The organism is Acidithiobacillus sp. HP-11 (assembly GCF_015100075.1).
GTDB classification, from domain to species: Bacteria; Pseudomonadota; Gammaproteobacteria; order Acidithiobacillales; family Acidithiobacillaceae; genus Acidithiobacillus; species Acidithiobacillus thiooxidans.
Window position 1 is genome coordinate 1 of sequence record NZ_JACKYY010000027.1, and the last position, 41747, is coordinate 41747.

The following is a 41747-nucleotide window of genomic DNA, read 5'->3' on the forward strand; positions in this document are numbered from 1 at the left end:
CCAGGGCACGGGGCTATCGCACCCACAAGAATTTTATTAACATGGCTTACCTCGTACTGGGTAAGCTGGATCTCAAGCTACCCACTTAAAACAGCGAGGAACCTGAATGGATGCGCTTCAAAGCTGGATCTAATGGCACCGGACCATGACGACGATTGCGAGAAATATCTATATCCATAACAGCATCCATATCCATAAGAAACTCCATTTTCAGCACCCCAAACGTAGTGCAAGGGGTGCGGGGGTGTCGGGGTATCCCCTGACCAAGAATAACCAAGCGTAGCGCAGGTTAGCTCTTGCTCCTGAAAATACCCCCCCTCATAAATTCATGATACACAGATAAAATACACGAACAATAGCGACATTCGAAACATACGCACATGCCATTCTGAGGAGATCTTAATATCGCTTAAAAATATTGATCGGGATTAAACCGATAGAGAAACTCTGAGTATCATGCCATAGAACCATTACAGATTTCATACTCAAATAAGGTGTGTAAAATTTGCACCATTTTTCTCGACGAAATTTCATGTAGAATAGTGCAAAAGGCATTCTTTTTATTTTTTACGCAGATGAATTGCTTGTGAATAGCATTGCATTTGCATCATTGAGCATAAATATGGACCCTCTCCCCGCCGGAAAAAACACCCCTTGGGGTCGACGCCGTAGGCGTCGGGGGGCTATATGTAAAGCCATGACAAAAGCATACGCCGAAAAATTAAAACGCTTGGCTCGAAGACGATTGTTATTTGTGTGGCCCTAAAATTCCTGCCGTCGCCTGGTATTTCATAGAGCATAGAAATGGTTGGTCGTGCGCAGACTGACGATGGAAGGGAGGAAGATGCTTCGCATAATGTCGGTTCGTCTGCGCAAACAATCCACGCGGCCAACTGGATAGAGCCGGGATTGATCCAACGCTATCGACGTAGCCCAAGCGGCTACAGATCCACTGCTGTGCCCCCCAAACGGGTCTTTATCCGGCCCCTGGTACGTGACCCTCAAGCCCGCCTGACCCATCCGGACTACACCCACCTGCAACTCACTGGAGACCCCAATCGTATGCTCAATGCTGAAGAAATGCGCGCGTTACCGCTCTGCTTCTCGGAGATCAAAGACCCTCGCAGGCCTCAAGGAAGACGGCATCGTTTATCGGTCGCGCGGGGGATCGTCGCCGGTGCCACGCTCTGCGGCATGTCCGGTTACAAGTCCATGGCGGACTGGGCCCAGGGACTTGGGCAAGCCGCCCGGGAGCGTTTCGGCTGCCGGCGCGAGAACAAACGTTATGTTGTTCCCAGTGAATTTGTGATCCGCGATTGCCTGGTGCGGGTAGAACCAGGAACCTTGGATCGGGGACTCAATCTGTGGAATCAGTCTTGGGACAGCCGACAGACAGCGCCTTGGTCAATCCAGGTATTCCCTCAATGCGACGAGTAGTCCTCTTACAGCTGAGTAGGCATTTTCTGTTCACGTAGCGCACTTTCCAGTAAGGTGTTCACTGACTGGGCAAAGTAGCCCTCGTATCCGGGCATCCCAAACATCTTTTCAAGTTTGGATTGCTCTACAAATCGACTCATTTGTTGGCGAAATGCATGGCTGGCTGCTGTTCCAGGGACTTGTGAAATAGCATGATCCATCAATCGTGGAAATTCCTAAATGCCGTAATCCGCCACCTTTTTCCAGACCATATCCATATCGACTTCGGCAACTTGTCCTGTCAGCCAGGCGATGTCCCAAATATCCCGATAGCGAATTCTCGCGGGAGTGTCGGCGATCCCATGTGCATCTATTTTTGCGATAGAGGTTGGCAGTGCCACTAACTTGTCTGCCAAAATCTTATGAATGGATTCAGCAACGACCAACGTCAGACTCACCCCATCCAAAACGGAATAATTCATTCTTATGGCACAACTTCTCTGGTGTAGGCTGGGATATTGGCGGTTTCCAGTTTAATTTTCTGTCGCAGCAAATCAGGGCGACCCGGATGCGTTTCTACAGACACCGTCCATTTATCGACCTGGACGTATTGTCCCTGCTTTGCCTCACGCGGTTCAAGAACGGTAACATCCAGACCAAACCGGTCACCCACTCGCTGCGTCACACAATCCTTGATCTTTCTCACGTTGTCAGAGGTAAAAGTCTTTCCTCCTGCGAAATCGAGATCCTCACTAAACCGATCTGAACCGCGACAAAGGCGCAAGGACGTACCCTTCTGGAAAACCAGATTTTTCAGAAGCCCCTCAGAATCAAGTGCGTTAAATATCTCGTAATGCAATAGTTCTTTTTCGACAACCGGACGCATGGCATCCAGCCCCTGTCCCGCCATGGCCATATCGACATACCTGCTGAAAACTTTGTGCTTCATTCCATATCATCCCATTCTTCCTGGTCGATCATGTCGATATTTCTACCTACCCGATACAAATCCTGTACGGCGGCCGACCTTTAGCGATCCTTAAAGGGCGACCTTCTACCACAATAGTACGCTCCAGAACTTCCGGAATGCTGCGTTTCGTGTGCGTAAACTCTATGGTTCCAAACGGTGTTTTATGCAAACAACTTGCGCCTGTCGTCATGACGGTCAGGTAGCTTACAGGGACCTGGGAAATGATCCCATACCCAGAGAGCATGCTTTCCAATGAAAAATAACTGAGCTGCCCTGGTCGTAAAGCTCGTACCACCGACTCAATGACCCGACCCCCGTTTCGCATCAGCGCAGGCGCGTAAACATAGATCCCCCGGGCGGCCTTGATCAGTAACTGATCCTCGACCATGCGCTGCAAGGATTTTCCCATAGCCTTGTCCGTTTCATTCGGAAACATTTTTTCCATATCTCTTTTGGTAAACACAAAGTGATTACGGAGTTCCATATCAGACAAAGTGCGCATCAAATCCATCCGGTTCATCGGTCTATTGAAAACCCCCTTAAATGTAGGTTTTCAGAATATATAATAAAGATATATGCCACAACCGCACAAACTTCGTTTGATTGACCCAGGCGTTGATTTCTGTTGAAACTGGCTGATCACCTGTACTGTTTGACCTGCTCATGCTTCCCGCAGCCAGTTCATGGTGGATGTGGTAGTCACGGACGATCAGGGACAATACGAACAAAAGGACGCACATCCCCAGCCCAGTACACTTGGGACACAAGGGAAATGGGCTGGGGCGAAGTTCGACAAGACTTTAAACTCACTGTAAAATCTATTCTTGGAGCTGTGTAGGGCCGACTTAAACAACCGCATTGCGGAATGGTTTGTGATCGAAAAGTGAGAGGATTATCCCGCTTGAACGTCTATAATTGTTATTTTTATCAGCGCGAAAAAATGTGTTTATTTCGACATAAAATAGCTAGAAAATCTGGACAATACCATGACACTGAGATTAGGTAACACAAGGAGTATTAGGGAATGACAAGGAACGATGAAGGCTGGTAACTTAATGAAATTATTTATTTTTTAAGAAAGGTATTGATTAATAAAGCCCAAAAATAAGGGGTTTCAGGACTTAAAATCCCTCGGTTTATACCGTGCCGGTTCGAGTCCGGCCCTGGGCACCATTTCGTAACATAAGGATGCCCCTCATGTCGATTGAATCCATAAACCCTTCCGCTGTGACCCCTTTGAGTAACATCATTGATGTGCGCGGGATGACTTATACTGAAGCACAACCCGTTGTTTATGCAGCCAGTATTCGACTGTCCGTCGGGCAAAAAATACAGGTGCTTACAGATTCAGATCCTGCCGCCATGATGCGCGCCGTAGCTTTTCAACTGCGTGATGCCATCTCCTGGCACATGGAAAGCGATGGCAAACTATGGCAGGTCGAAGTTCAGCCCCGAGCCGAGGCAGAAGCCAAAGATGTGGTTGACCTGTTGACTTGGGACCATTATCGCCTGGATCACCAGTTTGCCCAGGTTCTTGCTGCAGCCAACGAAAACAGAATTGCCGACGCTGAAAGTATTTTCCAGGATTACTGGATTGGTCTCCGTCGTCACGTTCATCTGGAAAACAATCTGCTGGGTCCGGTTCTTGGGGGGGGCGAAGAGCAGGGACCCTTGGCAGATATGCTTTTTGAACATGACAGTATTATTGTGCAATCGCGCTTGCTCGAAGAAACTTTTGACGAAAAAGACTATGGTATGTTGCCGGCCATCTGCGCCATGCTTTCCGGCTCACTTGCGAAGCATGAAAACCGTGAAGAAACCACTTTGTTTCCCATTTGGCAGACGACAGATAATAGTGATCGTGGCCGTGCCACTGAACATCTTGCCAGAGCAAAAGAGCTTCTATCGGGTTCAGAAGATAGCCAGGTACTGAAGGTTTTTTCCTGAACAACCTGACAGCTTAGCGGTATGCTCCCATCCGGCGCTGGGCTCGCACCATATACCAGCGCCCCGCAAGAATGAGCATCAACACTCCGGCGGTAATCAGGAAAGCTGCAGCAAATGCCAACATATGTGATTCTGCAAAGGGCTCGTTGATGAATGTCCAGATGACATAGGTCAAGTAGCCGATTGGCTCATTGGTCAGTTTTCCGGTCCACATATAGTTAGACCAGCCAGCGGTATACAAAAGTGGAGCCGTTTCACCCATGGATAAAGCCACCGCGTAAAAAAGTCCGGTCATAATCGCCGGTGCGGCACCAGGTAGTAATATTTTGAAAACAATCCGCCCCTCCCCTGCCCCTAATCCATATCCCGCTTCGCGAACAGATAAAGGGATGTTGCTCAGCGCCAATTCGGTGGAACGGGCAATATAGGGAAGGAGCATAACGGTCAGGGTGATGATTCCTGCAGCCACTGAAAACTGCCAGCCCAAATAAATGACCATCGTAATATAACCGACGTAACCCAGCACTATGGAGGGTACCCCAACCAGAACGTCTGAGAGAAAGCGCAGCAGCTTGCCAGCATTCCCATGACCATGTTCGCTCAAATAAATGCCTGCAGATATCCCGATGGGCGCAGCTAACAGCAAGCTACCAAGAGACATGATAATGGAACCTTCAATGGCATTTTTCAGACCACCACCAATACCATTGGTAATTTCTGTCAACAATTTGATATTGAGCGCTGGCCAGGCATGTATGAGCACATCAATAATGATGGAAAGAAACATGGCCGCCAAAAAAACAAAGGACCCTGTGACCATGACGGTAGCAAAAACAGTCATCAGCCTGCGCCATAAGGATACTTTAAATTTCCTGGGTGTACTCATTTTCGGTAATACCTGCTCTTCCAACACATTAATAGCCATCAGCGCACCTTTGCCATCCACAACATCATTCTGGCAGCTATATTGACAACCACCGTAATCAGCAATAACACCAGAGCTATTTCAGATAATGCTTCAACAGCCATATTGGTTGGGTCTTGCAGTGCACTATCCAGCTGCGAGGCAATAAATGCCGCCATAGTCGAAATGGGCGCATAAATATTATTGGGTAAGTAGTTCAGGGCATTACCACTGACCATCAATACCGCCATGGTTTCACCCAAAGCCCGCCCTAATGCCAAAATTCCTACGCCGATCAAAACGGTTCTTAGCTTGGGCAAAACAATATGCCAAAAAACTTCAAGGCGATTCAAGCCAAGACTCAAACCAGCCTCTTTCAAGGCAGGTTCCGTCATCAGTATAGATTCACGCAACGTCGCCGAAATCAGGGGGATGATCATGACTGCCAAGACAAAAGCAGAGGTCAATAGCCCATAACCGCTTCCCGCTTCGCCATTCAGGAAAGGAATAAAAGAAAAAGTCTTTGCCAAAAAAGGAAAAATGCTGTGACCAAATAGCGGCACCAGCAAAGCATATCCCCATAAACCATATACTACACTGGGAATAGCAGCGAGCAGATCAACAAATAGGGATAAAGGTCCTGCCCAGGTTTTGCGAATGCCTTCACTGAGAAAATAGGCTGCACCAACAGCGATAGGCATAGCAATAAGCATCGCCAGTACCGAACTGGCAATCGTCCCAACGACCAGAAACCAGATGCCATACTTGGCACCAGGCATGATTTGGTGCCCATTTACTGAAACTGGGTTACCATAAAGATTGCCAAGGTTCCAATCATTCGTCCATAAAAAATGAAATTGATTATACTGAATCGCTGGCCATGAATACACGGCCAAAAAAATTATCAGAAGGAGTAATGAAATCGGCAAAAAACTTGCGGTAGCCACTAATGCCGTTCTGAATACAGGAATTTTCATTACAATGATTCCACTTCCAAAAGTAAGTAAAGTTATCTAAACAGTAATAAATGCGTATTAAAAAATTACGGTGCCGGGTTATTACCCCGGCACCGTTCAGATCTTAGTGAATTTCTGCGATCTGTTTACGTGACAGCTCAGCTGCGCTGTCGGGTAGCGGTACGAAGTTTACCGCAGTGATAAAGTGTGGTGCATTACCGCCCTTAGGATCAATGGCCCAGTTCAGGAATTTCTTCATGGCTGCAGCCACTTCCGGCTTGGCCTGGGTCTTGCTGACGATGGCATACTCATAATTGATGATGGGGTAGGACTTGGCACCAGGAGCGAATACCAGACTGATCCGTTCATCAGCAGGGGTCTTGCTGACCATTTCACCAGCTGCAGCCTTGGCATTTTCCACTGTAGGCAATACGAAATTGCCTGCGCGGTTTTGCAGCATGGCCAGGCCCAATTTGGCTTCTTCAACTGGTTTCTTCCAGCTGATACCGATGTATGCCACACCATAAGGCGTTGTCTTCAGAGCCTGGACCATGCCGGGGTTGCCTTCGGCACCGATACCACCCGGAACGGCCGGCCAACTTACCGTCGTACTGTAGCCAACGCTTTTGCTCCATGCTGGAGTGGTGTCAGCCAGGTAGGTGGTAAAAATAAAAGTGTCGCCAGAACCATCGGTGCGGTGGATAGGGACAATCTTGTGGTTGGGCAGTTTCACACCAGGATTCAGCTTGGCAATGGCCGCATCGTCCCAATTGGTGATTTTGCCGGAATAAATACCGGCAAGCACAGGACCGGAAAGCTTCAGATGCTTGTTGTTCAGACCGGGCAGATTGTAATTGATCATCTGAATGGAGATGGCCAAAGGAATGTTGAGGATGTTCGGGTGCTGTTTGATCTGGGCATCACTCATGTATGCATCAGAAGCGCCAATCTGGGCGACGCCGGAAATGGCTTCGGCAATACCCGTACCACTTCCTGTACCCTGGGTGGTTATCTGCACGCCGGGATTCATTTTGGTGTACACAGGTACCCACAAATTGAAAAGTGGATACAACAGGGTGGAACCGGTTTCCAACAAGGAAATCGTGGCTGCACTGGCGGGCATGGCATATATGCCGGCAAGACCCAATGCAGAAACCATGACGGCACCCTTTACACTGCGAGAAAGCTCTTTCTTCAAACGATACAGCATAAGACCTCCAAAGATGGCGAATACGTTGATTTACGGCTTATTCCCAAACACACACCGTACGTCATCAATGCTTGCTAGCAGTCCTGACGCGACGTAATTAGCAATCTAGCACAGTTATATGACAGTATGATGACAAAACTTCTGTTACAAACAGAGCCCGACCAAAAGGACGGGCTCTTCAAGACAATGAAGGTTTTTAAGCGCCGATTACCAGGTCAGAATCCGACCTGCAGCGGCCAATGAAGGCAGCGCAGCACTGGGATTCATCATGGGAATGGGTTTGGCCAAGTCATCTTTGGTCATGCCATTCAATTCCAGAGACTGCAGGCAACCAATAATCTGAACTTCATTATCTTCGGCAAGCTTCATGAAGTCGGCGACACTTTTGCCACCTTCCATCGGAAATATACTTTCGGCCTTACCTTTGGCAAGCAACTCCGTGGCCGGTCCGGTGAAATACATGACGACTTTCTGCTCGGCGGCGGCGGCAGTGGCTGCCAGGAAAAAAGCGGAAGGAAGACGCTTGGGATTTTCAGCGCCAGTGATAAGAATGATAACAAGATCCGCTGCTTCGGACATTTAACACCTCCTGATTGAACGTGTGAAGTGACTTATCAATTATACACCAATTTGCGGTGCTGACTAAAACGGTTGTGCTTAGGCTTTGTTCTCAGTCGCAACGGCGCGCAGCATTTCCGGCAAAGCATACCACTGAAGTTCACCTTCCATTTGATCAACAGTTTTCAGATGAATACCAATTACGCTGGCTTTTTTGACGGGGACACTGACCCGGGTTAGCCGCGTCGTCCAAATTCCGAGATGGGGTTGATGACCCACCACAATCAGCGTTTCGGGCTGTTTGCTCAGGTTCTGCCAATCCCGACTGAGCGTGTTCAGATCGCCAGCCGGAATCGCTTCATGATAGCTATTCACTTCAATACCAAAAGCTTGGGAAATATAAGCGGCAGTTTCGCGGGTACGAAGCAAGGGGCTACTCCACAATAGAACTGAACCCTGAATACAATGACGCAAGCCCCGGGCGACAGCCGCTGCGGTTTCATGTCCATAGCGGGTAAGTTGCCGCGCAAAATCCGAACCGGAAACCGCTTCGTCTTCTGCCTCAGCGTGGCGTACGAGTAAAAGGTTCACGCTTTTGCACCTCCTGACCAAACCAGATGACGGTGATTGCACGGGGTAACACGCGGGCAAGAATCGTGATTACGGCAATGCCAATCAGAGCAGTCATCCATTCGTCCACCCGGGTTTTAGTATCGGGACCCGAACCAATGAAAATCTCCAGCCCGGATAAAACAGCCCCCACAAAAATAGTCACCGGACGCCAGCCATAAGGACCAAGCACCGGATAAAAGCGCGCCAGGGCACCCAGGGTTACGGTGGCCCAGAGTGCATACTCCCCGGCACGAATCCACAAACCCTGGGGACTGACCGGCAGCATCGCCCCACTCCATAAAATACCGAGATAAATAAGGAGCGCGATAATGGCCCAACGCCACCATCCGGACAGACTGCCTTTCATCTAATGTTTGCCTCTTTGTGGATCATAGGGGTTTTCACCCTGGCGAAATAACAGACGTAAGGGAATGGAATCCAGGCGTAAGGCTTTCCGGAAGGCGCTTTCCAGATAACGCTTGTAGCTACCTGGCAAGCGCGTTAATTGATTCCCGTGAAATACCAGCGTAACCGGATTTTCACCACCCTGATGGCAATAACGTAACTTGATTCGGCGTCCACCAACCATGGGTGGCTGATGGGTTTCAATAATCTCGCCCAAAGCCCTATTCAGCTCTCCTGTTGAAAAATGTTTGCGGGAATTCTGCCAGAGGCGATCAATACTTTTGTACAAATCGCCAACACCGGTACCATGCAAAGCGGAAATGGTATAGACCGGCGCATACTGAATAAAACTCAGGCGGCGCTCGAGCTCCTGCTTGACCGCCTTACGCTCGTGAGGACTCATCCCGTCCCATTTATTGATCACGACGACAATCGGGCGTCCCAACTCTACAGCGACCCCCACCAGATGAGAATCCTGTTCAGCAATACCGACCCTGGCATCGAGCACCAGCAACACGACATCGGCTTCCCGCAATGCACCCAATGTTTTCAAAACACTGAGCTTTTCCAGGCCTTCGCCGACTCGGGCACGCCGCCGCATTCCGGCCGTATCAATCATGACATAGGGCTTGCCATCCCGTTCATAAGGAATGCGGATGCTGTCCCGGGTAGTCCCCGGCTCATCAAATACCAACACTCTTTTTTCACCAAGCATGGCGTTTACCAGTGTCGATTTTCCTACATTGGGACGGCCGAGCATGGCTATGCGGGGGCCTTTTCCGGCATCCTGCTGCGCAATTTCCTCACTGGGCAGATCCGAGAAAACGGCTTCCAGCAGGGTTTCAACCCCATGTCCATGGGCGGCCGAAATGGTATAGGGCATTCCCAGACCCAGGCGATGGAATTCCGGGAGTTCGCTGACGGCTCCTTTGGCATCCATCTTGTTCACAACCAGATAAATCGGTTTGCCACCACGGCGCAATTCCATGGCGATTTCTTCATCCTGGGCAGACAAGCCTTCTTTGGCATCCACCAGAAAACAGATGGCATCGGCTTCCTGAATAGCCAGTCTGGTCTGAATGGCCATGGCTGCAACCAGGCCCTCGCGTTCTTCAGGTTCAAAGCCGCCGGTATCAATGACCAGATACTGACGCCCTTCAAACTGCGCGGTTCCATAGTGACGATCACGCGTCAGCCCGGGGAAATCGGCAACCAGAGCCTCACGCGTACGGGTGAGGCGATTAAAAAAAGTGGATTTACCGACATTGGGTCGCCCCACCAGGGCAATAACTGCAGTCATGATACAGCCTTAGCGCTTTTCGAGCTTGATCCGATACAAAGTGCCCGCATCACTGAGAGCAAGAATCTGGTTATTATCCAGACATACAGGACTACTTTGAATTCCACTGGAGGAAAGGCGTGTCTGACCAATCCGATGCCCGGATTCGGGATTGAAGGCGTAGAGATAGCCACCATTATCGGTTGCCAGCAAATCATTTCCACAACTACTCAGACCGGTCATGGCATGGCCTTTGAGTTTATCGTTTTTCCACAGGATGCTGCCCGAACCAGGATCTATTTCAGAAATTACTCCATCTGAATCGGCCACATACAAATGTCCCTTGAACCAGACTGGAGTTAAATACACCGACATGGGGACACTCCAGTTCTGGGTGCCTCCCTGCTGTGTATAGGCAGCCAGATTACCCTGATAGGCTGCCGCAAAAACCTGATCATCAGCAACTATCGGACGCGCTGCCACATCCACCATCCGCGCCAGCTCGTTGCTGCCATGGGCAATAGCTACACGGGCATGCCACAACTCAGCACCCGTGGAAAGACTTAATGCTGTCAAGGTTCCATCAGCAAAACCGGCATAGACCACACCATCATGCACAGTCGGGGTAGAAACTGCGCGCAAGATGAGGGAGGGCTGGTTCATGGAGAAGGTCCACTGAATTTTGCCATCCTTGGGGTTTAGCGACCAAAGATGGCCATTTACGGTTTGCATCAGTAGGTGATCGTCGGCATAGACTACCGGTGTCAACACTTCGGAGCTGAGTTGTACCGACCAGAGTTTATGACCATTTTTAGCATCAAACGCAAATACCTTGCCGGCATTGGTTCCCGCATAGACGACGCCATGGGCGATGGTGGCACCGCGCGCACTTTTGCCATCCAGACTGCGCATCCATTGCTGACTGCCCGATTCATTCATGCTGACCAGATGCCCGGAAGCATTAGCCACCACAATCTGATGCGCAGAGTGGGCAATTTCTGTTCCCTGGTAGGGGTTGATAGGCCATAGTCCATAAAGCCGGGCCTGCCATTGCGTCGAAAAAGAAACTTTATTATGACCTTTACTGATGGGTGGAGGCGTTTTGGGACTGGGTGAGGATTTAAACCAGGACATGATGCCGCAGCCATTCAGCAGGGCAGCAACTATTCCCAGAACGGCTAAACGCCATATGCTTTTGAAAAAATCATTCCGCATCACGGCGCAACTCCAATATTGGCGATTTTCATTTGCAGATAAGTACGATAAGGGTCAGCCGCCGGCAAGGCGGACATGGCCGAATGGTAGGCCTGTTCTGCCTGACTGATCTGATTCAGAGAGGCATAGGCGTCCCCTTTGATTTCATCAGCTAAGGTAACATAGGCAGGCTGTGGATTTTGCAGGATATCCAGGGCCTTATGTGCCTGATGCTGATCCACATACAGGAGTGCCAGATTCAAGCGAGCAAGGCTGCGCATGCCACGGGGTGCGCTGGTATTCTTTATCACGCTCATGAGCGTTTTTTCTGCGGCAGGAACTTGTTTGCCCTCCATATCCATACGCGCCAGAAAAAAATGCGCCATGGTTGCATAAGGAGTATGGGCGTACTGATGAATCAGCGTATCCGCACTGGCACGGGCCGTACTGGTCTGCCCCTGAACCATGGTATCTACCAGCTCACTATACAATACTGCCGCTTTTTCGGTTTGATGGCGTTGATATTTTTCGTAGCCAAAAAACCCCATGGCGGCAAAAAGAATCACGAGAATACCCACAATCAGGGTAATACGATGGCGGGAGAGCAATGCGGAAAGTTCTTGACCGGTCACTTTGATCTTCTGGCAGTGGCAAAATTTTGCCCAGTATGGGGTGCATGCTTGGGGAAATCAACGCCGAGGCTTTGCAGACCAGTGATCACTGCCTCCAGACTGCCTTCCCAACGCCCTTCCCCGCACTGTTCCTTGATGATTACTGGTTCTCCTTGCAATTGTCCCAACCCGATGACCAGCTGGAACAGCGCCCGGGAACGTTCTGCCTGCTTCAGCAGAGCTTTGAAACCCGCAGGGCCGCCACTGACCACACTGATACCCAGATCACGGAGAGCTTCAGCGAGTTGCCAGGAACGAGCGAGACTATCGTCCTCCATGGCCCCGATAAAAAGTACAGGTTTGTCGGCGCAGGCCTGTTTTCCCTGAATTTCCTGCAAGGCGAGTAAGCGTTCCAACCCTACAGCGAAACCAATGGCGGGAGTATCCTGACCACCCAGCTGGGCAACCAGTCCATCATAACGACCACCGGCCAGCACGGTTCCCTGCGCACCCAAGGCATCCGTAACCCATTCAAAAACCGTCCGGTTATAGTAATCCAGCCCGCGTACCAGGCTATGATTCAATTGATAGGGAATATCAAGAGCGGTCAGCAGTTTTTGCAGGCTGGCAAAATGCAGGGCCGATTCGGTATCGAGATGATCCACCAGATGTGGTGCGCTGCTGGCAATCTGCTGACAGCCAGGCACTTTACAATCCAGAATCCGTAATGGATTGAGCTCCATACGGGTCTGACAATCAGCACATAAGGCTTCCTGTTGCGGTCGCAAATACTCCAGAAGTCGCTCACGGTAAGCTGCCCGAGCCTCTGGACTGCCCAATGAGTTGATTTGCAAAGAGGCCTGCACCCCGGCCTGCTTCAGAATACGCGCAGACAGGGCGATGATTTCGGCATCTGTACCGGCTCCGGCCTGACCGAAAACCTCAACGCCCAGTTGGTGAAATTGCCGATAGCGGCCTTTCTGGGGACGTTCATGGCGAAACATGGGGCCCATGTAATAATAACGCGGAGTCTGCCCGCGCATGGTCTGATTCTGGATCGCGGCTCGTACACAACCAGCAGTCCCTTCCGGACGCAGAGTAAGACTGTCGCCATTACGATCGGCAAAGGTGTACATTTCTTTCTGGACAATGTCGGTGACGTCACCAATGGCACGGGCGAAAAGTTCTGTCGATTCCAGCAACGGGAGACGGACTTCGCCGTAATCATACAACTTGAGCAAGCCCCGCAAATCCGTTTCCAGAGCCTGCCAGGCTGCTGCTTCTGCGGGGAAAATATCGTTCATTCCCCGCACCGCCTGTAATCCCTTAACAGCCATACGAATAACTCACTTTCCCCAAACGAACCATTACCAGGCGCTCAGGCATCATTACGGGCTGCCTGACGCTCCGCAATTTCGGCACGAATCCGTTTTTCCAGAACATCAACTATATTCACGTTTTCTACCCGGTCTACCTGCTTGCCGCGATAATAGAGAATGCTACGCTTGTCTCCGCCCGCCAGACCAATGTCCGCTTCCTTGGCTTCGCCAATACCATTGACCACGCAGCCAATCACCGACACATCCATGGGCTCAAGAATATCTTCAAGCCGCGCCTCGAGGGCATTGATGGTGTTGATGACATCAAACTCCTGACGGGAGCAGGAAGGACAGGCAATCAGGTTAATACCCTTCTGGCGCAGGTGCAGGCTCTTGAGAATATCAAAGCCAACCCGGATTTCTTCCACGGGATCAGCGGCTAGGGAAATACGGATGGTATCGCCAATACCATCACGCAGCAGCAGACCCAGACCAATGGCGGATTTGACCGTACCCGAACGCAGACCGCCGGCTTCGGTAATGCCCAGATGCAGGGGATAATCGACTTTTTCCGAAAGCAGTCGGTATGCCCCTACTGCGAGAAACACGTCGGAAGCTTTCACGCTGATTTTGACATCGTGGAAATTCAGCTCGTCGAGAATGCTGACATGTCGCAAGGCGGACTCTACCAAGGCTTCAGGCGTGGGTTCGCCATATTTTTCCTGAATATCTTTTTCCAGGGAACCGGCATTCACACCGATACGAATGGGAATGCCTTTATCCTTGGCCATCTCCACGACCAGACGGGTTTTGTCCAGTGAACCGATATTACCGGGATTGATACGCAGACCATCAACACCATCAGTCATGACCTGCAAAGCGATGCGATGATCAAAATGAATATCGGCGACCAGAGGCGTTTCCACCTGCGCGCGGATGGCCTTGAAAGCCTCAGCAGCATCCATACTGGGTACAGAAACCCGAACAATGTCTGCTCCCACCGCTTCCAGACGGCGAATTTGCGCCACAGTGGCTGCTACGTCCCGGGTTTCGGTATTGGTCATGCTTTGCACGCTGATCGGCGCATCTCCACCGATGGCGACTTTTCCAACGTGAATTTGCCGGGTTTTACGACGCTGAATAGGAGATTCATGGTGCATGGGATGCCTCGCTAGTAACAGATGCGCTTACGGAAAGCGCTGCGGAAGTGATTGGGGCAACAACGTCGGGTTGTGCACTATGGTTTAGCACAGCACGGTGCCGGTTAACAGGGCTGTGAATATCTGCCGAACCGTGTACTGGCGCTGTAATCGCAGCAGATTGCGTGCTTGCGGTGGGGGCGGTTCCCAGTTGCAGACGGGCTACACCCATGGCGTTCGCAGGAAGCGCAATAGCTTTACCCTGATAATGAATGGTCACGCCCTGGGCATTGCCAACCAGAACCTGATAAGGCGGTTTTCCTGAGTTCACTTTGAGCAGATCACCCGGACGACCAAGGACCGCCAACAAGGTTTTACCGGCAGCGTCCCTGACCTGTACCCAGCAGTTGGCATGAAACTGGAAAGCGATTCCCGCAGTCGTATTGCTGGTCACTGTAGAGCTGGTCGCAGCCGATTGCGCTGTGGCTGTCACTGGACTGGAGCTGCCCACAGCCTGACTGCGAGTGGCTACGACTACACTTTGAACAGAAGCAGTGGGCGCCGTATTGGAAATTGCCGGCTCAGCCAGGGTCGCCGGCATGGAGGAAACACTGTGGCTGTTATTTTCAGGTAGTACGGTCGAAGCGTTCTCGCTCCGCCCCCAGAACCACCAGACAGCCACTATAACGGCAATCAATATCAAGAAAGAAATCAGCAGGGTGCGTTTACTGTAATCCAGCAGGGGGCTCTCGCCATCAGGAAGCAATTGGCGCGTCGGAGAAATTCCCGACCCCGCGTTGGCGGCGTCATAATTGCGCAGCAACGGTTCCGGATCCAGATCCAGAATGCGTGCATAATTCTTGAGGAATCCACGCGCAAAAGTGGCGCCGGGAAGCACGGCATAATTCCCTTCTTCGAGCCCTTGAACCTGAATTTCAGTAATATGTAAGCGTTCCGCTACCTGCTTTAGAGTCCAGCCACGTGCTTCACGGGCATTTCGCAAATCCGGATTGCTGAGGCTTTCATCCATGGAGTCCATCTCTTGATCAACCATGTTGCAGCAACAATTGCTGCGCTTTTTTTCCCGCATCGGAATATGGTGCGGCATTGACGCAGCGCTGCCACAGAGCCGCAGCCTGTTCCGGGCGTCCTTGCCGGGCGGCAATCTGTCCGGCCAACAGTAACGCACTGGCGTTATCTGGTTCCTGAGCAAGTACCACCTGCAAATGTCCATAGGCGGCTTGCACATTACCTTCTTTAAAGTCCATTTCGGCCAGTATTTGCAAGGCAGGTGGATAGTTGGGAAGAAGATAGAGCGCACGATTCAGCGCATTGCGCGCGGCAACCGGATCTTTGAGGCCCGCATAGGCCTGGGCCAGATTGGTCCAGGCAAATTGTGGCGTGCTGTATAAAGGATCGGCGGTAGCTTGCTTGAGTTGCACAATCGCTTGCTGGTAGTCACCCGTATTCACCAAAAACGCACCATAATTATTGCGGTATTCCGGATTTTTGGCGTCCAGTGACAGGGCCTGTTCAAAAGCCTGGCGTGCCAGAGTTTTCTGTCCTAGCTGCTCATAGGCCAGACCCATCACATTGTAGGCATCTGCATAGCTGTCATCCGCCTGATTGGCCATTTGCAGTTCGCGAATGGCTTGCCGGGGGTGTCCATCCTGCAAATAAGCCGTGCCCAGTGAAGTATAAATACCCGCTTTGGCTTTACCATCATCAGCAGGAGCCTGAAGACCCTGGTCAGTAGCACGGGTTTTGTGTTCATGAGCAATAAAGGCGGCCATTTGTTGATCCGAAGTCATGGGCGAACTTTTACTGCCAAATAGCCCACAACCACTCAATGCCGACACGACAAGCAAGCCAGGAATCCAGATTACTTTATGGAAGCGCATTCCATCTGTTTTCATGCCTGAACCCTCAAAGGAATGCTGCGTCGACCATCGCGCACCTGTCCCGCAAGCTGTCCACAGGCAGCGGCGATGTCATCGCCACGCGGGCGACGGGTGACGGTCATCACATCGCCGCGCAGAATAATATCCCGAAAGGCATCAATGCGTTTTTGCGGTGAACGCTGGTAATCAGAACCCGGAAAGCTGTTAAACGGTATGAGGTTCACCATGGCTGGAATACCCGATAATATGCGCAACAGAGCCCGGGCATCGGCATCGCTATCATTGACGCCATCCAGCATGACATATTCAAAAGTAATGCGGCGACGCGGGAGCAGCGGATAGCGACGACAGGCATCGAGCAATTCAGCCAGAGGGTAATGACGATTGACCGGCACCAAAACGTCACGGACTTCGTCCCGGCTGGCATGTAAACTGATTGCCAGATTGACCGGACTTTCCGCACCCAGTCGATCAAGACCCGGAACCACACCAGCGGTGCTGACTGTGATGCGCTTGGGCCCAAAACCATAGGCAAAATCGTCGCGCAACAAATCCAGGGCCGGCAAGACCTGGCGTAAATTCAGCAGCGGTTCGCCCATACCCATAAAGACAATATTGGTAATGGCATCCAAGCCCTGTATTTGCCGGGCCGTTCTGATCTGGGCAATAATTTCATGGGTGTCGAGGTTACGGTTGAGTCCCTGAGCGCCCGTCGCACAGAAGCTGCAAGCCAGCGAACAGCCTACCTGCGAGGAGACACAGAGAGTTCCCCGATCTTCCTCGGGAATAAAAACCGTTTCAATCGCATTGCCGTCGGGCAAACCCAACAACCACTTTCGGGTACCGTCAGCAGCCAGTTGATCAGCGAGAATTTCCGGCTCCGCATATTGGGTTTCTTCGCTCAGCCGCGCACGTAACGCCTTGCTGATGTTGCTCATTTCCGCAAAGTCTGTGATCTGTCGGCCATGAATCCATTGCAGAATTTGCTTGGCCCGAAAAGGCGATTCTCCCCAACCGGCCAACAGGAACTCCAGGGACTGGCGATCCAGCCCCAGAAGCTGCGGCTTTTGAGCCGGCATCACAGCACAAGCCTCGGCACTCATTTAGCGCGAAAAAATCTCCCGTTGACTAAAGAAATAGCTGATTTCCCAGGCAGCTGTTTCGGCACTGTCCGAACCGTGGACGGCGTTAGCATCAATACTGTCAGCGAAATCCGCACGAATAGTTCCAGGTGCAGAATCTTTGGGGTTGGTCGCACCCATGAGATCACGGTTTTTCAGAATCGCGCCCTCGCCTTCCAGAACGCTGACCAGCACCGGGCCGCTGCTCATGAAAGCACAGAGTTCACCGTAAAAGGGGCGGGCCTTGTGCACCGCATAAAAACCACCCGCATCTTCCTGACTGAGATGCAGCATTTTACTGGCTACCACCCGCAGACCCGCTGCTTCAAAACGGCCCAGAATAGCACCTACTGCATTTTTCTGGACGGCATCGGGTTTAATAATGGACAAAGTGCGCTCAACAGCCATAAGTTCCTCAATAGGGATAGATTAAAAGTCGCCATAGGCTAGCATTACACCGGTTTACTGGCAATCGATAGTCCTGTTCCAGATGTGCTTACCCATGACGTTCAGTTCCCGTAAAAACCTGGCGTCATGAGTGCTTTCGTTCAATGACTACGGAACAAAGCATCCCGGCAGTCAGCGGGAAATCCTTGGGTTTTCTTAAAATCCTGATATGCACGGGAATGCGGGCAGGTAGACGCACCCAATTGAAGCTCGCCCGGACATTTGCCACGAGACGTGCTCCGGTGTGGCTTTCGCGATCAGTAATAGCTGGTGCGATACTCTCCACCAACCCCGGAAAAGTATGTGCAGATCCCAGCAGGCGCAGATGCGCATGATCTCCTACATGCACACACTGTAGCCGGGTTTGTTCAAAGTAACCGTCAATCCAGTAGCTGCCCGTCTCCACCAAGGCCAGAAGCGGCTTACCGGTTGCTGCGTAATCCCCTACGCGCAGACGCAGATGGGAAATAATACCCGCCACCGGAGCCCGCACCTCGGTATGGGCAAGATCATATTGCGCCAGATGGACGCGCGCACTTGCAGCGTCAGCCTGCGCCCGGGCTACGCGCACTTGCAGCAGGGCATCAGAGCGAGCCTCAGCCGAAACAACGTCGTCAGGCAAATGCGCCCGACGTGCCGACTGCTCCTGCCGCAACGCCAATTGCGCATTGGCATCCGCCAGTGCGGCCCGCGCATTGGCGAGAGCCAGACGATAGCGCTGTGGATCAATGCGGAAAAGTACCGTTCCGGCTGCTACTTTCTGATTATCCTTGACATAAAGATCAATCACTCGACCGCCGACGTCGGCGTTGATTTGGGCAATTTGCGCCTGTACCACCGCATCTCTTGTCCAAGGCTGATCCATATAGGCCTGCCAAAGTCGCCAACCCAGCCAGGCAGCAAGGAGCACGACCAGAATGGTAACCAAAACCCGCAATACGCGTGCAATCATTTATAAACCTCAAGGCCCAACAGTGCAAAAACGCACACGAACAGGGCCAGACGAAACAGTGCCGGATGCCATACCCAGCGATCCAGATCCCAACAACCGGTCCATTTGTCCACGATCAGATACAGAATGACGCTCAGCCCAAAAATAGGCAAAAGCGTAGGCAGCACAGCACCAAAAAGGACTATTTCAACGGGCATGCTCAGCCTCGCTTGCTACCGAGAACCGTCGTGAAACGCTGGCAATGACGTGAACATAAACACGAAACAGGGCATCAGGCGGCAAAATAGGGTGTAAAGCCGTATCGACGGTTTCTACTGGTAAATTGGCCGCAGCGTCCATGACCGCGCATAGACGATTTTCATAATTTGCCGACATGGGTACCTCATATTTTTTGGGAAACGCTTCAAGTAAGGGAGTAACATATTGCGCTTCGTAGCGCGACAAAGGTTGCTCACCTGCCATTTCTGCTTGTGCATGCAGCAAAATACGCAGCTGCAGGATCCCTTCGGCGAGTTCATTAAGACGCATTACCTCGCGCAGAATTTTCAGGTCACTGGCCTGCTGAGGTGACAAATCTGCGGCCAATAAACGCAAATATTCACGACTTTCCGCTTCAAACTGGTTACGCAAGTTGGGTAGTGGAGCCTGCGCCGCAACCCGGACAAGTTCGCGAAAGCGTTGCAGAAGTCGCCGTCGCTCCCAGTTATTACCTACCGGAAAAATGAGATAAAAAGCAATTCCTACTAAAAATACTGCCAGCAATTGTGCGGTCCCATTATTCAGCAATGCGCTATAGGATATTTCCTGCCCCTCTCCCGGAATGGCAAACAGGGGAAAAAATATCCCGAAACCAGCCGCTGTTCCTGACCACCGGGTACGCGTCAACAACCAAGGAGAGATTAACAAAAACGGCAACAGTGCAAGAGCCAGCATGGGGAAACCGGATATTCGCGGTAAAAACTCCAGACTGAAAAGGAGAGCCGCGAGGAAGGCAGTGAGTACACCAAACCCCATCTGCCGCACCGAAGCCAGCGGATTGGGAAAGGTGGAAAATAACGCGCTGAGGACTACGGCAATAATGACGGCTTCGGGACCAGAAGGCCACGCCGTTTTTAACCAGAAAAGCGAAACCACCGCAACAACAACCATACTGCGCAAGGCCGCGCTCAAGGGCTGGGCTATTTCTGTAGGCGGACGGTCAAAAGAGGCGTGCCAATGTTTCTCTTGTACTCTGGCAATTGCCAGCGGTAAGGGGGGAGCCGCCTTGATTGCCTCGGGACAAAGCAATTGCCCATAACTGACCATATAGCGCCGGAGTTCAGCCAGAAAGCGGATGAGTAACAGTATCAGGCTATCGAGAGCCAGTCGTTGATCAGCATTCAGGTCATCCAGCAAAGAGATCCGTAATTCATCTAATTGCTGCACGGTCCTGTTTTGCAGACTCTGCAACTGATTTTCTGCGGTAATTATTTCGCCATTCTGGATTTGTTGTTGTATCTCCTGAAAATCCAGACGTATCGAATTGATCAAATTTTCAGTTTTGATACGCACCGGTGCGAGCGTATCACGTTGCAATCTGCGAATATGACTATTCAGTAAATGCAGCGAACCCGAAGCAAACATCATGTCGGCAATCATCTGCCGAACGCGCATATTTTTACGGCGTCCGCGACTACTTTCAAAAAACGCCCCGGAACGATAACTATCCAGCTGCAAAATCTCCTGAATCGCTTCAAGATGCAGGGCGATCCAGTCAGCCCTCGGCACCCCTCCCTGCAGTACGCGCAAGGTATTGCGCAAAAAATGCTGCAGGCGCGTTTGTGCCGTCTGCTGCAGCAGATCTTCCAGCGGTTGTGGAAATACAATGGCACTCATGACCGAGGCCACAATGATCCCAAGCATCACATCGCTCAGGCGCGCAACGCCGATATAAAAGGCATGTTCAGGATCCAATGCCGCAGGCAGCCCGACCAGAGCAGCAGTATAGCCAGCCAGCACAAAGGCATAGGCCTGAAAATTACGGAAATAACGCGCCCCGGCAGTGCAAAATCCCACCCAGAGGGCCAAGCCGGCAAGGAATCCCAGTCGTTCATCCGGAAATGTCGCTACCAGCAACATGGCGACAATACTGCCTGCAATAGTACCAATCGCCCGGTAAAAACTCTTGGCCAGAACCATCCCGTTACGCGACTGCATCACAATAAACACGGTGATTACGACCGTACTGGGAGAGTCCAGCTGGAATCTATAAGCCAACCAAAGACCAATCAGCGCTGCAGCGGCTGTCTTGGCCCAGAAAATCCAGGTTTGCAGATCGTGCTGGTAGAAACTCTGCCAATATTGGCGACTGGCAAGATTCAGGGTACTCATGATGGTGAATGCGGTCCCGTCCAGGTTTTTGGAATCACCCTACCCCCCAGAGCGGCATAGAGTTTGATCAGATTCTGCCGGGCATAAGTATCCAGGCGAATTTGCTGCATCTGATTGTCGATGATAGGCAGTTGCGCCGTCATGACTGGCAGGGCATTACTGAGACCCGCTTGATATCTTTGTTGTTGTAAAGCCGCGCTGCGCGACAAGGCTTGCGCACGCCGCTGTAAGATTTCCCGCTCCTGACTGGCAGACTGCAATTGTCTCAGACTGAAAGCCACTTGCTGCAAAGCCTGTAACAAGCTTTTTTGATATGCGGCGCGAGCCAGCTGATATTTCGCCTGACTGGCATCAAAGTGGCCCCGCAGTCGCCCCCCGGTAAACAATGGCAAACTGATAGCTGGTCCCACACCTGCTTGTAAGGACCCCGGATGCAAAAAAGTAAACAAGCCGCCTGCCGCTGCCAAACCACCCGCAAAAGCCACCAGATTGATATCGGGATAATAGGCATCGCGGGCAATATGCACCGCTGCAGCAGCCGCCTTGATGGTCATCCGCTGGGCGACAATATCCGGCCGCTCGGCAATCCATTCAGCCGGAACAGTGCTGGGTTGCTGCCAATGGGTCTGCAACAGATTGGGCTGATAATGACGCAGCACCAAGGGGAGTTGGACACCCACACCGCACAGTGTTGCCAAGGCCTGACGATTGCTGTCGTACTTGGCTTTTTGTGCGGCTATTTCTTGCTCCAAACCCGCAAGACGGGCGACACTTGCCAGACTGAGCAAGGAATCACTGAGGCCATGCTGCTGTCTTTCTTTTTCGATTTGTTCAAGCCGCTGCAAGATGTGTTGCTCGGCCTGTAAACGCTGCAGAATGGCAGCACTGGCATCTATTGCAAGAAGCTGTTGCAACACGGCATTTTCAAGAATCAACCTGGCAGCACGCCGTTGCTGTTCGGCTGCCTGCAAGCGCAGGCGCGCCTCCTTGACCTGCTCCTGCTCCTTGCCCCAAAGATCAAGATGAAAAGAAAAATCAAACTTTAACGAATTGTTCCAGGAGGTTTCTCCGGCATAAGGTGGCAAATAAAATTGATTTTTGGTCCAACGGCTTACCCCAATCTGACCGGTGCCCTGGAGTTGTGGTTCGCGCTGCGCTCCCGCTTCGCGCAAGGCAGATAAAGCCAGGGCTATCCTGGCTTTCGCAGCAAGCATGTCCGGATTTTTTTCAAGAGCCAGTTGCATGATGTTTTGCTCTGGCTGATTGAGTAAAGGACGCCACCAGTCCGCAACAGCAGCTACAGACGATTTTTTTTGTGTCAAGTCACTGCCAAGCTGTAAATCCTGCAATGGGGTAGGTTTTGCCAGATGCGGCATGGGCGGTGCACAGCCAGCCAGCATCAACGCTGGCAGCAAGCAGCCCAGGAAATGCCAGGATTTCAATCATGTTCTCCCGTAGAAGATTTTGGAGCGTGGCCCGGAACCGGTAATTGTCGGCAGAGCCGATAGAGCAAAATGAAAGTGTATTACAGCATTTGCTGTCTGATCCAGTTCGGCAAGGACTTCCATGCTTGATCTTCTGCCGGATCCAGCACCAGATTCGCACGCTCTCTTTTAAACCAGGTGTCCTGGCGCTTGGCCAGCTGACGCGTTGCCGCCAGGGCTGCCGCATAAGCTTCTGCCGCTGTAAACTCGCCATTCAGGCGGGCAAAATATTGGCGGTAACCCACTGCCCGCATGGCTGGAAGATCAGGAGCGTAGTGACGTTTCTGTAAAGCCGCCACTTCTTCCAGGAAGCCCTCCTGGAGCATCATATCCAGTCGTTGCTGAATACGATCATGCAGCCAGGCGCGAGGCGGACGTAACAGGATTTTCAGTAGTGGTCCGGGGAAAGCGCCCTGCCACTGCCGCAATTGACTTAACGGTGCCCCGGTTTGCTGAATGATTTCCAGCGCACGCTGAATACGTTGCTGATCATATGGCTGAATGCCTGCCGCCGTTTGCGGATCAAGAGCAGCCAGCCGCTCATGTAATGCCGGCCAGCCCTCTTGCGCGGCTTCTTCCAGTAGTTTTCCCCGTATTTGCGGATCGGCAGGAGGCAGATCGTCAATACCACGTTCCAGCGCCCGGAAGTACAGGCCGGTGCCCCCCACCAGCAGGGGGATGCGTTCACGGGCGCGTGCCCGGGTGATGCAAGCCAGGGCATCTTCCCGAAAAAGTCCGGCGGAATAGGGTTGATCCGGTTCACGAATATCCACCAGAGCATGGGGATATTGCTGCCTTAGTGAGCAATCCGGCTTGGCGCTGCCAATATCAAAATGACGATAAACCAGCAGGGAATCGACGCTGATAATGTCTACCGGCAGCTGGTTGGCAATATGCATGGCCAGTGCTGTTTTGCCACTCGCCGTAGGCCCCATCAGGAACAGGGCGGGAATCATCGGCCACGCAAAAACAGGCGGTCAAGATCCGCCAGAGAAAATTGCACAACCGTAGGCCGACCGTGATTACACTGTCCAAACCGTGGCGTCGCTTCCAACTGACGCAGGAGACTGTTCATTTCATCAAGGTTCAGACGCCGACTGGTCTTGATGGCCGCCCGACAGGCCATTTCAGCCAATGCCGGATTACCCTCTACGTCGCCCTGCCCCCAGGGTTTTTCCATATCCAGAAGTTCCGCGACCAGTTGCGCAAAATTGCGCGCATCCAGGGAACGCAAAGCACCATGAATAGCCAATGTGCCCGGCCCGGCTACGCTGATATCCAGACCAGCAGCTCGCAATGCCTCCTGCTGCTCTTCAAAACAGGTCATTTGTGCGGCGGTAACATGCACGTATTCGGGAATAACAAATTGTTGTTTATCATCCAGTTGACAGTCTTTTTTCATTTTCTCGTAAAGGATGCGCTCATGCGCCGCATGTTGATCCACCAGAATCATGCCTTCCTGATTCTGCGCCACGATAAAGCGGGCATGAATTTGCGCTACGGCTTGCCCCAGCGGATATTCCGGCGCCAGGGATTGTTCCTGCGGAGAGTGATCGAGGTAACTTTCTACCGGACGCGACGTACCGGCTGCAACCATCTGCTCCCAATAAGCGGCTGTCCGGGCCTCTGCGACACCACTCAAGTCCTGCTGGAAGGAAGGTACATAAGCAGAAGATGGACCCGAAGGCGGACGGACAGCACCAGCAGCGGGGATATCCAAAGCAAGGCCGAGGGGGCGCATTGCCGGCTGTACCGGAACGGAAATTTGCGGTTTATCCCCACCCTGCTCGGCAATAATCCGGCGCAGGGTATGAAAAAGGAAATCATGTACCGCGCGACTATCCCGAAAACGGACTTCAGCCTTGGCTGGATGCACATTCACATCCACTTGCTCGGCAGGCATATCCAGATATAAAACAAACAGCGGGTGACGATCCTGAAACAATACATCCTGATAGGCAGCGCGCAAGGCATGGGTCAGCACCGGATCACGCACCGGACGACCATTGACGAAAAAGTATTGTTCGTCGCCCCGGGCACTATTATAGGTAGGCAAGCCCAGCCAGCCCCTCAGCGACATACCCTGATCACTTTGCTCGAGGTACAGCGCATTTGCCAAAAAACCTTCGCCCAGGATGCTTGCGACTCTGGCAGAACAGGCTTCAGCATCAGTGGCTGCCGGATACTGCACCAGGCTGCGACGATTTTGCAGCAGTTGAAAAGCCACCGGGAAATTGGCCAGAGCTATCTGTCGGAGCACCTTCTGAATGCGCGTCAATTCGGCGGCAGCCGAACGCAGAAATTTGCGGCGCGCCGGGACATTGTAAAACAGGTCGGCAACCTGCACCGTCGTTCCGGGGGCGCGGGCAGCAGGTTCCGAGGCCAGGACCTCACCACCATGCACCTGGAGCCGGGCACCCTGCCCCGCGTCGTGCGTTCTGCTCAGAATTTCGATCCGCGCCACCGAGGCAATAGCGGGCAGTGCTTCACCACGAAAGCCCATGGTCTGGATAGCCTGCAAATCTTCCCAGCTTGCCACCTTACTGGTGGCATGACGCTCCAGTGCCAGCGGCAGATCTTCGGGTAATATGCCGGTGCCATTGTCTTCCACACTCAGCAAATCCATACCACCACCCTGTAATTGAATGGTAATCCGGGTAGCCTGTGCATCCAGACTATTTTCCAGCAGTTCCTTAAGGATCGAGGCGGGCCTTTCCACCACCTCCCCCGCTGCAATCTGATTGGCGAGGGTGGCGTCCAGGCGGCGCACGCGTGGCGGGCTGGTCACTGACTTGTTCATGTAATACTCGCCAGATCAACCGGTAAAGCCTGCACCCAGGCTTCGGCGCGCACATGCTGCGCCGTTGCGGACAAATGATGCCGGGCATCAGCTTGAATATGCAAATGCAGTTTGAGATCAGCGCCCGGCAAATGCCCCTTGCCTCTTTCCGGCCATTCAATCAGCCATAGGGCAGGTGTCGCCAGATAATCACGTATACCGATAAATTCCAGCTCTTCGGGATCATTCAAACGATACAAATCCAGATGATGTGCCAGTCCGGATTTTGTTTCATAGGTTTCGAGCAAAGTATAGGTGGGACTTTTGATGGATTGGGTGACGCCCAGTGCCCGCAAAATACCCTGGGCAAGCGTTGTTTTACCGACTCCCAGGTCGCCTTCCAGATAAATGACTGCCGGTGCTCGCAATGTTTGCGCCAGGGCCGCCCCCCAGGACTGGCAAATATCGGCACTGGGAAAGTCCCAATCCATCCGCAAACTCAGGGTTTTAACAAATGCTGGAGAATATCGGAACGGGTGATAATACCCAACAGCTTTCCATCTGTATCCACAACAGGCAAGGCATGCACTTCCTTACGCAAGAGTTTTTCGGCGACCGCATCGGTGTTTTCGTCGGGTCCTGCGGTCACGACCTTGGTAGTGGCCAACTGGCCTGCAGTAACAGCCGTGACTTTACGTAACTCTTCTTCATATTCATGCATGCCACCCAACGGAATCAATCCATCGAGAATGGTCAACATAGTGGGCAAATGCACCTCGCGATTGGCATCAATCAGGTCGCGCTCACCGATCATGCCGATCAGATGCCCGGAGGCACTGACTACGGGAATACTGTGGTGCCCCGTCTGCAGCAAGATTTTGCCGACATTCTTGACCGAATCATCTTCCTGCACCGTGCTGGGCGCACGGGTCATGATTTCCTGGGCAGTTGTCATTGGGTTCTTCCTTCCGCCATGGCGTCAAATAATGTGTGGAGAATAGTGTCTATTTCCTGCTCTGTCACCGACAGAGGGGGCACAATGGTGAGCAGATCACCAAGGGGTCGGCTATACACACCCATTTCCCGGGCACGTTTGCAGACCATGTATTCGACACGTTCGCCATAAGGGTAAGCCGCTCCGGTAGCCGGGTCACGCAAGGGAATGGCCGCCATCAAGCCAAATTGCCGGGGCTCACCTGCCCAGGGTTGATGGTGAAATACTTCCAGACCTGCGCGCAGTTTTTCGATTTTATTGGGGATTTCGGACAACAAATAGCCTTCGGCAAAAATGCTCAGATTTTCCAGAGCCACCGCAGCGGCCAAAGGGTTGGCCGTAAAGGTATGTCCGTAATAAAACTGTTTGGCTTCGCCAAAGGGGGCCAGAAAAGCCTGATAGATTGCTTCTGAAGTCAGCGTTGCGGCAATGGGTAAATAACCGCCACTCAGTCCTTTGCCGAGCGCCAGCAAGTCAGGTTCGACCTGTTCTTTTTGGCAGGAGAACAATTGGCCGCTGCGACCAAAGCCAGTGGCCACTTCGTCAACAACAAGCAGGACCTCATGGGTATTACAGAGCTTTTGTGCGCCCGACAAGACCCCGGGTGGAAAAGGCAATATACCGGCTGCACCCTGCACGCCGCCTTCCAGAATCAAAGCGGCTATATGGTCTTTTTCTGCCAGTAAAACGACTTCCAGAGTATTCAGCCAGAGCTTGGCTGCCTGCGCGGCATCCCCCTGGCATTGTTCCCATTGCAGCACATAAGGGCTGGGCAACCTGCGCGTCGGGAACAGCAAATGACCATACACTTCGTGAAAAAGCGGAAATCCACCCACCGAAACAGCTCCCACCGTATCGCCGTGATAAGCGTTATCGAGGGTCAAAAAAAGATGCTTTTGCGGACGTCCTATGTTGGCCCAGTACTGCGCAGCCATTTTAATAGCCACTTCTACCGCCTCAGAACCATCTTCACTGAAAAAACAATGTTGCAGAGATTCTGGAGTGCACTCAACCAGCTTTTTGGCGAGACGGATAGCCGGTGGATTGCTGGCGCCCAGGGCTGTCGTATGCGCGACCTTTCCCAACTGCTCCAGAAGGGCAGCATCAAGGCGCGGATGGCGATGACCATGCACATTACACCAAAGGCTCGCGACCGCATCCAGACAACGCGCGCCATCCACATCATACAAATAATGGCCTTCCGCCCTCTCGATAATCCAGGGATCATCGTCACCATAACATTGCATCTGGGTGAAGGGATGCCAAAAATAACGGCGATCCCAGGCTTTCAGCATTTCGGTTTCAGACATGGATGGCATTCAACTCCTGTATGACAAAAGGTAGTTCTTCGAGAATATTGCTGGCCAACAGGCTTTCTTCTCCCAACCGTCGGGCCGCACGATCGCCGGCGAGGGCATGAATGGCAACCCCCAGAATCAAGGCATCATCGGCCGATAAACCCTGGGCCAGTAATCCTGCCAACACTCCAGTGAGCACATCGCCGCTGCCGCCAGTGGCCATTCCCGGATTTCCCCAAGGGCAATAACAGCGCGCTGTTTCACCCAACATAAGACTGTGCTGCCCCTTCAAAACCCAATGCCCGCCATAGCGGGATTGCAGCGCATGTATTACCCCTATCCGGTCCAGCTGAACGTCAGGAAGCGGCATTGCCAGCAGACGGGCCGCTTCCCCTGGATGCGGGGTAAACAGCCGAACAGCCTTAGCACTGAGCAATGGCGCACCAAAACGCGCAAGAATATTGAGGGCATCCGCATCCCAGACCTGGGGAATGGGCAAACTCCCGACCTCGGACAGCATATCATGCGCTGCCAGCCCCTGCCCCAGACCGGGTCCCACGGCGAGTACCGCATTGTCCGGTAAGGCAGAGAAACTTGGGGGCCAGTCCCACCAGGTCGCTTCCGGAAGCGCGGAAGTCAGATAAGGAACTGCGGAAGGATGACCCACGGCGGTCACCAACCCTGCCCCAATCCGGTAGGCAGCCGCAGCAGCCAAAGCCAGTGCTCCGCCCATTCCTGGCGCGCCGCCCAGTACAAAAACATGACCAAAACGACCTTTATGTGCATCAGGAGACCTTTTCGGTATTTTTGGCAGACGCTCCCAAGTCAATGCAACAAAGTCATCATCCACGTTCAGGCCCTCTCAATATCCTCCTCAGGATACGCGCTGACATGGTGAATACTCAAATCGGGACCGGCATATTCCGCCTCGGCATCCAGGCGAATCCCAATGAAGGCCTTGATGGTGCCGTACACCACTCCGCTACCCAGCAGCGCAATCAAAACCCCCAAACTGGTGCCCAGCAGTTGCGACCAGAAACTGACTCCCCCAGCACCGCCCAGCATTTTCAGGCCGAAAATTCCCACGGCCAGACCACCCCAGACACCGCAAACGCCATGCAAAGGCCAGACCCCGAGCACATCGTCCAGGCGCAGGCGATGTTGTACAAAGGTAAATAAATACACAAAAATAATCCCGGCTATGGCACCAATGGCCAGAGCCCCGATGGGCTGGACCACATCCGATCCGGCACAAATAGCCACCAGCCCTGCCAATGCTCCGTTATGCACAAAACCCGGATCGCCCTTGCCAACGGCCAGAGCGGCGAGCATGCCACCCACCAGGGCCATGAGAGAATTCAGGGCCACCAGACCCTGAACCTGAGCCAACTGCTGGGCGCTCATCACATTAAATCCAAACCAGCCGATGATCAGAATCCAGGAGCCCAAGGCCAGAAAAGGAATATTGGAAGGCGGCATGGCATGCACCGTACCATCCTTACCATAGCGCCCCCGGCGCGGTCCCAATAACCAGACGGCCATCAGGGCCATCCAGCCACCCATGGCATGGACCACTACCGAACCGGCGAAATCATGAAAAGGCGCACCAAATGTCTGCGTAAACCAGGCCTGAATGCCGTAATTGTTATCCCAGACGATGCCTTCATAAAAGGGATACACCAGGCCCACCAGAAAAGCCGTAGCCAGCAATTGCGGATAAAAACGGGCGCGCTCGGCAATGCCTCCGGAAATGATGGCGGGTACGGCTGCCGCAAAGGTCAGCAGAAAGAAAAAACGCACCATTTCAAAACCATGATCGCCGGCAGTCAGGGTTTGCACGTTTCCGAAAAAACTGATGCCGTAAGCAATATGATAACCGATAAAAAAATACACAATGGTCGAAATGCCAAAGTCACTGAGGATTTTGACCAAAGCATTGACCTGACTGCGCCGGCGCACGGTCCCCAGCTCCAGAAAGGCAAAGCCGGCATGCATGGCAAAAACCAGAATGGCGCCCATCAACAAAAAGAATACATTACCGCCCGGAGGCGTCACACCCGTAGCCAGCATACGACTTCTTCCTCTCTCTAATGTTTTGTTTTAACTATTCATCCAGCAGGCGGCGTCCATGCAGCGCCCGTCCGAGTGTGCCGCGATCTACATATTCCAGTTCACCGCCCACCGGAACGCCGTGGGCAATACGACTGATGGTAATGCCTGCAGGCACCAGATCTGCCAGAAACTGGGCAGTGGCTTCACCTTCCAGAGTGGGGTTGGTGGCAAATATCACCTCCTGCAGATCCGCTTCTGCCAAACGCTCACTGAGACGATCCAGATGCAGGGCTTCCGGACCGACTCCATCCAGAGGTGACAAATGGCCCATCAGCACAAAATAGTCGCCGCTGAACATGCCTGTATCTTCAATGGCGCGCAAATCTGCGGGTGATTCCACAATGCACAACAGCGAATGATCCCGGTGCAAACCCTTACAGACAGCGCACAAAGGGGCTTCGCTAAGATTATTGCAGCGTTCGCAAAAACGCACTGCAGCATGCGCGCGTTCCAGCGCGGTGGCCAATTGGGGAAGAAGATTGCGTTTACGCACCAGCAGATCGTAGCAGATGCGCTGCGCAGAACGCGGTCCAATACCGGGAAGGCGCCTTAACAGCGCCTCCAGAGCCTCCATACTCGGAACATCAGCCATATCAGAAAGGCAGGTTCATGCCTGGAATATTCATTCCACCCGTGACTTCCGACATCCGTTCAGCACTGACCTTTTCAGCATTGCGTACCGCATCGTTAATGGCCGCAGCTACCAAGTCTTCCAGCATTTCCTGATCATTATCCGCCAGCAACGAGGGATCAATTCGCACTTTGCGCACATCATGGCGACAGGTCATGGTGACCTCTACCAGATTACCGCCGGCATGTCCCTGGACTTCAATATGGGCCAGTTCTTCCTGGGTTTTTTGCAGGCGATCCTGGAGTTGCTGCGCCTGTTTCATGATATTTCCCAAACCACCTTTCATCATCGACTACCTCCCTGTTGATTCGTTAAAGTCATCAAGGTAATGGATTCTACCTGAGTACCCAGTATTTCCGTAAATTGTTTGATCAGAGGATCATTGGCCACCCTGACCTGTGCTTCTTCCTGTCGCGCGGAGGCCTGAGATTCTGCTTCAGCATTTACACTGCGTACGCCGCTTGCCTCGGTCAATTCACTGATGACGAGTTGCGGCGTCTGACCAAAGTGGTCACTGAGCGCTTTCAGAATTCGCGCTTTTTCCTTGATAATAAAGGGCAGGTAGCGAGGCTCTACGAGCAGATCCACCTTTTGCGCATCACACTGCAGGGCTTGACCGTGACGCAGCTGTTCCTGCAGCAGCGGTGAAAGTGATAATGTGGCAATCAGTTCCTGCCAGGAAAGACTCATATGGACCGCTTGCGGCGGTATGAATACATTTTCTCTGAGAATTTCAGGAGCGGGCTCGCGGACCACATCCGCAAATGTGCGTGATTCTGGAATCAGTTCTGGCAGGACGGGTTGAACAGTTTCAACGGTTGTGATCGCAGTCTCTGTAGAGGTTTGAGAGATTGAACTGGGCTTTTTCCCCGGTTCGGGCGACAGCGCCGATGGTGGAATATTCCCCGTAGAGAAACTGAGCACCCGCAAAAATGCCATTTCCAGTGCCATGCGTTGATCTGGATAGAGCTGAAAATCCCGGCGCGCTGACAGCAACAGGGCATACCAGGACTGTAAAACCAGTGGATTGATTTTGTTTCGTAACTGACTGATCAGTTCCGCATCATCACCCTCTGCAACGCCCGGCACAAACTGAGCAAGACTCAATCGATGCGTCCCCTCGATAATCAGGTCCAGTAGCCCGGCAGCATCCAGACCCCGCGCCAGGTGTTCGTTGACCAGCGCAAATACCCGTTCCGCATCTTGGGCAATCAGCGCTGCAATCATCAGCATAACGGTATCGTCGCCACTGCGTCCCAGCATGCCAAGCACACCCTCACGGCGCACTTCGCCACCACCATGGACAATAGCCTGATCCAGAAGGCTGAGGGCATCGCGTAAACTGCCATCGGCAGCTTTGGACAATATGTGCAGTGCGGCATCTTCTGCGGAAATTTTCTCTGCCAGCATGATCTGCTGCAGGCGCCCCTGAATCTGGCCGATTTCCAGCCTGCGTAAGTTGAACTGCAAACAGCGGGATAAAACGGTGACGGGAAGCTTCTGAGGATCAGTAGTTGCCAGCAAAAACTTGACATGTTCAGGCGGCTCTTCAAGGGTTTTCAGGAGTGCATTGAAACTATGAGTGGACAGCATGTGCACTTCATCGATGAGGTAGATTTTATAGCGCCCGGCCACCGGCGCATATTGGACGTTATCAAGCAGTTCACGGGTTTCATCCACGCGCGTGCGGCTGGCAGCATCCACTTCCAGCAAGTCGACAAAATTTCCGGCGCTGATACTCAGACAGGCGCTGCAGGTTCCGCAGGGTTGGCTGCTGATACCTTTTTCGCAGTTCAAACATTTGGCAAGCAGCCTTGCCAAAGTGGTTTTACCTACGCCTCGCGTTCCCGTAAACAAAAACGCATGGTGGATTCGGCCGGAGTCCAGGGCATGACGTAAGGCGGCTACAACGGCCTCCTGCCCAACAAAATCTTCAAAATGCTGGGGCCGCCAACGTCGGGCAAGGGCTAAATATCCCGTCATGGAAAAACACTAAATTGGGAGGCGACGCGAATCAGCCGCACCCCGGCACCTGGATCGCCGGCTGCCGCTGCTCCCTTCCGGGCCTGACGGGGTTCACCAGCTACCACTGCGAGGGGACCGATTGTTGTCGCCATAGAAAACCTGAAATTGTCCACGCAAGGACGAGAACAGACGAAAAGTGCAACACCACTATTGCACTCACAAGTTGCGAAGGTATCAGAACCCCGATCTGCGATCAATATTGACCCCGCAAATCGTCAGGGTTAAAACTGCTCTATCATCACGAAAGCAGCGCGGGTCAGTATAACGGAGGTGAAACCTTCTTAGGACATAGCGCCAGAACCCCAAGATGAACAGTAACAGAATCCACCAACTCCCTCCTGCCAGAGTGGAAATAGCCATGGCGTCCACATTCTTCCAGCAGGAAGAAAGAAGATATTCGGGTAAAAAACCCAAAAAATCATTCGTTAAAATATCAGCCCGATAACCCAGATATATAAAATTCCACCCAATAGCCAGAGACTGAGTGCCATGAAGTCAAATTCCGTACTGGACATGAAAAACCATTGGATATCTGGCAATAAAATCAAAATGGCAATAAAGTATGAGGTGATGATGTGCAAGAGCCAGCCATCATAAATACTATTTATTATTTATATTTTATTTTTTAATCATTAAGATAGTTTCCTATAATTAATATGGAATAAATCATCTTTATCTTCCTCAGATAATGAGCGACGTAGCAAGCATCAAGCTTTTTGCGTATGACCTGGTAACGCTCAAATTGGAGTTGTTTTGAGAATCCACTACGGTTGACATATATATGCATGACCCACATGATCGGGACGTTTGCTCAAATCAGCACGGAAATGGTTTCCTGTTCATGGCTTTTTCACAAAATGCTCCGGCAGTTTCCCCGCTCAGCACCGGCATGGTATTGCTGCTGAACCTGGTGATCGGACTCGGACATTTTCTGGTATTATTAAACACCGGTGCCTATCTGCCCATGATACCCCATGTTGCCGGGAGTCTGGGCGTCAACCCGGACTTTGCGATTTGGACCCAGTCAGATTTTTTTCTCGCCATGGCCCTGGCCTTTCCGATTTCTCCCTGGTTTTTGCAGCGCTGGGGGGAAATGCGGGTTTTGGCAGGGGCTTTTATCGTATTCGCCCTGGCTTCAGCCATCTGTGCCCAATCGAATGATTATGACATCTTTCTGATTGCCCGTATTGTTCAGGGGTTCTCGAGTGGATTGACCATTCCGGGATCTTTGCAGATTATCCTGCGCCACTATCAAGTGCATCGCCGTAACATCGGTCTGAGCTTGTGGGGGATCGCTGCGCTCACGCCCTTTACCCTGGGTCCATTTATCGGTGGATGGATCACCGACAGCATCGGTTGGCGCTGGCTGTTTTATGTAAACATTCCTATTGCCCTCAGCGTGGCTGCCTTTATTGCGATTCTACTGTTCGGTAGAGAGATGGAACACCATCATCCTCCCCTGGATTGGCCGGGGCTACTTTTTCTGCTGATTGCTCTGGCTACTCTGGAGTCAGCACTCGATAGGGGAGAAATCATCAGTTGGTGGCGCTCATCCCCAATTATTTTCCTTGGTATGATCAGTCTGCTTGCTCTGATGGTATTTGCGATTTGGGAATGGTATGGCAGGCATCCTTTGCTGGAGCTGCATCTTCTGAAACGTCGTAATTTCTTGATCGGTGGCATGGTTCTTTTTTTTACTATTCTGCTTTTTCAAGGCAGCATTGCCCTTTATGTTGTGGGATTTCAGTTGGTCATGGGCTACAGCGCCTGGCTGGTCGGCCTGTTGATATTACCCATGGCGATTTTTTCGAAAATCAGTTTTATCTTGACCCAGCGCCTGCTCAATCATCTGGATGCACGTATCCTGGCTATTTTCTCCTTATTGGGATTTGCGGCCGCCAGTTTTTGGGTTTCCTCCTACAATCATCCGGCCTCTTTCAGCGAATTACTGTGGCCACAAGCTTTTGTTGGAATATTTCTGGGCAGCCTGTTTCCATCCATTAATACCGTTGCCTTGTCCGGATTATCCGGCCCCGCCGAAATGCGTGGTACTGCTTTTTTGAATGTATTGCGGCTATGTGGGCAGGCTATGGGCATTCCCCTTATTGCCACACTTTTTGACCGGAGAACAATTCTGCATGCACATTTTCTTGCTGAGGGTAACAGCACCGTGATGGCTCATACGCCCACAATTTCGTCAAGCAATATCCACATCGCCCATTACATTACGCATCAGGCAGCCATGCTCGCCTTCAACGAAATATTTTATATAGCCGCATGGGGATTCCTGCTCGGCGCGGGTCTCATGCTGCTCAGTAAACGTGTGCCTTGAGTGACGCCGGATATATGGATGCGCCGCGCCATAGAAGAACTGGTGGATCTCTGATGAAAAAATCCATTCTTCTACTGCTGCCATTGTTGCTGCTTGCGGCCTGCGCGCGTCTGCCCCGGCATCTCCCCGGCGGGCATCTCGCCCATACCACTCAAATTCAACAGACCCTGGCCCGGGCCGATCATCACTATGGGATCACGGCGGGTCCATGGCCTGCACAGCAGTGGTGGAAAGCGGCGCAACTGCCTGCTCTTGACCATCTGATTCAGGTTGCCCTTCGCCAAAACCCATCGCTGCAGCTTGCCAGTACCCGTATTCTGGCCGCCAAAGCCATGACTGCAGAGCAGCAGGCCGCCCTCCTCCCGCAGTTTTCGGCGGGAGCCGCCCTTACTCAGGAGTATTTTTCACAGAATGGTTTGCACCTTCAGGCCAATGGCAAAAGCTTCACCTATACCGCAATCAACCCGCTGGAACTCCGTTATCATCTGGACTTGTGGGGACGCGACAGCGATCAGATTCGTGCGGCTTTGGGGCAAGTACGCGTTCATCAGGCGGATTATGCCGAGGCAAAATTACAGTTGGAGAAACAACTGGCTTGGCATTATTTTCTGCTGGCGGGTGAAACACGGCAACTGCATCTGGCGGAGCGTCTGGAAAACCTGCAAAAATCCTTGTTGCAACTGGAAAAACAACGTTGGCAGGATGGTCTGAACAATGCCCGGCCGGTGTATGCGCAGACAGAAACTTATGGCAGTGCGCGGCAGTCAGTCGCCCAACTGCGGGCAGCCATTGCGCAACAGCGCTATGTACTGGCCGCCTTGGCCGGGCATGGACCCGATTGGGGACGGAATATTGGCGTGGAACCGTTACCGGATTTCTCCACCATAAATATCCCCCGTCAATTACCTCTGCGTCTGATCAGCCACCGTCCTGATATGGTCGCTGCACGCTGGGAAATCGAAGTCGCTGCGCAACAGGTCGGGGCTGCCCGCGCGGCTTTTTATCCCGATGTCAATATTGCCCTGTTTGCCGGTTGGAACAGTATTGATCTGGGTGATTTATTCAGTCCCGGAAATCTGGCCCATGCCATTGGTCCGGTGGTATCCCTGCCCATTTTTGAAGGCGGAAAGCTCCGTGCCCGTCTCAAAGCGCAAAATGCCTTGTATCTGGCCGCACAAGATCATTATCGCCATACCATTCTCAGCGCGGTGCGTGAAATTGCCGGGCATTTGGCCAGCTGGCAAAAATATCGTCAGCAACTACAGGAACAGACACGGATGACCAAGGCCGCCAGACAGGATAGCGCACTGGCTACAGCCGCTTTTCATTCGGGTACCACCAATATGATAAGCGTTTATCGCAGCCGGATTCGGGAAATCAATCTGCAAAACCAGCAGATCACCTTGCAAATACATAACGCACAATCCTGGGTGCTGCTCAATGTTGCCCTGGGGGGCGGATATACGGTGGAGAAAAAACCAGCATGAGTACAACAGCATCCTCCTCAGCCCCTGACTACAGCTCGCGGGAAAAACAGCGGCGCAGACTGTTGCTGCTGGTTGCCGTTATTGTGCTTATTGCTGCTGGATTGGGAATCCTCTGGTGGTTTTTGCGGGGCCAGTACTGGATTGAAACCAATGATGCTTACGTCACCGGCAACATCACCCCGGTGGATAGTTTGTCGGCAGGCACCATCAAGCAGGTGCGGGTGGAGAATACGGAATATGTTCATGCCGGCCAGATTCTGGCAGCCCTCCAGGGTTCGCAGACCCGACTGGCCATGGAACAGGCCGGGGCCCATCTGGCGGCAACAGTCAGACAGGTCCGCCAGGATTTCGCCCGGGTCCAGGCGTTGCAACAAAGCGTTCAGGCCCAAATGGCTGAACTGCAAAAACTGAAAATGGATTTGAGCCGCTACCAACAGTCGCTGCCCAGCGGGGCGGTTTCCAGGATTCGCATTGAAAATACGCAAAATGAAATCACTTCCGCAGCAGCACAAGTCGCAGAGGCCCAAGCCAAGTTGCGAGGGGCACGAGCCATTGTCGCGGGCACCACGGTATCTGATAATCCGCTGGTTCAGCAGGCCGCCACGGCTTTTGAAAAAGCCGACATCAACTGGCAACGGCGGCTCATCCGTGCCCCCATATCGGGTTATATCGCGCAACGCTCTGCCTACCCCGGTTTAAAAGTGGCTGCAGGCCAGCACCTGTTTTCGGTGGTGCCGCTCAATGACTTATGGGTGGTGGCCAATATCAAGGAAACGGCCATGCGCCATGTCCGCCCCGGACAGGCCGTTCAGTTGACCAGCTATTACTACGGCCATCAGGTGCGCTATCACGGCACCGTTCTGGGTTTGCTTCCCGGTGCCGGCAGTGCATTCAGCATTCTGCCCCCCGAGAATGCCACCGGAAATTACATTCATATTGTGGAACGCGTGCCGGTACGTATTGCCATACCTGCCAGGGAACTCGCCAAACACCCCTTGCGTCCGGGGCTTTCCATGATTGCACAACTGCACTGGAAACCCGGGCAAAAACATTCGGTACTCCAGCCCCTGACCACCACCCCGACCCAAGGTTATGCAACCACGGTATACCGCACTGAACTGCTGCAGGCTCAACAGCGGGCGGAGGTCATCATTCGCCAAAACCTGTGAGCACGGCAACTGGAAATCTGATCAAAATTAAAGGAACGCCCATCAACGAGCCCTTAGTTTACATACAACTGTTTTCACACTTATTCCCAGTCGACTTTGAATTCCGACGGTTTTAGAAGGTCAATATTAATGCGGATTGAGGGTTCCGATACCTTCGCAGCTGGCGTGCGCAAATTATGAGGCGCTTGACGAAATCAAGACCAGGATTTCACATAAAAATGCAGGCAGCATCAAACAGCTATGCCAGTTGTTTGGCGGAGAGGGTGAAGTCCAACCCCATGTCTACCAGTGTTCAAGATTGCCCATATTAATATTTGTATTCATCATGTTATCGAAATACCTATCCACTAAAGTCCGACGAAATTCGCTGTAAGCCATGTCGTCGGACAAGATAAAAGGCAAGACAGACACGTTTGGCGAAGTGTCACTTTATCAAAGGATAACACAATGGCGACGACCATTCGTAAGCTAAAAGATGTTCGCGTTCTGGCGGAGGGTATGCGCAAGACCCAAGCCGACGGCCATAATCCCGGCGAATTACTGAGTGTTAATGCCTCCATGGAGACGGTCTCCATGACCTTCGAGCAATGCGCCCAAGATTTGCTCGAGGCCAAGCGGTCCGGTTGGAAAAATGCCAAACACGCGCAACAATGAATTAACACCCTGCGTGACTATGCCTTCCCGGTTATCGGGGCCAAATCCCCAGCAGAGGTGACGCTGGCGGATGTGAAATCAATCCTACTGCCTATCTGGACGACCAAAACAGAAACGGCAAGCAAAGTGCGTCAGCGGATTGAGGCGGTTTTGGATTATGCCGCTGTACATGACTGGTGTGATGGCACCCGAAATCCGGCACGATGGAAAGGCATATTGAACAAGATGTTACCAGAACCTGACAAGGTGAGTAAGCGCCAGCATCACGCAGCTTCAGCTTACACCGATATTTCCCGTATCATGGGAGCATTGCGGGATAAATCGCATATCTCTGCCTATTGTTTGCAGTTTACCATTCTGACGGCCGCCCGTTCTGGGGAGTCCCGTGGTGCCACCCGGGAAGAGTTCGATCTAGACACAATAATCTGGACGATACCCGGCATGCGCATGAAGGCCGCAAAACCGCACCGGGTGCCCCTGTCGGATGCCGCCATGGCTTTTTTGAACCAGATGCAGGCCTGGAGAATGGACAACAATCCCGGGATCTTCCCCGGCGCCCGTGGCGGATCGCTGTCAGATGTGGCCGTGAACAAGGTGCTTCACAGCGTGATCACCGATGTGACCGTACATGGATTTCGCAGCTCTTTTCGAGACTGGGGCGCTGAGCAAACCCATTTCCCGGCCGCAGTATTGGACCAAGCGCTTGCCCACACCAACCCGAACAAGATTGAGGCAGCGTACCAACGTTCGGACCTATTCGACTTGCGCCGGAAGCTGATTCAGATGTGGGCAGAGTTTGCAACTGCGGCCGGTTCTTAGAGCTACCCCTAAGTGAGAACTTGATCAATTCTACCCTTTTCCTCTGGCGCGCATTGCTGGTCACTCGCCTCTTTGACTTTCAAGATATCCTCAATCCATTGTTGGACTTCGGCTGATGACCAAACGCTGGCACGTCCGATTTTTCGTGGAGCGGGGAATGGCCCTTTCCCAATGAGCCCGTAAAGGGACGAGCGTCGCAGCGCGACCATGGACATGACTTCGGTAAGTCGCATCAATCGTGGGTTGTTATGATCGTTTGTGTTCACTGTATTCCCTCTTCTTGCTCTGTCAGGATGCAAGTTTGTTGAAATCCAGGAACACTGACACGGCGCAACTTTATGCATATTTTCCGTTTCACATACGCGGATCAGTGATAAGTGCAACTGAATACGATGAAGGTGCCAATAGGAGGGGCGACAATAATGCGAAATATGCGCAGAAAACTCGCTGACTACTGTCGCGCCTGGCGGGAGTTTTTGAAAGATACCTTTCGTGGATATGAGCACTGGCCTGACGGCGAAGCGCGCTACAAAAAGCGGTGGGAGCGTCTGGATGCGGTGTTAGCGGATTTTCAGCGCGCGCCGACTAATTTTGATTCACGGTTCGAAGTGGGGACCCATGAAGCGGCAGGATTTGCAGTTTTTATATCCGTTCCAGACATCGTAACCTCCTGTTCAAGGATTTCTCTATCAGACAATAGTCCGTAGAAATTTGCTCATTCGAGATTATAGCCAACATCTAAGGCTTTCATCTGGCTATGATTCTCGTAGATCCAGGCTGTAAAAACCAAAAATGATGCGAACTGGTAGGCCATAAGGCGTCAACTGTACAGTCTTCCATAGTTTTCCATCCGCAAAATTGATCGTACCTGTCAGGCTTATGGATTGCGTTTGCGGTTCAAGAACCGCATCCCCGAAGTATCCGAACAGGCGTAACTCCCATGAGTCAAGCATTAGTCATTCTGCATGCAAGCCCTGATGAGGAAAATCCTCGCGCCGATACGGCCGTTCGTCCCACCGGTGCCATGTTGGCAGATAACAAAGACGTTCGCTTGTTTCTTGCCGGAAGAGATAATCCCCTTAACGACAGGAAGAATTATTATTCCTCACTCTTGACCGCCACAAAGCGCATATCAGGCTGCTGTAGCGTTTCTCTGATATAGAAAACCCCGCCCTTAGTCGGTGTCTGGTCTGGAATATTTGTTGATAACTTCCTCATGACGCCCCATATTCATGGATGGTAAAAACACGGGAGAATAAGCTATGCCTATTTCAACCAGAAAAATCGCTGCAGTTACCTTGGGTATTTTGGCGCTCTCAGGCTGTGCTTATGGCCCCTACGGCCGATATGGATATCCAGGGTATAACCAGCCACCTCCACCCGGTCGGTACAACAACGGCTACGGTCATCCGCCACCACCGCCGTCGCCTCCTCCTCCCGGCCAGGGACCTGGTCAGTACAACTATGGCTACGGCAGGTAATCCACCGCCATCCCTTCCATAAGCAACAGTCCGGGAACAAGTTCGGCTTCATCCAGTAAACCAGTAAGAGAGGATTTGCTATGCCGCGTAAACCCATTGTACTCAGTATCGCCATAGGCCTTGCCGGATTAGGGGTTTTATCCCTCTCTACGCCGGCGTCCGCTGCGCCGTTTGATATCAGTGTCATACTGGGCGATCTCGGGATCAATCTCGGTAACACGGGCTGGCCCCAGCAATACGGCTACTTTGAGCCGCCCTCAGCGTATACCGGCTATTACAGTCAGCCACTCTATGCGCAGTACATGATGTGGTACTACTACCCGCAGACATACTACCAGTATTATCCGGCACCGCCCCCGCCCCTGCCGGCAGGAGCACCGCCTCCACCGCCTCCACCGGCAGGAGCGCCACCGCCGCCGCCACCTGGCACTTATTTTAATTATCTGGGTGTGCAACCACCGCCACCGGCTCCGCCTGGCGCACCACAACCGCCTCCGCCTGGGCCTCCTCCCGGTGGACAGGGCTTTGGGCTTCCGGGGAGACCACAACCCGGTGGGCCGGAGTTCGGTCCACAACCAGGTCCACCACCCGGAAGACCAGGTCCTGGCCATGGAGGGCCTTGGTTCCAGCCAGAACCAGCAGGAGGACCCCCGCAAGGGCCTCAATCTGGCCCGAGAGGAGGGCCGCCACAAGGGGGGCCTGGAGGACCTGGACCTCAACAGCCACCCCACCAAGGACCTATGGGTGGACCGCCTTCACCGGGTGGGCCAGGCGGACCGCCCCCTGGAGGGCCTGGCGCATCTTAACAGCCAAAACAAAACGAGCCGCTTGTCATGGGGCTCGTTGTTTGGAACCGTTATTAATGTCCTCTATTAACAAGACAACAGATCCACTAGGCATGGTGAATCTTTCTTAATAATCTTGCTGTTAGATTTACTAATTGTAAGTTTTTGGTCTTTTTGTCATCCACACGACATATAACACCGGGGCCAACCATAAGGTCATCACTGTTCCTAGTGTAGTGTTGCATTCTGTTTGCTGCTTAAGTGGCTGTTGGCGCGAATGACCTTTTGCAGGATGTCGCGGGCGGTTTTGGTCAAGATGAAGGATTTGGGATGGGTGTTGTGGTGGTCGATGTACCCCTCAATGGCCTGGATGAGTTCAGGCACAC

Annotated in this window: 44 protein-coding genes and 1 other RNA gene; 9 read left to right on the forward strand and 36 right to left on the reverse strand. The window is 52.4% G+C overall.

The annotated features are described in order from the left end of the window. The first annotated feature begins 804 nt into the window (after positions 1–804). The gene (locus tag H7F08_RS09075; protein ID WP_227487848.1) at positions 805–1437 is read left to right on the forward strand and encodes a transposase family protein; all 633 of its coding nucleotides are present in this window, start codon (positions 805–807) and stop codon (positions 1435–1437) included. Between the two features lie 5 nt (positions 1438–1442). Here the strand turns inward: H7F08_RS09075 and H7F08_RS09080 are convergent, their stop codons facing one another. From H7F08_RS09080 to abiEi, 4 genes are read right to left on the reverse strand one after another with little or no spacing between them, the layout of a single operon-like run. After that, a complete protein-coding gene (locus tag H7F08_RS09080) occupies positions 1443–1640 on the reverse strand; it encodes a hypothetical protein (RefSeq protein WP_193640390.1) in 198 nt (65 codons plus the stop codon). A 12-nt stretch (positions 1641–1652) separates the two neighbouring features. Continuing rightward, on the reverse strand, positions 1653–1898 hold the full coding sequence (locus H7F08_RS09085) for a nucleotidyl transferase AbiEii/AbiGii toxin family protein (RefSeq protein WP_193640391.1): 246 nt from the start codon (positions 1896–1898) through the stop codon (positions 1653–1655). Between the two features lie 2 nt (positions 1899–1900). Then, complete coding sequence (locus H7F08_RS09090) at positions 1901–2365, reverse strand: nucleotidyl transferase AbiEii/AbiGii toxin family protein (protein WP_193640392.1); 465 nt, start codon at positions 2363–2365, stop codon at positions 1901–1903. A 46-nt stretch (positions 2366–2411) separates the two neighbouring features. Next, a complete protein-coding gene (abiEi, locus tag H7F08_RS09095) occupies positions 2412–2888 on the reverse strand; it encodes a type IV toxin-antitoxin system AbiEi family antitoxin (RefSeq protein WP_227487849.1) in 477 nt (158 codons plus the stop codon). A gap of 695 nt (positions 2889–3583) precedes the next feature. On the opposite strand from abiEi, the gene H7F08_RS09100 reads away from it, so the two are divergent. Further along, a complete protein-coding gene (locus tag H7F08_RS09100) occupies positions 3584–4333 on the forward strand; it encodes a hemerythrin domain-containing protein (protein WP_031574996.1) in 750 nt (249 codons plus the stop codon). A gap of 13 nt (positions 4334–4346) precedes the next feature. Here the strand turns inward: H7F08_RS09100 and pstA are convergent, their stop codons facing one another. From pstA to ffs, 30 genes are all read right to left on the reverse strand, one after another. After that, positions 4347–5174, reverse strand: a complete 828-nt coding sequence (pstA, locus tag H7F08_RS09105; RefSeq protein ID WP_226831320.1) for a phosphate ABC transporter permease PstA — start codon at positions 5172–5174, stop codon at positions 4347–4349. Positions 5175–5257: 83 nt separating this feature from the next. After that, the gene (gene pstC / locus H7F08_RS09110; RefSeq protein ID WP_031574990.1) at positions 5258–6214 is read right to left on the reverse strand and encodes a phosphate ABC transporter permease subunit PstC; all 957 of its coding nucleotides are present in this window, start codon (positions 6212–6214) and stop codon (positions 5258–5260) included. A gap of 103 nt (positions 6215–6317) precedes the next feature. After that, positions 6318–7403 (reverse strand): phosphate ABC transporter substrate-binding protein PstS, encoded by a 1086-nt coding sequence (pstS, locus tag H7F08_RS09115; RefSeq protein ID WP_010640084.1) that lies wholly within the window; start codon positions 7401–7403, stop codon positions 6318–6320. 207 nt (positions 7404–7610) lie between these two features. Beyond that, the gene (locus H7F08_RS09120) at positions 7611–7982 is read right to left on the reverse strand and encodes a DsrE family protein (protein ID WP_010640087.1); all 372 of its coding nucleotides are present in this window, start codon (positions 7980–7982) and stop codon (positions 7611–7613) included. Positions 7983–8060: 78 nt separating this feature from the next. After that, positions 8061–8552 (reverse strand): SixA phosphatase family protein, encoded by a 492-nt coding sequence (locus H7F08_RS09125; RefSeq protein ID WP_065974708.1) that lies wholly within the window; start codon positions 8550–8552, stop codon positions 8061–8063. Further along, the gene (locus tag H7F08_RS09130; protein ID WP_024892630.1) at positions 8524–8940 is read right to left on the reverse strand and encodes a hypothetical protein; all 417 of its coding nucleotides are present in this window, start codon (positions 8938–8940) and stop codon (positions 8524–8526) included. The genes H7F08_RS09125 and H7F08_RS09130 overlap by 29 nt, the downstream gene beginning before the upstream one ends. Continuing rightward, positions 8941–10278: a ribosome biogenesis GTPase Der gene (gene der, locus H7F08_RS09135; protein ID WP_065974707.1), complete on the reverse strand. Its 1338-nt coding sequence runs from the start codon at positions 10276–10278 to the stop codon at positions 8941–8943. Positions 10279–10287: 9 nt separating this feature from the next. Beyond that, entirely contained in the window at positions 10288–11472 is a 1185-nt protein-coding gene (gene bamB, locus H7F08_RS09140; RefSeq protein WP_024892628.1) for an outer membrane protein assembly factor BamB, read from the reverse strand. Next, entirely contained in the window at positions 11472–12083 is a 612-nt protein-coding gene (locus tag H7F08_RS09145; RefSeq protein ID WP_142088533.1) for a YfgM family protein, read from the reverse strand. Before H7F08_RS09145 ends, bamB begins: the two co-directional genes overlap by 1 nt. Next, positions 12080–13399, reverse strand: coding sequence for a histidine--tRNA ligase (gene hisS, locus H7F08_RS09150; protein ID WP_142088531.1), 1320 nt, complete (start codon positions 13397–13399; stop codon positions 12080–12082). Before hisS ends, H7F08_RS09145 begins: the two co-directional genes overlap by 4 nt. A 41-nt stretch (positions 13400–13440) precedes the next feature. After that, a complete protein-coding gene (gene ispG, locus H7F08_RS09155; protein ID WP_031574972.1) occupies positions 13441–14541 on the reverse strand; it encodes a flavodoxin-dependent (E)-4-hydroxy-3-methylbut-2-enyl-diphosphate synthase in 1101 nt (366 codons plus the stop codon). Then, entirely contained in the window at positions 14531–15550 is a 1020-nt protein-coding gene (locus tag H7F08_RS09160) for a RodZ domain-containing protein (protein ID WP_035211339.1), read from the reverse strand. Before H7F08_RS09160 ends, ispG begins: the two co-directional genes overlap by 11 nt. 16 nt (positions 15551–15566) lie before the next feature. Next, positions 15567–16436 carry a type IV pilus biogenesis/stability protein PilW gene (gene pilW, locus H7F08_RS09165; RefSeq protein WP_010640106.1) on the reverse strand — a complete coding sequence of 290 codons (870 nt, stop codon included), beginning with the start codon at positions 16434–16436 and terminating at the stop codon, positions 15567–15569. Further along, entirely contained in the window at positions 16433–17500 is a 1068-nt protein-coding gene (rlmN, locus tag H7F08_RS09170; protein WP_035211337.1) for a 23S rRNA (adenine(2503)-C(2))-methyltransferase RlmN, read from the reverse strand. Before rlmN ends, pilW begins: the two co-directional genes overlap by 4 nt. Positions 17501–17524: 24 nt before the next feature. Then, entirely contained in the window at positions 17525–17950 is a 426-nt protein-coding gene (gene ndk / locus H7F08_RS09175; protein WP_031574965.1) for a nucleoside-diphosphate kinase, read from the reverse strand. Positions 17951–18074: 124 nt separating this feature from the next. After that, on the reverse strand, positions 18075–18941 hold the full coding sequence (locus H7F08_RS09180) for an HlyD family secretion protein (protein ID WP_142088529.1): 867 nt from the start codon (positions 18939–18941) through the stop codon (positions 18075–18077). Continuing rightward, entirely contained in the window at positions 18938–19138 is a 201-nt protein-coding gene (locus tag H7F08_RS09185) for a DUF1656 domain-containing protein (protein ID WP_031574962.1), read from the reverse strand. Before H7F08_RS09185 ends, H7F08_RS09180 begins: the two co-directional genes overlap by 4 nt. Next, positions 19128–21311, reverse strand: a complete 2184-nt coding sequence (locus H7F08_RS09190; protein WP_031574958.1) for an FUSC family protein — start codon at positions 21309–21311, stop codon at positions 19128–19130. Before H7F08_RS09190 ends, H7F08_RS09185 begins: the two co-directional genes overlap by 11 nt. Beyond that, on the reverse strand, positions 21308–22753 hold the full coding sequence (locus tag H7F08_RS09195) for an efflux transporter outer membrane subunit (protein WP_031574955.1): 1446 nt from the start codon (positions 22751–22753) through the stop codon (positions 21308–21310). The genes H7F08_RS09190 and H7F08_RS09195 overlap by 4 nt, the downstream gene beginning before the upstream one ends. An 83-nt stretch (positions 22754–22836) precedes the next feature. Then, positions 22837–23751 (reverse strand): tRNA (adenosine(37)-N6)-dimethylallyltransferase MiaA, encoded by a 915-nt coding sequence (gene miaA / locus H7F08_RS09200; protein WP_035211331.1) that lies wholly within the window; start codon positions 23749–23751, stop codon positions 22837–22839. Beyond that, positions 23748–25595: a DNA mismatch repair endonuclease MutL gene (gene mutL, locus H7F08_RS09205; protein ID WP_051690736.1), complete on the reverse strand. Its 1848-nt coding sequence runs from the start codon at positions 25593–25595 to the stop codon at positions 23748–23750. The genes miaA and mutL overlap by 4 nt, the downstream gene beginning before the upstream one ends. After that, positions 25592–26065 (reverse strand): tRNA (adenosine(37)-N6)-threonylcarbamoyltransferase complex ATPase subunit type 1 TsaE, encoded by a 474-nt coding sequence (gene tsaE / locus H7F08_RS09210; protein WP_031574943.1) that lies wholly within the window; start codon positions 26063–26065, stop codon positions 25592–25594. The genes mutL and tsaE overlap by 4 nt, the downstream gene beginning before the upstream one ends. Positions 26066–26073: 8 nt before the next feature. After that, on the reverse strand, positions 26074–26529 hold the full coding sequence (locus H7F08_RS09215) for a CBS domain-containing protein (protein ID WP_010640137.1): 456 nt from the start codon (positions 26527–26529) through the stop codon (positions 26074–26076). Continuing rightward, positions 26526–27878 (reverse strand): adenosylmethionine--8-amino-7-oxononanoate transaminase, encoded by a 1353-nt coding sequence (gene bioA, locus H7F08_RS09220; RefSeq protein WP_031574940.1) that lies wholly within the window; start codon positions 27876–27878, stop codon positions 26526–26528. The genes H7F08_RS09215 and bioA overlap by 4 nt, the downstream gene beginning before the upstream one ends. Next, positions 27871–28716: an NAD(P)H-hydrate dehydratase gene (locus H7F08_RS09225; protein WP_031574937.1), complete on the reverse strand. Its 846-nt coding sequence runs from the start codon at positions 28714–28716 to the stop codon at positions 27871–27873. The genes bioA and H7F08_RS09225 overlap by 8 nt, the downstream gene beginning before the upstream one ends. Before the next feature lie 2 nt (positions 28717–28718). Next, positions 28719–29936 carry an ammonium transporter gene (locus H7F08_RS09230; RefSeq protein WP_010640142.1) on the reverse strand — a complete coding sequence of 406 codons (1218 nt, stop codon included), beginning with the start codon at positions 29934–29936 and terminating at the stop codon, positions 28719–28721. A gap of 34 nt (positions 29937–29970) precedes the next feature. Then, positions 29971–30570 (reverse strand): recombination mediator RecR, encoded by a 600-nt coding sequence (recR, locus tag H7F08_RS09235; RefSeq protein WP_031574935.1) that lies wholly within the window; start codon positions 30568–30570, stop codon positions 29971–29973. 1 nt (position 30571) lies between these two features. Further along, entirely contained in the window at positions 30572–30898 is a 327-nt protein-coding gene (locus H7F08_RS09240) for a YbaB/EbfC family nucleoid-associated protein (protein WP_010640145.1), read from the reverse strand. Then, positions 30895–32592 carry a DNA polymerase III subunit gamma/tau gene (gene dnaX / locus H7F08_RS09245; protein WP_010640147.1) on the reverse strand — a complete coding sequence of 566 codons (1698 nt, stop codon included), beginning with the start codon at positions 32590–32592 and terminating at the stop codon, positions 30895–30897. The genes H7F08_RS09240 and dnaX overlap by 4 nt, the downstream gene beginning before the upstream one ends. Positions 32593–32618: 26 nt before the next feature. After that, positions 32619–32715: signal recognition particle sRNA small type (gene ffs / locus H7F08_RS09250), an RNA gene on the reverse strand. 760 nt (positions 32716–33475) lie between these two features. On the opposite strand from ffs, the gene H7F08_RS09255 reads away from it, so the two are divergent. The 5 genes from H7F08_RS09255 to H7F08_RS09275 all read left to right on the forward strand — a co-directional run bounded on the left by H7F08_RS09255 (position 33476) and on the right by H7F08_RS09275 (position 39095). Further along, positions 33476–34966, forward strand: a complete 1491-nt coding sequence (locus tag H7F08_RS09255) for a DHA2 family efflux MFS transporter permease subunit (RefSeq protein WP_142088527.1) — start codon at positions 33476–33478, stop codon at positions 34964–34966. Positions 34967–35019: 53 nt separating this feature from the next. Further along, positions 35020–36453, forward strand: coding sequence for an efflux transporter outer membrane subunit (locus H7F08_RS09260; RefSeq protein ID WP_193640393.1), 1434 nt, complete (start codon positions 35020–35022; stop codon positions 36451–36453). Further along, positions 36450–37622: an HlyD family secretion protein gene (locus tag H7F08_RS09265; protein WP_193640394.1), complete on the forward strand. Its 1173-nt coding sequence runs from the start codon at positions 36450–36452 to the stop codon at positions 37620–37622. The genes H7F08_RS09260 and H7F08_RS09265 overlap by 4 nt, the downstream gene beginning before the upstream one ends. A 447-nt stretch (positions 37623–38069) precedes the next feature. Continuing rightward, on the forward strand, positions 38070–38276 hold the full coding sequence (locus H7F08_RS09270; RefSeq protein WP_142088521.1) for a hypothetical protein: 207 nt from the start codon (positions 38070–38072) through the stop codon (positions 38274–38276). 9 nt (positions 38277–38285) lie between these two features. Beyond that, a complete protein-coding gene (locus tag H7F08_RS09275) occupies positions 38286–39095 on the forward strand; it encodes a tyrosine-type recombinase/integrase (RefSeq protein WP_405055098.1) in 810 nt (269 codons plus the stop codon). 8 nt (positions 39096–39103) lie between these two features. Here the strand turns inward: H7F08_RS09275 and H7F08_RS15905 are convergent, their stop codons facing one another. Next, on the reverse strand, positions 39104–39439 hold the full coding sequence (locus H7F08_RS15905) for an AlpA family phage regulatory protein (RefSeq protein ID WP_193640395.1): 336 nt from the start codon (positions 39437–39439) through the stop codon (positions 39104–39106). A gap of 78 nt (positions 39440–39517) precedes the next feature. On the opposite strand from H7F08_RS15905, the gene H7F08_RS09285 reads away from it, so the two are divergent. Together H7F08_RS09285 and H7F08_RS15495 are read left to right on the forward strand one after the other, a co-directional pair. Next, entirely contained in the window at positions 39518–39802 is a 285-nt protein-coding gene (locus H7F08_RS09285) for a hypothetical protein (protein WP_010640155.1), read from the forward strand. Between the two features lie 233 nt (positions 39803–40035). After that, positions 40036–40257 carry a hypothetical protein gene (locus H7F08_RS15495; RefSeq protein WP_010640157.1) on the forward strand — a complete coding sequence of 74 codons (222 nt, stop codon included), beginning with the start codon at positions 40036–40038 and terminating at the stop codon, positions 40255–40257. 754 nt (positions 40258–41011) lie between these two features. On the opposite strand, the gene H7F08_RS09295 is transcribed toward H7F08_RS15495, so the two are convergent. Further along, on the reverse strand, positions 41012–41149 hold the full coding sequence (locus H7F08_RS09295; RefSeq protein WP_158627802.1) for a hypothetical protein: 138 nt from the start codon (positions 41147–41149) through the stop codon (positions 41012–41014). Between the last annotated feature and the right edge of the window lie 598 nt (positions 41150–41747).

What these genes read in the sequence shown, in the direction of transcription:
- H7F08_RS15495 (WP_010640157.1), top strand. Translation starts at nt 40,036, where the DNA reads ATGAGTCAAGCATTAGTCATTCTGCATGCAAGCCCTGATGAGGAAAAT.
- H7F08_RS09180 (WP_142088529.1), bottom strand. Translation starts at nt 18,941, where the DNA reads ATGATTGCACGCGTATTGCGGGTTTTGGTTACCATTCTGGTCGTGCTC.
- ndk (WP_031574965.1), bottom strand. Translation starts at nt 17,950, where the DNA reads ATGGCTGTTGAGCGCACTTTGTCCATTATTAAACCCGATGCCGTCCAG.
- H7F08_RS09265 (WP_193640394.1), top strand. Translation starts at nt 36,450, where the DNA reads ATGAGTACAACAGCATCCTCCTCAGCCCCTGACTACAGCTCGCGGGAA.
- H7F08_RS09255 (WP_142088527.1), top strand. Translation starts at nt 33,476, where the DNA reads ATGGCTTTTTCACAAAATGCTCCGGCAGTTTCCCCGCTCAGCACCGGC.
- H7F08_RS09160 (WP_035211339.1), bottom strand. Translation starts at nt 15,550, where the DNA reads ATGGATGAAAGCCTCAGCAATCCGGATTTGCGAAATGCCCGTGAAGCA.
- H7F08_RS09185 (WP_031574962.1), bottom strand. Translation starts at nt 19,138, where the DNA reads ATGCCCGTTGAAATAGTCCTTTTTGGTGCTGTGCTGCCTACGCTTTTG.
- recR (WP_031574935.1), bottom strand. Translation starts at nt 30,570, where the DNA reads ATGGCTGATGTTCCGAGTATGGAGGCTCTGGAGGCGCTGTTAAGGCGC.
- H7F08_RS09120 (WP_010640087.1), bottom strand. Translation starts at nt 7,982, where the DNA reads ATGTCCGAAGCAGCGGATCTTGTTATCATTCTTATCACTGGCGCTGAA.
- H7F08_RS09090 (WP_193640392.1), bottom strand. Translation starts at nt 2,365, where the DNA reads ATGAAGCACAAAGTTTTCAGCAGGTATGTCGATATGGCCATGGCGGGA.
- dnaX (WP_010640147.1), bottom strand. Translation starts at nt 32,592, where the DNA reads ATGACGGGATATTTAGCCCTTGCCCGACGTTGGCGGCCCCAGCATTTT.
- H7F08_RS15905 (WP_193640395.1), bottom strand. Translation starts at nt 39,439, where the DNA reads ATGCATAAAGTTGCGCCGTGTCAGTGTTCCTGGATTTCAACAAACTTG.
- H7F08_RS09230 (WP_010640142.1), bottom strand. Translation starts at nt 29,936, where the DNA reads ATGCTGGCTACGGGTGTGACGCCTCCGGGCGGTAATGTATTCTTTTTG.
- H7F08_RS09285 (WP_010640155.1), top strand. Translation starts at nt 39,518, where the DNA reads ATGCGAAATATGCGCAGAAAACTCGCTGACTACTGTCGCGCCTGGCGG.
- H7F08_RS09085 (WP_193640391.1), bottom strand. Translation starts at nt 1,898, where the DNA reads ATGAATTATTCCGTTTTGGATGGGGTGAGTCTGACGTTGGTCGTTGCT.
- H7F08_RS09075 (WP_227487848.1), top strand. Translation starts at nt 805, where the DNA reads ATGGTTGGTCGTGCGCAGACTGACGATGGAAGGGAGGAAGATGCTTCG.
- abiEi (WP_227487849.1), bottom strand. Translation starts at nt 2,888, where the DNA reads ATGCGCACTTTGTCTGATATGGAACTCCGTAATCACTTTGTGTTTACC.
- mutL (WP_051690736.1), bottom strand. Translation starts at nt 25,595, where the DNA reads ATGAACAAGTCAGTGACCAGCCCGCCACGCGTGCGCCGCCTGGACGCC.
- pilW (WP_010640106.1), bottom strand. Translation starts at nt 16,436, where the DNA reads ATGAAAACAGATGGAATGCGCTTCCATAAAGTAATCTGGATTCCTGGC.
- miaA (WP_035211331.1), bottom strand. Translation starts at nt 23,751, where the DNA reads ATGATTCCCGCCCTGTTCCTGATGGGGCCTACGGCGAGTGGCAAAACA.
- tsaE (WP_031574943.1), bottom strand. Translation starts at nt 26,065, where the DNA reads ATGGATTGGGACTTTCCCAGTGCCGATATTTGCCAGTCCTGGGGGGCG.
- H7F08_RS09130 (WP_024892630.1), bottom strand. Translation starts at nt 8,940, where the DNA reads ATGAAAGGCAGTCTGTCCGGATGGTGGCGTTGGGCCATTATCGCGCTC.
- pstA (WP_226831320.1), bottom strand. Translation starts at nt 5,174, where the DNA reads ATGACTGTTTTTGCTACCGTCATGGTCACAGGGTCCTTTGTTTTTTTG.
- der (WP_065974707.1), bottom strand. Translation starts at nt 10,278, where the DNA reads ATGACTGCAGTTATTGCCCTGGTGGGGCGACCCAATGTCGGTAAATCC.
- hisS (WP_142088531.1), bottom strand. Translation starts at nt 13,399, where the DNA reads ATGGCTGTTAAGGGATTACAGGCGGTGCGGGGAATGAACGATATTTTC.
- pstS (WP_010640084.1), bottom strand. Translation starts at nt 7,403, where the DNA reads ATGCTGTATCGTTTGAAGAAAGAGCTTTCTCGCAGTGTAAAGGGTGCC.
- H7F08_RS09190 (WP_031574958.1), bottom strand. Translation starts at nt 21,311, where the DNA reads ATGAGTACCCTGAATCTTGCCAGTCGCCAATATTGGCAGAGTTTCTAC.
- H7F08_RS09240 (WP_010640145.1), bottom strand. Translation starts at nt 30,898, where the DNA reads ATGATGAAAGGTGGTTTGGGAAATATCATGAAACAGGCGCAGCAACTC.
- H7F08_RS09270 (WP_142088521.1), top strand. Translation starts at nt 38,070, where the DNA reads ATGGCGACGACCATTCGTAAGCTAAAAGATGTTCGCGTTCTGGCGGAG.
- H7F08_RS09215 (WP_010640137.1), bottom strand. Translation starts at nt 26,529, where the DNA reads ATGACAACTGCCCAGGAAATCATGACCCGTGCGCCCAGCACGGTGCAG.
- ispG (WP_031574972.1), bottom strand. Translation starts at nt 14,541, where the DNA reads ATGCACCATGAATCTCCTATTCAGCGTCGTAAAACCCGGCAAATTCAC.
- H7F08_RS09260 (WP_193640393.1), top strand. Translation starts at nt 35,020, where the DNA reads ATGAAAAAATCCATTCTTCTACTGCTGCCATTGTTGCTGCTTGCGGCC.
- H7F08_RS09100 (WP_031574996.1), top strand. Translation starts at nt 3,584, where the DNA reads ATGTCGATTGAATCCATAAACCCTTCCGCTGTGACCCCTTTGAGTAAC.
- pstC (WP_031574990.1), bottom strand. Translation starts at nt 6,214, where the DNA reads ATGAAAATTCCTGTATTCAGAACGGCATTAGTGGCTACCGCAAGTTTT.
- bamB (WP_024892628.1), bottom strand. Translation starts at nt 11,472, where the DNA reads ATGCGGAATGATTTTTTCAAAAGCATATGGCGTTTAGCCGTTCTGGGA.
- bioA (WP_031574940.1), bottom strand. Translation starts at nt 27,878, where the DNA reads ATGTCTGAAACCGAAATGCTGAAAGCCTGGGATCGCCGTTATTTTTGG.
- rlmN (WP_035211337.1), bottom strand. Translation starts at nt 17,500, where the DNA reads ATGCCGGCTCAAAAGCCGCAGCTTCTGGGGCTGGATCGCCAGTCCCTG.